The sequence below is a fragment of the Burkholderia sp. SRS-W-2-2016 genome (assembly GCF_001931485.1).
Lineage (GTDB): Bacteria > Pseudomonadota > Gammaproteobacteria > Burkholderiales > Burkholderiaceae > Paraburkholderia.
Genome location: NZ_MSDV01000019.1, coordinates 343,716 through 400,471, shown reverse-complemented (window position 1 = coordinate 400,471; position 56,756 = coordinate 343,716). Strand labels below are relative to the sequence as shown.

Below are 56,756 nucleotides of genomic sequence, written 5' to 3'. Positions count from 1 at the left end.
ATCGCACTTACTCCGGTCTCATGCAACGCTGTCCCATGCAAAACAACATGGTTCGCCGCAGCCGGTTCTCTGCCGGCCTTGCGGCTCATCGCGCGTCGCACGCACTACGAAACTGCCCGGCCGGAATCCGGCCAGCATTCTAGCCGTGCGCGCGCTTCAATTGTTCGAAGGTGGTGATTTTTCCGGCCAGCGCGCTCGCCGCGACCGTGAACGGACTCGCGAGCCACACGTCGCCCGGCCCCGAACGGCCCGGGAAATTGCGGTTGATCGCGCTGATCGTCACGTCGTTGTCGTTGGCCGACTGACCCGGTCCGCAGTTCGCGCACGAGCCGCAACCCGGCATCACGAGCGTCACACCCGCGCGTTCGAACACCGGCAGATAGCCCTGCTGCTCGCAGTACTCGCGCACCGCCATCGTGCCGAATTGCAGATACAGACGCGTACCGTCCGGCACCCGGATACCGCGCTCGACACCCCAGCGCAGCACCTCGTGATAGAAATCGAAGTCCTCGCGTTTGCCCGCGGTGCACGAGCCGCCGTACGCGATATCGATCGCGACGTCCTCGTCGAGCCGCGGCGCCGGCACGCCGTTGCCGGGGTCACCCGGACGCGCGAGCATCGGTTCGATCTGCGTCGCGTCGATGCGAATGGTGTCGCGATAGCTCGCGCCCGCATCGCTTTTCATCCAGCTTTCAAGCGCGAAATCGATGCCGCGCCGCTCCTTCAGGAACGCGACCGTGCGCTCGTCCGGCTCGACGATGCCGGTAAAGCCGCCCAGTTCGGCGACCATGTTGGTCAGCGTCGCGCGCTCGTCGATCGACATCGCGCGCACCGCCGCGCCGCCGTACTCGAACACCAGCCCGATCGCGCCGCCCGAGCGGATCGCATCCATTTGCAGCAGATGCAGCACCACGTCCTTCGCGGTGACGCCATCGCGCAGATGGCCGTCGATCTCGATGCGCAGCGTCTCCGGCACCTTGCAACGCACGTAGCCGGTGACCCAGCTATTGGCGATTTCGGTCGCGCCCGCGCCGAACGCGAGGCAGCCGAGCGCGCCCGAATGCGGCGTATGCGAATCGGTCCCACACGCGACCTGACCCGGCAGCGCGTACTGCTCGGCCATCAGCGCGTGACAGATACCCTCGGAACCGGGCAGGCCGTCGAGCGCGCCGTGCGAGCGCACCGGATAGTCGCGCGAGAACGACGTGTGCCCTTCCATCAGATTCGCGACACCCGGCAGCAGGCCGTCGCGCACGTGCGGAATACTTTGCGGCGCGAGCACCAGATGATCCTGGAACGCGATGATGTGATCCGGCGCATGCAACGGCGCGGGCTTGCCGAACGCGCGATGCATCAGATGCGCGCACATGCCGGTGAAATAGTCGTGGCTGAAGCGCCAGTCGGCGGCGATAAACACGCCGTCGCCGCGCTCGGCGCTCGCGATACCGGGATGCAGATGACGGTCGATGATCTTCTCGACCAGCGTCTTCGGCGCGGTATTCGCTCCGGAATCTGCATCGGCATTCGTGTGCGCGGCGCGCTGCGTGCCCGGCGCGGGCCAGTCCGCGAAACGGCTATATGCGAGCAGACCGCCGCTGCGGATGATCTGCTGGGTGAGCGCGTCGCGGCCTTTGAGGAATTCGTCGATCGGTACGTCTTCGCCGGCCAGAAGGCGATCGAGCACCGAGAAATCGGTCGTGGTCAGAATGCCGATGTTGTCGCAATTCTGCTGATAGATACGCTCGAAGCTCTCCGCGACGATCAGCCGGATGCCCGCCGACAGTTCCGCGAGCGGACTCGATTCGCGCGACGAGCCCTTGCCGTAACGCTTGCCCGCCACCGTCACGCGAAAACCGCCGTCCTTCACCGCGTTGCGGCCGATCGGCATGCGCTCGCCGGCCTTGAAGCCGACGTACGGATACTGGCCGAGGCGTTCGTCGTAGGTCAGCATCACGGTCACGGGCGTGATCTCGTCCGTCGACACGTTATCGCGCAACGGCCCCGCGCTCTCACGCGTGAAATTCTGGCCGGCCAGTTGCGCTTCGATCACCGCCGGGTCTTGTGAAAGGTACAGCACGCGGCCGTCCAAACGAATCGTATCGCTCATCGATGCATTCTCCTTGCGCTCACTATACGGCGCGCAAGGTCGATGCCGAAGTGCCGGTGCAGCAACGCTGCCGTCTCGTTTCGCGAGGCCTCGGCCCGCTCAGGACTGCTTGCCGGGCAGATTGCCGAGAAACGCGACCAGCGCGGCGGCGCTCGCGCTCAACTGCTCGCGCGCGTTGAAGATCATGATCAGATGCCGCTCGGCCCACGCATCGCTCAACGAAAGCAGCCGCACGTCGAGCGTATTCACATAGAGCAGTCCGATCTGCTCGGGCACGACCGCGATGCCGAGTCCCGCATGCACCATCCGGCACAGCGCGTCGAGACTGCTCACGCGAATACGCACGTCGAGTTGCCGCCCCGCTGCCGCCGCCTGCTGCGTGAGCAGGCGCGTCAGCGCGCTTTCGCTGCGCAGGCCGACGAAGCTGTCGTTGAGCAGTTCGTCGAAACCGGCGCGCGTCGCGCCCGCGAGCCGGTGAGCGCCCGGCACCAGCACCGCGAGCCGGTCCTGCCGATACGGAATCTGCTCGAATGCCTCGCTGCCCGCGACCGGATTGCAGATACCGAAGTCCGCGCCGTGTTCGGTAACGAGCCGCAGTACGTCCGAGCTGTTTTCTTCTTCGAGTTCGATCGATACATCCGGATACACGCGGCCGAATGCGGCCACGTCCTCCGGCAGAAACTGCACGATCGACGACAGATTCGCGACCACCCGAACGCGCCCTTTGACGCCCGACGAAAAGCGCGACAACTCCGCGCTCATCTGCTCGATGTTGCCGAGGATCGCGAGCGCGTAACGCAGCACGGTTTCGCCGACCGGCGTCACGGTGATGCCGCGCGATTGCCGCTGGATCACCGGCAGCCCGATCAGCGCCTCGATCTCCGCGATACGCCGGCTCACCGCCGACGACGCGATGAACTCGCGCTCCGCCGCCCGCGCGATATTGCGCTCCTGGCAAACGGCGACGAACAGACGTAGCGACGTGAGATCGAGTTTCTTGAGCAGGTTTTCCATCGGAGGGAGCGCGCGCGCGGCGGAAATCGCTGGAATGAAGGGCTTAATCGTCTCACGGCGCGCGGCGTTGCGCCATCGCCATTGGCGTCACTGCGCGTCGTGGAAGATGATGCCCACCGTGTGCCGGTGACCGGAACGCAAACGGCTCACCCCGTGGCGCAGATTCACCCGATACGGGCCGCGCGTGCCCTGCACCGGCCGGCTGTTGACGGTGAAAACCACCGCGTCGCCCTTCGCGAGCGGTACGACTTCGGCGCGCGACTGCATGCGCGGACGCTGCTCGGTCATCACGAACTCGCCGCCGGTGAAGTCGCGGCCCGGCTCCGACAGCAGGATCGCGATCTGCAGCGGAAACACGTGCTCGCCGTAGAGGTCCTGATGCAGGCAGTTATAGTCGCCCTCGCCGTATTGCAGGATCAGCGGAGTCGGCCGCAATTGGCCCGCATCGTGGCAGCGGCGGATGAAATCTTCGTGATCCGGCGGATATCGCACGTCGATCGCCATCGCGCGATTCCAGCGGTTCGCGACCGGCACGAGATGCGGATAAAACGCGCCGCGCAATGTGCCGATCAGCGACGGCAGCGGATACGCAAAGTACTTGTATTCGCCTTGCCCGAAGCCGTGGCGCGCCATCACGATGCGGCTGCGGTACAGGTCGTCGCGTGAATAGAGGGCGGTCAGTGCGTCGCATTCGCTCGACGTCAGCAATTGCGGCACGGCCGAGCAGCCATACTGGTCGAGGTCGTGCTCGATCTGCCGCCAGTCGAGTGCGTCGACACGTTGGTCGATGGGCTGTTCGGTGCGTTGGCCGGTCTCCGGTGCGGGGGCGAGCGCGGCGGTTGCGCGGTGGTGTGAGATCATCGTCGGTTCGACGGGCGGCCGGGAGCGTCGCCTGTGCTTTCCATGGGTAACGTGTAAACAGACTCCAGTGTACGAGCACGGCAGCGCGGAAACACTCCGGGTCTTGCGCTCCAATTCGCGCGCTCTGCACGGGGCCACGATTCACGCTACGCTACCGCTATTCGTCGCGCCCGGATCAGCCGGGCGCGACGCATTTCAATTTCGTCAGGGACCGCCATGAAACAGCAGCTCACCATCGATTTCGTCTCCGACATCGCGTGCCCGTGGTGCGCGATCGGCCTGTCCTCGCTACAGCTCGCGCTCGCGCGGCTGCAGGATAGCGTCGATGCGCAGATCGCCGTGCATCCGTTCGAACTGAATCCGGAGATGGGACCCGAGGGCGAGGACATCGTCGAATATCTGGGCAAGAAATACGGCCGCACGCCCGAGCAGATCGCCGAAACGCAGGCGATGATCCGCGAACGCGGCGCGAGCGTCGGCTTCGATTTCGGTCCGCGCACGCGCACTTACAACACCTTCGATGCGCACCGCCTGCTGCATTGGGCCGGCCTCAAGGGTCCGCAATTGCCGCTGAAACTCGCGCTGCTGCGCGCGTATCACTCGGACGGCAAGGACCCGAGCAGGCACGACGTGCTGGTCGAGGCGGCGCAGTCGGTCGGTCTCGACGGCAATGAAGCGCGCGAGGTACTGACGAGCGGCCTGTATGGCGACGAGGTTCGCGAAGCCGAAAAGAACAATCAGGAAATGGGTTTGCAGTCGGTGCCGTCGATCATTTTCAACCGGCGCTTTCTGGTAACGGGCGGGCAGCCGGTCGAGCAATTCGTGCAGGCGATCGAACAGATCGTGGCTGAAGGGGCTGAAGGGGCTGAATAGGCGGCGTTAGTTTTATCGCCGCTTGCCGCTTGCCGCGAATGATCGCGTTTTGGCTGGATCGTGCCATTTGCCCACGGAGCCCCCCTTGCCCGCGCTTTCCGTTTTGACGAAACGAAGCTGGTCCGACGTGCCACGCCCGGCGTTGATCATCGGCGGCGCGGCCGTGATGTTTTTCGGGCAAATCGTGCTGGTCCTCGCCGAATACGCGTTATTGGGCGCGCCGCCCGCACACGACAAACCGCTCGCGCATCAATCGCTTCAGGTGCGTGTGCTGGTTATCGTCGTGGTGATGCCGTTCGTCGAAACGCTGATCGGGCAATGGTTGCCGATCCGGCTGATCAACCGTGTTTGCAGGTTGTCCTGGCGCGTTGCCGGGTTTGGATCGATTGCGTTGTTCACGCTGTTGCACGGCTACACCGATCGCGCGGTCGCGCCGATTCTATTGGGCGCGGTGGTGCTGGCAACGGTGTTCATCGTCGAAGCGAAACGCAATGGGCGGCCGGTGGTGACGACCTGGCTCACGCATGCGCTCGCGAATGCGTGCGTGTTGTTGTTGCAAAGTCTGTGAGCGGCGGCGTCGGCCAACGAGCCTAACTGCCGGAACCCAGGGCCTTGCAGTTCGCCTCATTGGTGACTTGCCTCTGCACCGCAATTCCATACAAACACATTACTGCGCCACACAACAGAGTCGTCGCCGCGATCGTCAGTGATAAATGCATGCCACGCAAAAATGCGTCAGGGCGGCTATCGCGCACCAGATACCCGAACACGGCCACCCCTAGCAGTCCGCCGATCTGTCTTGCGGAATTAAGGATTCCCGCCGCGATCCCCGAACGGGAGCTGTCCACTGACGACAGCGTCACATTCGTCATGGTCGGTACTATCACGGCAATGCCGCTTGCGGCGATCAGCATCGGGACAACCAGCTTCCAGTAAGAACCGTTGACACTGACCGGCAATAACAGCAGATAACCCAACGCGGCGATCAACATGCCGGCGATCATGAGCCGCTTCGCGCCCAGTCGTCCGAGCAAGCGGCTCGCCACGATATTTACGCCCATCAAAACAACCGTCATCGGCAGAAATGCGAACCCGGTTTGCTGGGCGGACAACTGCTGCTCCTGCTGGAAGAAAAGACTAAAAACAAAGATCAAACCGTAATAGGCAAAGTTGACAATGACGCCGGCCACGGTCGCGGTCGAAAAGGTCGCCGTCCGGAATAGCTGCAACGGCAACATCGGATCGGCGCTATACGACTCCAGCCATAGGAACAGCATCGTGAAAGCCATTGAGAGAAGCAGCCCGCCATATACCAGTGGATGATGCCAGCCAAGCTGGGCCGCTTCGGTAAGAGCTACGGTCAGACCGATCAACGCGAAAACAGCCGTCAGTTGTCCCGGAAAATCAATACCCCGGCCGCGCGTCGAGACAGCCGCTGCCGCATAGCGGATAGCGAGAACCACGCCTGCAACGCCGATCGGAAGATTGATCAGAAAAATGCTCCGCCAGCCGACCTGCGTGACGAGCAAGCCGCCCAGCACTGGCCCCGCCGCAAGCGCAATTCCCCCTAATGCGCCCCACCAGCCCACGGCACGATTCCTCTGTTCCGTATCCGGAAACGCCTGGCGCAACATTGCCAGCGAGTTCGGCACCAGCAGTGCCGCGCCAATGCCCTGGATAACCCGTGCGGCCACCAGCCACGACAAGGTGTTGGCCAACCCGCACGCAATCGATGCCAGCGTGAAGACCACGAAGCCGATAGCGAAAATGCGCTTCGCTCCGAAGCGGTCGCCCAACGTCCCGGTCGTAAGCAGTAGCGATGCGAAGGCCAGCGTGTAGGCGTTGATCACCCATTGAAGGCCCGAGATATCCGTGGCGAAGCGGTATCGCAATGCGTCGAGCGCGACGTTGACCGCGCTGACATCAAGCAGAACGACAACGAATCCCAATCCTGCCGCAACCAGAGTGCCGCGTTGCTCGCGGCTCATGGAAGTACTCATCCGGAAACGCCCTCTCGATTGAAGTAGCCTCCGATATTAGGCGTAACATCTTTGTGCGAATATTCCGTATAACCGCAACCCCACCTTGAGAAAACGCACAGATGTTCGATTGGGAGAATGCCCGCCATTTTCTGGCTGTAGCCCGGATCGGCACGCTATCAGGCGCGGCGCGCAGCTTGAGCGTCGATCACGCGACGGTAAGCCGGCGGTTGAGCGCGTTCGAGGAGGAGATCGACGCCCGGCTGATCGAACGCCTTCCGCGAGCCTGCAAACTCACGCCCGTTGGCCAGCGCGTGTTCGAACTGGCCCAGGGAATGGAAGAAAATGCCTACGCGGTCGAACGGTTTCTGGATGCCAGCCGTTCCCCACTGAGCGGCAAGGTCGCGCTGAGTGCGCCGCCGGTGATGGTCGCCAATTTTCTGGGAAAGCATCTGGCCGAGTTCCGCCGCGCCCACCCCGGCATACAGTTGTCCGTTTCAGGAGAGGCACGTCAGGTGTCCCTCAGCCGGCGCGAGGCCGATATCGTGCTGAGGCTGGTTCGGCCCGAAGAAGCAACGAGCGTGGTGCGCAAACTCGGCCGCATGCCGTTCGACTTCTATGCGAGCCGCGATTATCCCCATCTGCACAATCCGTCCGCATGGGAATTCATCACCTACGACTACCGATTTGCGGAGATACCTCAGCAAAAGTGGTTGTTGAGCGCGGTAAAAGGAAGATCCATCGCTTGCGAAATTAACGATATCAACGGACATCTCGCGGCAGCCCTGGCAGGCGCCGGCGTGGCGGGTCTTCCCTGTTTTCTCGGCGATAGCGACGTAAAGCTACAGCGTGTCGCCTGCGACAGCGCGCCGTTTTCGCGAGATATCTGGATCGCGGTTCATCGTGACCTGCGCCGTTCGCCTCAGGTCAGAGCGGTGATGGATTTCCTGCTGACTATCGTTACGGAAAATCCGGCGTTTTCGAAAGACCGGTGAAGCCTGCAATAGCGAGGCAAATAGAATCGAAAGGCACGTGCCGGCGGCATCGACACCACCGCACGTGCTCTATTTCAGACGCTTACAGATAGCTGCAAACGTAGTCCAGCGTTTCGACCACTTCGATATCGAAGCGGCTCTTGCCCGGCACCGAGAACGACTCGCCCGCGCCGTAGGTTTTCCATTCGTCGCTGCCGTCGAGGCGGATGCGGCACTGGCCTGCCTGCACTTCCATCAGTTCCGGCGCGTCGGTGCCGAAGTTGAGCGTGGCCGGCAGGATCACGCCGAGCGTCTTGCGCGTGCCGTCGGCGAACAGCACGGTGTGCGACACGCACTTGCCGTCGAAGTACACATTGGCTCGTTTGACAACGGAAACCTGGTCGAATTGCGTTGCAGCCGTCATGGCGGTCTTCCTCTGGGTCATCGTGAATGGATCGTTGCGTCCGGGCGACGCGGCTTTGGCGCGGGGCCGGTCCGGATGCGAGCCCGCCATCATACAGGCTCTCAGGATGGCTATCGCGGGTTTGCCCGTGCTGGCCGGAATTCTTCCAGCGCAGCGACGACAGCTTCATGGGGTACAGTCTTCCCACCGTTCGCTCGCTCCGATTCACTCACCCCATGCGCTCCGCCCTCCCGCCTCCCGCCGCGGTATTCCTGCTAATCGACCTGCAACGCGCGATCGATCATCCGAGCACGCTCGCCAGCCCGCACCCGCACCGCCCTCGCTATCGAACCGCAGCGGCCCCATCAGTCAGCTTCAACCTGAACCCAAACACCGTCATCTCCTGCTGCAGAAAGTCCAGCTCCTCCGAGCGCACGAAACCCAGCCGTTCATACATCGCCCACGCCTCCGGCATCGCTTTGGTCGTATGCAAAATGACCTCCGCGTGCGCGCCTTGACGGGCCAGTTCGATGCAGGCGAGCGTCAGCGCCTTACCCACTCCTTTGCCCCGGCACTCGGGATCGACGCCGAGCAGGCGAATACCGGATGCATTCTTCAGCGTGGTCGCCGTCCCGCCCGAGCCGTAGTGCGCCATATCGGCAAAGTAGACGACACCGCCAACCACTTCACCTTCTCCCGAAAGCGCGACCAGCACCCGCGCCCCCGGCTTGTCGGCAAAGCGGGCGATATTAGCCAGCAGATCGTAATAGGCCGGCTGCTCCCCGGGTTTCGGAAACCCGGGCAACGCGGCGTACACCTTGACCAATAATTGACCGAGTCTGGCCAACTCGGCGGCATCGCCGTCGCGAATAGAGAGATTCGAATGCATGGAAGTCCTTCGGCGGTTAACCGCAATTACATCGGGGAGCTTGAGCCCTGGCTCGACGAAAAACGAAGAGAAGCGTCATCGTATCCGAATCGCAATAGACCAGAAGAATTCTTTTAAGCAACGACTAACATCTTTCCGCATGTTTTCGAATGCATGCGGCATTACTCTAAAAAAAGCCTTTTTAATGCCTGAATTCGTCAATTAACATTCGACCGGGCTGTATTACACTCGACAGTACTTTTTTCGCGAACCAGTTAGCGGCTACGATGCGGCACGACACGGCGTCCGAAGCGCCCCGGGGACGGGCTTTCGTCGCGCGCCTTACTGCCGAGCCGTCGCCGCGAGCCCGGACTTTCATTACAGTTCGGCGCGAGAAAAACAGCACGTGGTCAACCCCCACCCGCATAGGCCAATGCGGTATGCAGGACCGGATTTCCGATAAGCGTGGTTAGCAGCGGAAAGCCGTGCGGCTGAAAATAATCACTAAACAAGCGCTCAAAGCCATCGACTATGCAAAGTACCTATAACCTGTGGTTGGTCGCGGTCTCTCTGCTGATTGCGACTCTCGCCTCCTACACCGCACTCGATCTCGCCGACCGGATCTCCCTGCTCGCTTATGCGCGAACGCGCCAGCTCTGGCTTGCCGGCGGCGCATTGGCGATGGGCGTCGGCATCTGGTCGATGCACTTCATCGGCATGCTGTCGTTCTCGCTGAACATTCCCATCGGCTACGATCTGCGCATCACGCTCTACTCGCTGCTCATTGCAATATGGGTATCGTGGTTCGCGTTGCAGATCGTCACGCGCAAACGCCTCGGCGTCCTTCGGCTGTTCGCCGGCGGCGTGCTGATGGGTCTGGGCATCGCCAGCATGCATTACGTCGGCATGGCCGCGATGCTGATGACGCCCGCGATTCACTACGACCGGGCGCTGCTGGCCGCATCGATCGTGATCGCGATTGCCGCGTCGACCGCCGCGCTGTGGAGCGCCTACACGCTGCGCATGCGGACCGCGGAGCGCAAGTACGTGACGCCCAAACGCATCGCCACCGCGCTGATCATGGGCGTCGCGATCAGCGGCATGCACTACACTGGCATGGCTGCGGCGAATTTCCCGGCCGACTCGATCTGCGGCGCGGCCGGCGGCATCCGGCCCGAGTGGCTGGCGGCGGTGGTGATTCCGGCGGCGATCGTGATTCTGGTGGTAACCCTCGCGGTGTTCCATCTCGACGCGCGCGCCAAGTTTCTCGCCGATTCGGTCGCCCGGCTCGACGATCACGTCGAGCGCATGCGCGGCATGACGCGCTGACGTCGGCGTCCGCTCGCAGCGTCCAACAACCGCTACAGGAGGTCAGGTGAGAATACACGGCGCGAGAATCATCGCTGCGATTGCCGCAGCCGCCATCGCAATGGGCGCGGCAGGCTATGCGAATGCGCAACCCAGTGGCGGCCCGCCGCCCGATGCGAGCGCGGCGAATCCAGCGGTCGCGACATCTTCGTTTCGAAACCGCTCCGATGCCGAACTCGTGCGCGAAGTACGCCGCGCGCTCAACCGCACGCCGAATCTGCCGGCGAGCGGCATTCACGTACAGTCGCACCAGGCCACTGTGACCTTGACCGGCTGGGTACCGCATCGCTCGCAGGTACAACGCGCGACCAATGCCGCCCGTTCGGTGCGCGGCGTCAGACGCGTACACAACCGCTTGAACGTGCGCACGCGCGGCGGCAGTGGCCATTAAAAAAGCGCGCTAACGCGCCGCCATTCTTCTCAACCGGAAACGGTTCATGCAAAGTACTCAGCCCGGTGCAGTCGTACCGGGCTGAGTACTTTTATCGATCAATAAATCGGCGGGGCTTCATTACGGCGGCCGCTATTTAATGCGCGGCGACCGCCCGGCAGTTCAACGCCATACGCGATAACCGACGACCGGCGCCCGGTATGCATACATATGCGGCTGCGCCCAATAAACCGGCGGCCGGTAAACCTGATACGCGACCGGCGCCACCGGCTGCATCACCGTTTCGACCACCGGCATTTCATCGTATTGCGCCTGCGGCGGGTAAACCGGCACGTACTGCACCGGCGGCGGCGCATAGTCCTGGCGCACGTACATCGGCTGATTGTCCGCGTACATCGGCTGCATCTGCGGTTGCATTTGCGGCTGCATCTGCGCGTAAGCCGGCGCCTGCTGATATTGCATCGGCATGGCCGGCTGCGCGTATTGCGGCTGCTGGTAAGCCTGCTGATAGCGCTGTTGCGGCGGTTGCTGCACGGGCTGTTGCGGTACCTGGCGCTGCGCGTACTGGCGCGGCTGCGGCGGAATACTCGTGTATTTCGAGTTGTCGTCTTCCGGCACGCCGGCCGGCAGCGGCGGCACGTCCACCCGCGCGACGTCGGTTTTCGCGGGTTGCCGCTGACCGTGATTACGCGAGTCGATCATCGCCTGATAATCGGCCTGATCCTGTTTGCCGCGATTCAGATAACCATTGCGATACGCGCGCGCCACATCCGACATCTTCGCTTTCGGATCTTCCTTCATGCCGTCGGCGTTGACCTGGTATTCGTTTGCACCGAGCGAGCCGGCCGGCACCTCGTCTTCGGACGCATAAGCGGCTTCGGGTCCGTCGGCCCATGCCGGATACGCCTGGAGCGTCAGCGCCGAGGCGACTGTCGCCACCCCGATCCCCAAGAACGTTTTTGTTCTCATGATCCACCTCGCGGCCGAATTAAGAGTTGTGAAAGCCGAAAAATTTACTTGCCCCGTGCGGCTAATTCTCGTGCGCGTGCAATGGTTATTTCTAGCACATTCCTCAGACACCAGCATTATTTTTTCTTTTTAAAAGAGCGGTGTAGCGCACGGCTGACAGTGCCGTGCCGAACCCGCGCCCGGACAAACCCTGAGAGTCGAATTTGCCGGTCTCGCGCTTGCGGCCCGGCCGGTCCGAGGGCGGCTGAACGCGGATTCGTTTGGCGCCGGACGGCACGCTGCGCAAGCGGCCTTCGCGAGCGCCGGGTTTGCATCGCGCCGACCGGCAACTCGGGTTTCCCTATTGCGCAACCGCCCGTTCTCTGCTCATGCGAAAGCACGGCGACTCGCACGAATGGCGGTACCAACGCGAGGCCGTTAAGTTTCGAAAGTTTTATTTCAATTCGACGACATCCACTCCGCAGTGGAAAGCGCTTATTCAAACCGAATAGCGGAACGCCCCGATTCCGCTGGACGCGAGAGCGGCATCTCCCCGCACTCACAGCGCCCGCACAATCCCGCCGTCGACCCGAATGTTCTGCCCGGTGATATAGCCGGCCCCGTCCGACAACAGAAACGCGACCGTTCTGGCGATCTCCTGCGTCTTGCCGAAACGCCCGACCGGAATACGCGCGACGATCTCCGGCGTTTCCGGCCAGCTATCGATAAAGCCCGGCAGCACCGAATTGATCCGGATGTTGTCCTTCGCGTAGCGGTCCGCATACAGCCGCGTAAAAGAACTCAACGCGGCGCGCAGTGCCGACGACACCGGCATCGTCTGCTCCGGCGCATCGGCCGCGAAACTCGAAATGTTCACCACCGCGCCGCCGCCCTGTGCAAGAAACGCGGGCGTCACGCGACGCAACACGCGCGCGACGTTCAGCACGATCAGGTCGAGCCCGGCGTGCCACTGTTCGTCGTCGAGCGCGAGCAGATCGCCCTTCGGCGGATGGCCGGTGTTATTGACGACCGCGTCGATGCGGCCGAATTTGTGCAACGTATCCTGCACGAAGCGGTCGATATCGGCCGGCTCGGTCACCGAACCGGTGACGCCGAAACCGCCGAGTTCGGCGGCGAGTTGCGCGGCACTGCCGGACGGCGACATCAGCGCGAGCCGGTAGCCATTGGCCGCCAGTTCCCGCGCGATCGCCGCGCCCATGCCCTTGCCCGCGGCGGTGACGAGTGCGACTTTCTCTGCTGCCATGATGCGTTCTCCTGCGGTTGACCCGCCGCGCCGGGATGGCGCGTGGCCGGGGAATCACGTTGCAGACTGTATGGCGTTGCGCCGCGCTTGTCGAATCGACACTGCAATTGCCGCTGCAATTCCCTCTCAATTCCCGCTCAATTGCCGTTCTCCAGACGAAAAAAAGCCGGGCTAGCTCTAGCCCGGCTTTTGCCTGGTGTTGCGAAACAACTTGCGGAACGACGCTTGCCGGACCGACCGGCAGGCATCACCGCTTGCAATGCTTACACAGCGTCCGGCACCTTACGCGTCTTCAGAAACGCTTCGAGCGTTTCGCCGCGCATGCTCGCGTACACGCCGAGATTGGTGATCTTCACGACCCGCGCAAACTTCTCCAACACGAAGAAACACACGCCATAACGAATCATGCCGATCCAGTCGGTGTTATCGACCAGCGCGCGTTCCTCGGCCGTCAGGCCGGCCGCGTCATAAGCGGCGGTGCGGTTTTTGAGCCACAGCGCGCGTGCCGACGCTTCGCGCATCTGCCAGAAAAAGCGGTTCATACGCATCGCCTTCATGCTCTGGCGAATATCGAACGGATAAGTACCCGTCAGTTCTTCGATGCCAACCAGTTGCGGATTCATCAAGCGACCTCTTCTTCGTAAAGCGTCACGGCCATCGCGGTGCTGGTCGCGAGATAGTAATTGCGGTGCAGTTCGCGCACCTTGCCGCCGAGCGCGCCGCGCATCGCCAGCCACATGATCGTTTCGACGCTTTCCGCGCCGCCGAGACGCACGTAGTCGACGTGCTTCATCGCGGCCAGACGTTCAGGATCATTGACGATCAGGTCGAGGAACTCCATGTCCCAGTCGGTGTTATTGAAGCCGCTGCGCTCGCCGTGCACCTGGTGCGACAGCCCGCCCGTGCCGACCACCACGACCTTCAGGTCCTGCTCGAACGATTCGATCGCGCGACGCAGCGCCTGGCCGAGCCGGTAGCAGCGGTTCGCGGTAGGCAGCGGATATTGCAGCACGTTCACTTCGAGCGGCACCAGCGACATCGGCCAGCCGCCTTCATGCGGCAGCATCAGCGACAGCGGCGAATTACAGCCGTGATCGAGCGGTCGATCCTGGAACACGGTCAGGTCGAATTCGTCGGCGACCAGTTGCTCGACGATATGAATCGCCAGATCCGGATGGCCGGCGATATCCGGCAGCGGACGCTTGCCCGCGCCTTCGTCGGCGAATTCGTGATTGGCCGACACGCCGAGCGCGAAAGTCGGATAGCAGTCGAAGAAGAAGCTGTTCGCGTGGTCGTTGTAGAACATCACCATCACGTCGGGCTTGTGCTCGTCGAGCCACTTCGCGACCGGCTCATAGCCCTTGAACAGCGGCGCCCAAGCCGGCTCGTTCTGCTTGCCCTTGTCGTACGCCAACCCGATCGTGGGTACGTGGGAGGTGCCGATACCACCAATGATCCTTGCCATATTTCGCTCTCTTTCGTCACTTCGTGCTGCTTGCCAATCGGATAGGTCGGCGGCTTCGCGGCGCGAGCCGGCGCAACCGTGTTGGGATACAAAGATAGGAATTGTGCCTCGATACCGGTAGTCCGGGTAAACCTCAGCGAACGCCCGGTTAATCGGTGAAAACCCCGCAAACGGGCGCTTCACGACACCGGCGATGGCGCCGCGAGCCCCGCTCCGCATGGCCCGCTCGGTATCCCAAGCCCACCCGGCGGGCTTCTTGCGGGACCCGCCGGCGGCGCTCCTCGATAAATAAAATAGATGGCCCGGAAAACAACTCGCAACGCGGTTTTTTAGTCTTGGTGCAGCGTTGCGCACGTGGCTATACTTCGGTGCTTCCGAAGAGTGATACCACAATGAACGAGACGACCCAGCAGGCGATTGTCCAGTCCTTACGCGAAAGAATTCTTGCGGGCGAACTGTCGCCCGGTCAGCGGCTCGTCGAAGCGCAACTCGCGCAATGGCTCGGCGTGTCGCGCACGCCGCTGCGTTATGCGCTGAGCGTGCTGTCGTCGGAAGGACTGCTCGACCGCTCGGGCTCGCGCGGTTACGTGGTGCGCCGCTTCAGCGTGCGCGACGTGCTCAATGCAATCGACGTGCGCGGCGTACTCGAAGGACTGGCCGCCCGCTCGGTGGCCGAACGCGGCGTGAGCCCGGCGCTCGCGGCCGCGCTCGACGACTGTCTGCGCGAAGGCGACGAGATCTTCGCGCAAAAGCAGTTAAGCCCTGGCGACGACGTGCGCTACGCGCAGATGAACGGCCGCTTCCACGCGCTGATCGTCGACGCCGCGCAGAATGCGGCAGTGAGCGCCGCGCTCAGTCTGAACGACAAGGTGCCGTTCGTCTCGCCGTTCACGATCGCATTCGACGAAGCCGCGCGCGAGCGTCAATTCATGATGCTCGGTTACGCGCATCGCCAGCATCATGCGATCGTCGATGCGCTGAAAAAAGGCGAAGGCGCGCGCGTCGATGCATTGATGAAGGAACACACGCATATCTCGAAGGAAAGCCTGAATCTGTCGCTGCCGTCGTTGCATCTGATCGCGGACGCCGCATGACAGACGAGATCATTTCGACCGAAAGCGGTCAGCCGCCCGCCAAGGCGCCGCTGTCGATCACCAGCAAAGACCTGCTCAATCTCGCGCATCTGCGCGCGTTCCGGCTCGTCGCCGACATGGGCAGCGCGACGCGCGCGGCCGCCGCGCTGTTTCGCGCGCAATCGGCGGTCACGCGTTCGGTGCAGGAACTCGAACTCGCGCTCGGCGAGCCGCTGTTCGATCGCGGTCCATCGGGGATGCTGCCGACGCCGGTCGGCCGCGCGGTGCTGCATCGCTGCGAGCGCATCTTCGCGGAACTCGAAGAACTCGCGCAGTGGTGCGCGGCTCGGCAGACGCGGCGCCGTCCCGTTGCCGAAGGCACGCTGCCCGCCTATCTGCTGAACACGCGACGCCTGCAACTGTTCGCCGCGCTCGCGCGGCACCGGCATATGCCGAGCGCGGCGAAAACCTTCGGCATCAGCCAGCCGGCGGTCAGCACCGCGATTCGCGTGCTCGAAAGCGGCTCGGGTTTGAGCCTGTTTCATCGCAGCCCGCGCGGCATTCTGCTGACCGCCGAGGGCGAAACCTTTCTGCTGCACGTGCGCCGCGCGCTGAACGAACTGCGTCACGTGCCCGACGATATCGCCGCGCTGCACGGCAAGATTCAGGGCTCGGTGACGGTCGGCGCATTGCCGCTCGGCCGCACGCTGATCCTGCCGAAAGCGATTGCGCGGATGACCTCCGAGAACCCCGGCGTGCGCGTGGTCACCGACGAAAGCTCGTACGAAACGCTGGTCGCCGGTTTGCGCGCGGGCGACATCGACTTCATTCTCGGCGCGCTGCGCGACAACGATGCGACGAGCGGCCTGAAGAACGAGCGGCTGATGTCGGAAGACATGGTGGTGCTGGTGCGTCGCGATCATCCGCTCACGCAGATTGCCGATCTGACCGTCATGGGACTGCGCGACGCGCAATGGATTTTGCCGCGCAGTCATGCGCCGGCACGCGCGCTGTTCGAAGCGCAATTCAAGCGGCTGAAGGTCAAGCCGCCGCTGCCGACCGTCGAGACCGCCGACCTCGCGGTGATTCGCGGGCTGCTGCTCGGCACCGATATGGCCGCCGCGCTGTCCGCGCAGCAACTGCACCACGAAATCCGCTCCGGCCAACTGGTGGTGCTCAACGTGCCGCTGCACAACACCCGGCGCGATATCGGCCTGACGATGCGTGCGGCCGGCACACCGTCCCCGGCCGCGCGCGCGTTGATCGATGCGATCCGGTTGTCGGTCGTCGATGTGACGCGCACGGTCAGCATCGGTGCGGGCTAGCCGCTGATGTTAATCAGTTCGCTTAACTATTTCTGTTTGTCCGGTCGCGGCAGTGGTTACGGCTGCGGCTTCGGCAGGCTGTCGAAAAACGACTGCCAGTCGAACGGCGTGGCCAGCGTGCCGTAATCGATACCGCCCGCCTCCATCGCATCGACGACGCTGTCCTGCAAGCGCGCGCACGCGTCGCTCATGAACGGCGTGACGCCCGCTTCGCGCAGCGTCTGCGATACCTCGCGCATTTCCGCCGCGCGCCGGCGGCCATGCTCGGCGACGCGGCTGACCAGATAGCCGGGCACGCCCGCATCGCCGCGCATCTTGCCGAAGGTTTCCGCCAGCGATTCGAGCACGATCGATTCCGCATCGTAGTGCCGCGCGGCGCGCAGACATTCGACGGTCAATGCTTCGATGCCCTTGATCATCACGCTGCGGCACATCTTCGCCGCCGACGCGACGCCGATCTTTTCCGACACCGCGCGCGAGTTGAAGCCGAGCGCATTCAACCGCGGCGCGAGGTGCGCGGCACTCGCGCCGCCGAGCAGCATCGGCACCGCGAGACCGTATGGCGGCACCGGCGCCATCACCGCTGCTTCGACGTACTGAGCACCGGCCGCTTCGATGCATGCCTGCGCGTGCTGCTTGGTGGCAGGCGAAACCGAATTGATGTCGAGATAGATCTGCTGCGGCTGCAGGTGGCGCGCGGCGGCCTGCGCGACTTCGAAATCGGCATCGGCGGGCACCGCGGAGATCACGAGCTGTGCGTGCTCGAGCGCGCTTTGCAACGTGTCGGCGACCCGCACGCCTGCCGCGTTCGCCTTCTCGCGCAACACGTCGCGTCGCAGATCGAACATCGCGACCTGCACGCGCTGCGCGGCGAGTCCCGCGCCGAGGAGGCCGCCGGCTTCGCCGAAACCGATCAACGCAATCCGCGTGAGTTCGCTCATTGCTGTGCCTCGTGTGTCGATGAACCGGGGGTGGTCGTGTGTGGCATCGTGTTGTCTCCGGGTTGCACTGCGCTGCGTTGCTTTGTAAAGGCTCGCCGCGCTTATTGTAAAAGCGGAACTCGCGCACGCGGCAATGGAAAGGCTTTGTAAAGCTATCGGATCTGCTTATCGGTCGCGCGGCGTTTCTCTTGTCGTTGCCCGTTGCGCGATCTCTCGCTTCGTCATCAATCTGCGAAGATCCGCAAAAACATGCCAGCTTCAATCTGAATCGCATGCACGAACGCAATAGCGGATCGCAGTTAAATAATGCGTAGCGGTATCACGCGAAGCGGCAATTCTTCGACAATAAGAAGCGCGCGAGCGAGAGTTCCAGCCCGCGCCACCAACGACGCCACCGGGAGAAAAACACAATGAACAAACGCCAGTTCCTGACCCGCGCAGCGGCACTGGGCGCGGCGGCCTCGCCCGCCTTTGCCGCAAAGCGCGAACATGAGCACGCCACAACGTGCGCCCCTTCCCCAGTTATCCTCACTATCTCCGGCGCGATCGCGCGCAGCAATCGCGGCGCGCTCAATCCATCCTTCGACCAGTTGATGGCCAGGCACCAGATCAAATTCTCCGAAGCCTATGGAATCGATCTGCCGCTGCTCGCCGGCATGAAAACCGTCACGATCGAGCCGACGATCGAATACGATGCACATCCGCACAAATTCAGCGGTCCGCTGCTCACCGACGTGCTCGCACATGCCGGCGCCCCCACTGGCGACAGTACGCAGATCGTGATGCACGCGGTCGACGGCTACGCGGTAATGGCGACGCTCGACAAAATCCGCGGCTATCGCTTCATCGTCGCGACGCAGATGGACGGCAAGCCGCTGCCGCTCGGCGGCCTCGGACCGTTATGGGCGATCTTCGACGCGGACCGTATTCCGGAACTCGCGGCAAAGCCGCTGAAGGATCGCTTCGAACTGTCGCCGTGGGGGCTGTATCACATCCAGGTCATGCGGACGTAGTGCCGGCCACGCAGACGTCAGCGCGCGGCGATGCTAGAATCGCCCCCGTCTCTCTTTCGACCATCATGACTGCACGCTCCCGCAACCGCCTGACTGCCTGGCTTGGCCTCGTCGCCATGTGGCTGGTCGTGTGCGCGCCGCTCGTTAGTCAGTTGCTCGAAGCAAGTCGCGCACAGGCGTTGCTTGCGCCGCTCTGCTCGACGCATCATCCGGCCGGCGCGCTCGACGCAAACAGCGCGACCCTCGCCAGCGTCACTACCCCCACGAATCCCGCGCCCGTGCATCTGAGCCACGACGATGCATTCGGCGCTTGCGGCTACTGCAATCTGCTCCAGCATCACGTCGCCATGCCGACGTTCGCCGCCATCGCGCCGCCCGCCGCGCTGCCGCTGACCGGCACCGTGCCGCCCACGCTGTCCACCCGCTTCACGCCGCTCGGCGCGTTCCCGTCGGGACGCCCGCGCGCCCCGCCTGTCGTTTCCTGAGCTCTGCCAGTCCTGATCGCGTTTTCGTCGCTACCGTCGACGAAGCCTGCGATCGCCTGTTCAATGCATCAAGGAAACACCCATGTTCAACTTCGCTCCGCGAAGGCTGCCGCTGCACGTCCATCGCGACGCCGGCCGTTCCACTTGTTCCTCTTCTCACGCGCCGAAGCTACGGCGCCCATCGCGCTGGAGCGCGCCGGTGTCGGCGCTGCTGCCGGCCCTCGTGCCGATGCTCGCCGCCACTCACGCGCACGCCGACGACGCCCAAACCGACACCACGCTGCCGGCCGTCAGCGTCAACGCGAGCGCGTCCGCCACCGCCGCGCCGCGCACGCTCGATCCGAATCTGCCGGCCTCCGTCGAGACCGTCACGCGCGAACAGTTCTCGCGTTGGAACGTCGTCAATACCGAAGACGTGCTGAAGTACATGCCGAATCTCGCGGTACGCAAGCGTTTTATCGGCGATCTGAATTCGATCATCGCGGTGCGCGGCACCAGCAATACGCAAAGCGCGCGCGGCCTCGTGTATGCGGACGGCTTGCTGTTGAGCAATCTGCTCGGCAATAACTACGCGTTTCCGCCGCGCTGGTCGATGGTGTCGCCCGAGGAAATCCAGCAGGTCGACGTGATCTATGGGCCGTTTTCCGCGCTCTATCCCGGCAATTCGCTCGGCGCGACGGTGCTGATCAGCACGCGCATGCCGACGCAGTTCGAAGCGAATGCCGACGTCAAGGGCTTCACCCAGCACTTCAGCCTGTTCGGCGTGAACCGCAATTTCAACGGCGCCTCGGCGAGCGCGTCGATCGGCGACAAGATCGGCAAGTTCTCCTGGCGGCTCGGCGTCAATCATCTGGACACCACCAGTCAGCCGCTGCAATTCGCGACGCTGGCGAAATCGAATACGCCGGCGAAGGCCGGCGACACACCGGTCAGCGGCGCGTACTTCTACAACAACCAGACCAATACGCCGACCGCCGTGCTCGGCGTGAACGGAGAAGGCATCGAACATACGGTGCAGGACCAGCTCAAGCTGAAGATGCAGTACGACTTCACGCCGACGCTGCAAGGCGCGTTCACGCTCGGCTACTGGCATCAGACCTACAACAGCGCAACCTCGACGTTCCTGCGCGATGCCGACGGCAATCCGGTGTATAGCGGCAATGTATCGATCGACGGCTATCACTACACGATTCCGGCTGCCGCGATGGCGCCGAGCCGCGGCTACAGCGAGAACTGGCTGTACGGGCTGGCGCTGAAAACGCGCTACGCGACCGGCTGGAACGCCGAAGCGATCGCGTCGTATTACGACGTCAGCAACAGCGTCGCGCGCACCGCGAATGCGGGTGGCCCGGACAATGGTCCCGGCACCGCGCTGTTCGGCGACGGCACCGGCTGGAAAACACTCGATCTGCGCAGCACGTATACACCGGCGAACAACGAGGCCGGCCTCGCCAATCACGCGCTGAGCTTCGGCTATCACTACGACAACTATTTCGTCGACAACCGCAGCTACACCACGCTGAACTGGCGCGACGGCGCCGCCAACGCGTTTGCCAACGGCTTCGCCGGCAAGACCCAGACCCAGGCGCTCTACGCGCAGGACGCATGGCGCTTCCTGCCGCGCTGGAAACTGGTGTACGGCGTGCGCTATGAAGACTGGCAGGCGTACGACGGCGCGCAGTCGCTGCCCGGCACGACGCTGCCGTACAGCGACGTGAGCCAGCAGCACTTCTCGCCGAAAGCGTCGCTGTCGTTCGACGTCAGCGAGGATCTGACCTTGCGCGCATCGATTGGGCGTGCTTACCGTTTTCCGACGGTCGGCGAGCTGTTCCAGGGGCAAATCAACGGCTTCGCGATCGTCAACAACAATCCGAATCTGCAACCCGAAAACGCGCTGTCGAAAGAACTCACCGCCGAATGGGCGCACTGGAATGGGATATTCCGCTTCTCGCTGTTTCAGGACGACGTGAAGAACACGATCTTCAGTCAGACCGATACGACCGTAATTCCGAACGTGACGAACTTCCAGAACATCGGCAAGGTTCGCTCGCGCGGCGTCGAAACCAGTTATTCCGGCGAAGACGTGTTCGTGCGCGGTCTCGATCTGATCGCGAACGTCGCGTACACGCAGTCGAAGATTCTCGAGAATGCGCAGAACCCGGCCTCGGTCGGCAAGTACTTCTACCGGATTCCGCTGTGGCGCGTGAACGTCGCCGCGACCTATCACTTCGACGCACGCGCGGCGCTGACGCTCGCGGCGCGTTATTCGGGCCGCCAGTACAACACGCTCACCAATACCGACACCAATCCGAACGTATTCGGCGGCACCAGCAGCTATACCGTGGCCGATGCGAAGTTCACGTTCAAGCCGACCAGGCTCAGCGAGATCGGCGTCGGTGTCGACAACCTGTTCGATGCGCGTTACTTCGTTTATCACCCGTATCCGGGCCGCACGTTCTATCTGGAAGCGAAGCTGCGCATCTAGCCGCGCATCAAACCGCATAGCAGCCAGGCTGTAAATCGATTCGCGCGCATCGACCGATGCGCGCTTTTCTGTCCGACGAGAATCTCATGTCCACGACTCCGACCACCGAACGCTCGCGCGCCGACCACACGACGACAGCCCGCACCGCTACCAGCGCGGTCCATCCCGGCTATCGAACACTGTGGCGCTGGCACTTTTACGCGGGCCTGTTCGTGATGCCGTTTCTGCTAGTACTGGCGATCACCGGCACGCTGTACTGCTTCCAGCCGCAGCTCGAACCGCTGCTGTATCGCCAGAAGATGGTCGTCGCGCCGCAGGCGGTGCGCATGCTTCCGCACAACGCGCTGCTCGCGAAGGCGCGTTCGGCGATGCCGGCCGACGCGGCCGCGACCACCGCGGTGATCGGCAGCGATCCGCGCCGCAGCGCGGAATTCGTGTTTCGTCTCGCTGACGGCACGCGGCAAAGCGTTTATCTGAATCCGTATACCGGCGAGGTGCTGGGCACGCTGAGCGTCGAGCGTCGCTTCATGCAGGTGGTGCGGATGCTGCATCGCAAGCTGCTGCTCGGCAAACCCGGCGAATTGCTGATGGAACTGGCCGCCTGCTGGACCCTCGTGATGCTCGGCACCGGCATCGCGCTGTGGTGGCCGCGCGGCAAAGCCAGCGTGCGCGGCGCGCTGGTGCCGCGCTTCGCGTTGCAAGGACGGCCGCTGTGGAAAAGCGTGCATGCGGTGCTCGGCATCTGGCTCGCGCTCGGCGCGCTCGCGTTCGTGCTGAGCGGACTGCCGTGGACCGGATCGTGGGGCCAGCAGTTCAAGGCGTTCGCGACCGCGACGAAGCTCGGCGCGCCGGAGGGGGCGTGGGGCGGGTTGCCGTTGCGTTCGGTTTTGCCGGGCTCGGGCTCGGGTTCGGGCTCGGAGCACGCCGGTCACTCTGCGCCTACCGGCGCTGCGGAGCAGTCCGGTTCGGCGACCGCCGACGCCAGCCACGATGCGCATGCCGCTCATGCTGGTCACGCCGATATGGATTCGATGCCCGGCATGGTGATGGACGATCTGCCGTTGCCGCTCAAGCCGTGGGCCGCCAGCAATTCGCGCGTGCCCTCTTCCGACCTGCCGGCTACGACCGAAGCGGACGCACCCACGCCGTTATCGCTCGCGCAGATCGTCACGCTCGCCGCGTCGCTCGGCATCACCGACGGCTACAACATCGTGCTGCCGAACTCCAGCACCGGCGTCTATACGATTTCGTATTTCCCTGGTAATCCGAAGGATGAACGCACGCTCTACATCGATCAGTACAGCGGCGCGATTCTGAAGGACATCCGCTACGGCAACTATGGCGCGATCGCCAAGGCGGTGTCGTACGGCACGTCGTTGCATATGGGCCGCTATTTCGGCGTCGCGAACCAGCTGCTGTGCGCGCTGATTTCGCTCGGCCTCGCCGCGCTCGCGGTGACCGGCTTCGTGATGTGGTGGAAGCGCCGGCCGCAACGCGCGCTCGGCGCGCCGTCGCGCGAACGCGGCGCGCCGCCGATGCGCGGCTGGAAAGCCGGCCTCGTGCTGCTCGGTATCGTGTTTCCGCTGATGGGGGTGACGCTGGTGGTGGTTTGGCTGCTCGACTGGCTGGTTTTTGGGCGGGCGGCGCGACGCGCGGGAACGGGCGCCGGCTGATTTTGCGACGCCTTCCGCGCGCTGCCGGCCTCCAAGGGGCTTGGCGCACCGCCATCCGACATCGCTTGCCAGTTTTGATCGTTTACGATACTTTATGCTCGTTTATGATCGATTCATCCCCAGACAGCGAGGCACAGCGATGCAGCGAACTCTGCAGGAAGCGATAAACGGGCTGTTGCCCGAACAGCGCGAGGCGTTGATTCTGGAGCGGCTGCGCACGCACGGCCGGGTGCTGGCGGCCGAACTCGCCGCCGAACTGCAGACCTCGGAGCACACCGTGCGCCGCCACCTGCGCGAACTCGCCGACCAGGGGCTGTGCAAGCGTGTATATGGCGGCGCGCTGCTGCTGTCGCCGGCCGACAAACCGGCGGCGGTGCGCATGCACGAAGCGGTCGACCGCAAGGCACGGCTGGCCGCCACGGCGGTATCGATCGTGCGTCCGAAGCAGATCGTGCTGCTCGACGCCGGCTCGACCAACGTCGCGATCGCCGACGCACTGCCCGACGACGCGGAACTGACCGTCGTCACGAATTCGCCGGAAGCCGGCGCGCGTCTGCTGAACCGGCCCGGCTTCGAAGTGATCCTGATCGGCGGCCGCCTTGCGCGCGGCGCGGCCGGCTCGCTCGGCGCGACCGCGCTGCTGCAAATCCAGCAGATCCGCGCCGACCTGTGTTTTCTCGGCGCCTGCGCATTCGATCCCGCCGAAGGCGTCGCCGCATTCGACGCTGAGGACGCCGAACTGAAGCGTGCGATGGTCAAGGCAAGCGGCCAGCTCGCGATCGCTCTGACCTCGGAAAAACTGCTGACGGCCGCGCCGTTCACAGTGGCGGCGGCGAGCGTGGTCGACTATCTGTGTATCGAAGCCGACGTGCCGGCCGCGCGAATCGCGAGCCTGCAAAACGTCTGCGGCAACGTACTGGTGGCGGCCCAATGAACGCACTCGTCAAGGAGCGCATCGCGACGCTCGGCGTATTTCTCGCGAACGGTTTCGGCATCGGCGCGTGGGCGGTCGAAGTCCCGCGCATCAAGGAAAGCCTCGCGCTCAGCGACGCGTCGCTGGGTCTCGCGCTGTTCTGTTTCGCTCTCGGCGCGATCGTCGCGATGCCGCTCGCGGGACGACTCGCGCCGCGCTTCGGCAGCGGCCGCGCGACCGCGCTGCTCGGCGTGGCCTTTGCGATCGCGTTGCCGTTGCCCGCGCTCGCGCCCGGCATGGTCACGCTGTGCGGCGTGCTGTTCGTGCTCGGCGCGTCGAACGGCGCGCTCGATGTATCGATGAACGGCCATGCGAGCGCGCTCGAAGCGCGCTGGCACGCGCCGATCATGTCGTCGTTTCATGCGGCCTGGAGTGCCGGCGGCCTGCTCGGCGCGGCCACCGGCGCGCTGCTGCAGAAAAGCGGCGTGGGGGTCGTGGGCGGCCTGCTCGCGCCGGATATTTTCATCGCTGTCCTGATCATGGCGGCCGCCGTGCTGGCGCTGCGCGACATCGGTCCGCGCGCGGCGGCCGCGTCGAGCGGCTTCGCGTGGCCCGACAGCGGCGTGATGAAACTCGCGATGCTCGCGTTTCTCTGCATGCTGGTGGAAGGCGCGATCGCCGACTGGAGCGCGGTGTATCTGCGTTCCACCTTGAACCAGCAGGCCAGCGTCGCCGCGATCGGCTACTCGGCATTTGCGTTTTCGATGGCGGCCTGCCGCTTCGCTGGCGATGCATCCGTGCGGCGCTTCGGTTCGAGCCGGGTCGTCGCGCTCGGCGGCGTGCTCGCGCTGGCCGGACTCGCACTCGTGCTGAGTCTGCCGACGGTGCTGACCGCGTGCATCGGCTTCGCACTGGTCGGCCTGGGCCTCGCGAACATCGTGCCGGTGATTTTCAGCGCGGCGGGCCGCACCAGCGCGACGCCCGCGGTCGGGGTGTCGATGGCGGCGACGGCCGGTTATGCGGGTTTTCTGATTGGGCCGCCGCTGATCGGCTTCGGCGCCGGTCTGCTCGGCTTGCGCGTCGCGTTGTGCGTGCTCGTGATCGCGACACTGATCGTGTCGCTGCTGGGCGGCAACGCGGTACGCGGCACCCAGCCGGCGTAGCCCGCGCGTTACTTCTCTCCCTTCTCCAGTACAACTACCGGTTTTCGAGCCGGCATCGCAATCGATGCATGAGCCGGCGCCGCCACCGGTTCATGAGCGGCAACCGCGACCGGCTTATGAACGGGCGCCGCCGCGCTTACCGCGTGCTGTCCCAACGGCCAGCTGAACGCGCCGAGCAGCGAGCGCGGCTGCGTACCGTCGTCGAGACCGGTGGCGGGCCACTCGTGCTTCGCGGGCACCCAGCGCGTGCCGAACACGTGATCCCACAGCGGCAGCAACTGCGTGAAGTTGTGATTGAAATGCTCGGCGCGAATCGAGTGATGCAGACGGTGATACTGCGGATTGTTCACCCATGTGACGTAGCGGCCGAGGTCCACGCGCAGATTCAGGTGAGCGAAGTAATTGCCGAACATGAACACGAACGACGTTGCGCCGACGATCCACGGCTCGACCTTGAACAGCACACCGACGATCGGATAAAGCAGGCAGCCCTTGATCAGCACTTCGAGCCAGTGATGCCGCAACGTGATCGTCACGTTGAAATCCACCGCGCTATGGTGCAGCGAATGCAGCTTCCACAGCAGCGGCCAAGTGTGCTGCAAACGATGAAACGCGTATTCGAGGAAATCGATCGTCACCAGCACGATCACGAACGACGCGAGCGCGCCCCATCCGCGCGACACCAGCGGCACCATGCCGCCGCCGGACGCATTCACGATCGCGACGCTGGCCGCCGCGGTCAGCGGTTTGACCGCTTCGACGAGCGCGATATAGAAGCCCGCATACGCCATGTTCAGCCGCTGCCCCTTGCGCGATTGCAGCAAGGTGGCGGGCCAGCGACGTTCGAGCAACGCGCCGAGACCCATCATCACCAGCACGAGCGCATAGGCCTGTAGCCACAGGCTCGCGTGGTGCAGCAAGGCGGAAAACTGGCTCGACGCAAACATTGGAATTCCCCGGACGGCGCATGCATGCCGCGTAGTGCGCTCCTGCGCACGCATTCGCGGGCCGGCCCGCGCGACACGACGCGAACGCCCGCGAGTGGCGTCGAGCCGCATCGCTCGAAAGAGCATGCATGTCAGGAACAGCGGAGAGTCGGGAACGGCAGCAGCGTTAGCGTGATCTTCGCAGTCTGCCGGCCGCCGCGCAAGCAGCGGTTATGCGGGAGCGCGGCGCAGCGGACCCGCGGCAGCGGGTGCCGAATCGACCGCTCTCACTCGCCCTCGCTCGCCCTTGCCGGCGCTTCGCAACGCGAACGCACGACGAATTCAGCGTCGTCCGAAGGACGAAAAAAATCGGCGAGGTCATCGTTTTACGCCGTCGCGATCGCGAGTGGCCGATACCTGCTGCCGTATCGCCCGCTCGCGTCGCCGTTTTTATCGACAGCCGTTTTGTGTTGGCCCCGCCGCACCTCGTAACACGCGTTTCCTCCCCGAGCGCGAATCACGAAGACGCCTGCTGCTGTCGGCATTTATTCACTGCTTCTGTGTCCGGCCGCAAGCTGTAGTTCTTGTGAGCCCGTTATTGCAACGGCTATGCCATCACGGGTCAAAGCCTTGCCTGGCAAGGATCGATGTCGATGAACGAGGCGCTGCGTGGGCTCAAGCGCAGGCGATGCATCGGAATTGAGACGCCTCGCGACGCGGCAACACTCGCGCGCGGCGTCGCCAGCATCGTTTCGACGCGCGCGGGAAAACCCGAGCGTAGGCTGGCAGGCAAAGGTTTGCGAGTCGCACCGGTCAGAATTGCCGGTGCGTTATCGAAGCTGGCAGCACTTACCTTGGGCGGACCGGGATGTCGCAAGGCTGAGACGGCAAACGCTCACAGCAACGAGGTCAATTGCGCGACGCGCGCTTCGAAGTGCTTCAACTGATCGGCATTCAGCGTGGTTTTCTGCGGCAGATCGACCTTCAGCGGATCGCGCGGCACGTTGTTCACGTGAACCTCGTAATGCAGATGCGGGCCGGTTGCCCAGCCGGTCTCGCCGACATAGCCGATCACCTCGTTACGCTTCACGTGGCTGCCGTTGTGCAGACCTTTCGCGAAACGGGACAGGTGCGCGAACGTCGTTGAATACGGCGCGGGGTTCTGGATCTTCACCACGTTGCCGTAGCCGGTCTGATGGCCGAGAAAGCGGATCACGCCGCGCGCGGTCGCGCGTACCGGAGTGCCGGTGGGCGCGGCCAGATCGACGCCGTCATGACTCTGCCAGCGATACACGACCGGATCGAGGCGGCGCAACGAAAACTCCGACGAGACGCGGGTGAAGTTGAGCGGATAGCGTTCGAACACAGGACCGGCGCTCACGCCCTCTTTCGAGTAGTAAAACGGCTTGCCGCTCAGGTCCTTGTGGAGGAACACGTCATGGGTCTGCGCGCCGCGCACGATGCGTACCGCGAGCGGCTCACGGGCGGCCGCGTGGTCGTTACCCTTGCTGGTGGAATCGGCGGGATTAGCGGGACTAGCGGAATTGGCGGCGTTATCGAAAACCGCGCTGACGCGGTCGCCGGGTTTGAGGTCGCGCGACAGATCGAGTTCGTCGTGAAACGCGCGCGACAGAATCGCGGTCGTGCCCGCGTCGACGCCCATGCTCTTCGCGGCCGCCGCGAAGGTGCGCTCGATCGGCGCCGTCCTGACGGTGAATGGCGGCGGTTGCGGCGCGGCCGGTGCCGGCGCGGCAGGCGCGGTGGGTGTCGCGCCAGCGGGCGCCGCGGCCGGATTCGGCGCGCGCGCGCCGAACCGCGTCGAGTCCTTGCTGACCAGCGATACGTCGGGTTCTTCGTCGCGCCACGCGCGTTGATGAGAGACCAGATAAGCCGCGCACACCGAGCTCATTGCACACACAGCAATGACCTTGCTGGCACGCCCCGGCAGGAAGCGAGCTACAGATAGAGGCATTGATTAACGACAGCGTCGACCGCCGCATGCACGCAAGGCACGCACGACGAGGTGGTTTCGTTGAGTCAGCGTTTCCAGACAATGCATGAAACGCTGCATGAGGCTGGGGGAAGCCTAGGGGCGCTTTCTTAAGTCAGACTTAAGCTGCCCCTAATAAACGCGTTGGAGCGTGGGGCCGGTTGCCGCAGGGGCTCGGTGCAGTATCGCCCGCGCGGCACGCGTTTTAGTTAAGACAACGAAGCGAGCATGTTCGACAGACGCCGGACGTGGGTCTTGAACGCGTCGCTGGCTTCGCGGTCGGTGGTCGGGTCCAGATGCGAGGTTTCGGCGAGCAGCGCCTGCTCGTGGAAGTCGTTGGCGATGCTGCGTTTGAGGTCCGCCGGCAGCGACCGCACGATGGAAACCAGCAAAGCCTCTTCGGCATGGAGCATGCCGAGAATCGAATGTGTGTCCATACGAGAACCTCCGGTGGGAACATCGTCGGTGCCGCCGGCGAGCGCCGGCGAACCTCATGTTACCCCGCGGCTCCCGCGCCGTTACTCGGCGATCGAATAGCGCGACGGACGGGCTTTCGGCTGCGCAATCTCGCGCTCGACACGCGAACTGGCGCCGCGGATGAACAGGACCGCGCACAGCGCGAGCATCGCCCAGATGCAAAGAATGACCGTCAAGGTGCTCATGTCAGTTTCCGGAAACGTCGGGATACAGGTGAATGCGGGTGGTCGCCGCGTAGTGGGTCAATGCAGCGTGGAGCGCTCGGGTGCTCCGAACAGCAGCTGGTCGATCAGATTGGTGGTCAGCGACAACTGCTTTTCCAGTGCCTGGCGCGCGGCTTCCGCACCGGCCGCGTCGCTGCGCGCAACGGCCGCATGCGTGTCGGTTGCGAGGCGCAGGATCGCTTCCGAGCCGCATTGCAGCTCGCGCATCGCGTCGGCGCCCGGACCCGGCGACGACGGGCAATCCCAGTCCGCACCGGCGTGATCCGGCAGGTCGGCGTCGAAGGGGCGGGATTTGTCGTGGCGGGAAGACATCTGAAGCTCCTGGCGGAAAGGCGCGATGGCACGAAATCAGTGTGCGCCGGCCGCCGGCTTTTCAATTCGTCGAATAGAAGCCAAATCCGAAGCCAATCCGATGTCTTTGAAACAACAGGGATTTTTTACCGGAAACGGGTCAGCGAGGCCGCGACCCAGCCCGCTGGGCGTAGGCGGGGTCGCGGTGGCGGGAAAACGTCTAACCTGCCGACAGGAAAAGCGCTACGGCAGGCCTTAGACAGCCGGCACGACGTCGATGCGCAGCGGCGCGCCGCCCGCGGCGATCGCGAGCAGGATGTCGACGTTCGGGTGCGCGCCCGGGCGGGTGCGCGCGTCGGCCGTATGCTCGGCGAACAGCGCGAGGCCGTGTTCGGCGGCCTTCGCGTCCAGCGTGCCGAACGCGCCGTGCAGGTAGTTGTACACCGCGAGCGAGCCCTGCTTGCCCGGCTTGTTCTCGATGCCGGCGACCACGGCGCCCGCGCCGTCGACCAGATCGATGCGCGCGATGCCGTCGATCGCCGGCATCTGGGCGAGATTTTCCTTGAAAACGTTGCTCGGTTGGATCATTGAAACCACTCCTTCTGTTCTAAAAAATGCATGGCGGGCCGTATCTTAGCCGAACGGCGGCGGACCCGGGAGGCGGGCCGGCGCACGCTGCGCTCGACGGCCCCGATAAGGAGGAATCCTAGATAATTTTTCGCGGAGCTCGCACGTCCGCACGATCAAGGAAAACGTTTAACCTCCACCTTCCGCCGGCTGAAAAACGCCCACCGTGTAATCGATTTCGAATCCAGCCGCTATCAGGACGAAAGCAACGCCGCGCTCGGCACCGTCCTCAATGATTCGTCACCCTAACTAATTTTCAGCCAAAAATCGACTGGATATTTACGATCAGAACCGGTCCGAAAATCATTAACTCTGAAAGCGCTCAAGAACGTCTTTTGAAGCCTCGCCCTCGCCTATTAGCCGCCCACACCGTCGCCCCTGGCGTTTTTGACGCTGCTTGCAATTCCGTTTGAGATATGATCTCCTACGACTTACATAATCTTTTGCGAGGTGAAGTTCGCGTAATTGCGATGTTGCGTCGCAGCGACGCTTACTACCTGGAGAGGCCCAGGAATACTGGGTTTCATACCAGATTCGATAGATGCGGCGGGGTCGAACAGGCCCGCCGCAGCGGTATCGTTTTGCTTATTTTATTTTAAGTCATCAGATGACTGATGTTTTGAGAATAAACATTAACCAGAGCACCCCAGCAGCTAACGGAGATTATTAAAAAGGAGCCGAATAAAAATCGCCAAAAACCAGAAATTCAATCACCACGGCATTAATCAATAAATCTGGAGACAAAATGCTTTCACCGAAAAAAACTACGCTTGCATTTGCCCTTAGCGCGGCCACCGCGCTGCTGCTCAGCGGCTGCGGCGGCAGCACCCACGACGACGCTCCGTCCGCGACGACGAACCCGCCCTCGTCCAGCATGCCGCCTGCTGCGTCCGATCCGTCGAAAAACGGCGCCATTTCGCTGCACGGGGTCGTCTACGGCGCGGCCGACACCAGCGTGCCGGCAGAGGCCGGCATTCCGATCACGATGATGGGGCAAATGCGAGCGCTGTTCGACCTGATCCGCAAATCGCCGGATTTCACTCAGGTCGTGATGGATCTCGGCGACGGCAATCCGGTCCACGTGCTCGATACGAACACCGGCGACAAATTCCTGCCCGGCAAGCTCGCACTCGGTCTGTCGTGGATCCTGATCGATATGAAAACGAAAGGTGATCCGGCCTACGCGGATTATCTGGCCACCTATCAGAAGATCACGACCGCGATGATGCAGTCGAGCGGCGCCAACTACACGTACGCGAATACGTCCTGGGGCGAGTACTACTATCTGGTCGCGCTGAACAACTTCCAGGCGCACGGGATGCTGAACGAGGTGTTCAGCGACGCGATGCTGAGCACGCTGCAAACCCGCCTGACCTTCTGCGATATGTTCGGCGCCGACGCGAGCGGCAAAACCAACACCTGCCCGACCGCGGGCACGTCGATCGACGTCGCGTCGCTCAATACCGCGCAGAACTACTACGCGGTGTCGTACGGGATTGCCGGCCTGCGCCAGAAGCTCGGCTGGAGCAACCCGACGTTCTCGTCGACCGCCGACGCGAGCGTCGCGACGATGAACGCGCGCGACGCGCTGCTCTATACGCTCACCAAGCACATCCGCAACGATTCGACCGGCGGCTTCTCGGACGAAGCGTCGAACACGCACACGACCTATTACGATCAGGCGCGCTACGACCGCTACAGCACGCTGCTGATCGGCGAAGTGACCGAACGCACGCTGGAAATGGGCAATCAGGCGAACCTCACGCCGGAGCTCAAATCGTATCTGCGCAAATCGGTCGATCTGATTCTGCCGCAGCTGAACACCAACGGCCAAGGCTTCAACTACGGCCGCTCGATCGGCCCGTACGGCGACTCGGCCTTCATGGAAGTACTGACCGCGGCCGCCAATGCCGGCGTGCTGACCGATCAGGAAATGAAGGTTGCCTATACGTACATCTACAAATCGGCGCTGCGCTTCAGCAACTTCTGGTACGACCCGACGCTGCCGACGCCGTCGGTGAACATGTGGGTCAAGGGCCGCGGCACCGACACGTATCGCGGCAAACCGCGGGTGATGGGCGAGAACTTCAGCCTGCTGCACCAGTACATGTATGTGAACGCGTGGTGGGACAAGCTCGGTTTCAACGGCAAGGCGCCGCTGTCCGATGCCGAGATGCAGGCCTATCTCGACACCAAGCCGCATTACACGCTGACCTGGTACAACCAGCCGACCGACACCGCGCATCCGTATAGCGCGGCGCTGATCACGGTGCGCGACGGCCAGCGCGTGATCAACCTGAACCTGAGCCAGGCGCCCGACTACAACTCGTTCACGCCGTACTACCCGGCGCCGGCTTCGGACAATCTCGCCTATGGCACGACCGACCTCGCGTACGCGCTGCTGATTCCGCAGGTCACGTATAGCGGCAAGACCTATATTCCGGTCACGTATTACAAGAACCTGAACGTGCAGGAAAGCAATGGTCAGGTCGTCGTCACGTTCGACACCGCCAAGTTCCGTCAAGCGACGAAGAACGCCGCCTACACGACCGACCTCGATCTGCAGGTGCATACGGTGATGACGTTCAGCCACGGCACGATGACGCGCACCGATACGCTGAGCTCGGCCACGTTGACGGGCAATCTGGCGGTCGAAACGGACTACACGTCGTTCGCGGACTTCCAGAACAGCAAGGCCAATAGCGACGGCGTGTCGGTGAACTACACGAATAGTCCGGCGACCAGTTACGCGACGACCGGTTTCGACACTTGCGCGCTGTCGCAATTCGATACCGTGAACGGCGTCACGAACCCGCTGTCGACCACGCCGATCGGTCAGCTGCATGGCGATTTCGCGTGTACGACGAGTCCGTTCGCGCTGTCGGGCGGCGCGAACCGCACGTTCTCGTGGACGCTGAAGTACGCCGATCCGGCCTGACGACTGGCGTTGTCGCCCGGTAATTTGCCGGCCTTCCCTTTACCGGGAAGGCCGGTTTTTATTTGCGGGCCCAGGCGGGTAGCCGTGATACCGGTAGGAGAAGTTGCCTTGTTAAGGCGGAGCGAGATCGGAACAATGCCGGCTCGACGCAATGAATCGGACCACCAACCGACTCCTTCAACTTCACCGGAACTGACAGCCATGCGCATTGCCTTTCTGCACACGATCGACGGTAACAGGCAGGTATTCGAACACGCCGCGACCGAATTGGGCGTAGCGTCCGACGCGTTGCGGCATACGGTGCGGGTGGACTTGCGTGAAGCGGTCGATCGCGCGGGTACGTTCACGCCCGAACTCAAACAGCAAACGCGCGCCTGTCTGCTCGAACTCGCGGCCGACGCCGAAGCGGTCGTCGTCACTTGCGCGACTCTGGGGCCGGTGGTTGCGGAGATGACCGATTCGCCGGTGCCGGTGGTGAGAGCGGATGCCGCGTTGGCGGCGTCGGCGGCTGAATCCGCGAAGAACGGCGGAACGATCGCCGTGTTATGCGCGGCCGAAGCCGCGCTCGAATCGAACCGGAAACTGTTCGCCGGGCATGCAAGCGAAGCTCGCGCGTCGGTGGAAATCGTGCACGTGCCGCAAGTGTGGGCGACGTTCAGAAGCGGCGAGATGCAGGCGTGCTACCAGGCGATCGCCGCGGCCACGAGCGACGCTTATGCAAACGGTGCGACCGTCGTCGCGTTTGCCCATCCGTGGATGGCGCCGGCCGCCGCGCTCGCCAGCGCGGCAAGCGAAGGCAGGCAGCCGCTCGATAGTGCGCGCGCCGCGTTGCGTGTCGCGATGCAGCGGGTCAACCGTGAGTCGGCCGATATCCACTAATAGAAGCGGTAACGAAGAAGCGGCCACGACCGAGAGCAATTCGGTCCGGTCGAAAAAAAGCCCGCTTACGCGGGCAACCCTCTCTACATCGCATCATTACGCAACACCGCGCATTCGCGGCATCACCCCTTGGTCGCGCCAAACGTCAGCCCGGCGACGAAATGCTTCTGCATCGCGAAGAACATCGCGACAGACGGCAACGCGGCCAGAATCGACCCGGCGGAAACCAGATTCCACGCGGTGGTCCACTGCCCTTTCAACGCGGCAACGCCAACGGTAATCGGCGCGGCATCGTCGCCTTGCGTCAGACACAACGCCCAGAAATAGTCGTTCCACACGAACGTGAACACCAGAATCGTCAGCGCGGCGAGCGCGGGACGAATCAGCGGCAGCACGATCCTGAAGAACACGGTCCACTCGTTCGCGCCTTCGATGCGCGCCGCCTCGACCAGTTCGAACGGCAACTGCTTGATGAAGTTACGCAGGAACAACGCGCAAAAGCCGGTCTGAAACGACACATGAAACAGGATCAGCGCGCTCACCGTATTGAACAGGCCCAGTTGCAACGACAGATCGCGCACCGGAATCATCAGCACCTGGATCGGCACGAAATTACCGGCGACGAAGGTCGCGAACAACGTCGAGTTGCCGCGAAACTTGTAGATCGCCAATGCGAAGCCCGCCATCGCCGCGAGTGCGATCGAGCCCACCACCGCCGGCACCGTGATCAGCACGCTGTTCCAGAAGTAATGCAGCATCGGCGACGTGGTCAGCGCTTCGCGATAGTTGTCGAACATCGCGAAGTGCTTCGGCCAGCCCCAGTAATTGCCCTCGCTCAACTCTTCGGTCGAGCGTACCGACGTGACCAGTACCGCGATCATCGGCAGCAGCCAGATCAGCAGCGCGATCGGCAACGTCAGTTTGTACACGCGGCGCGTGGCCGGCTTCCATTTATCGATAGGAATCGGAAACATCAGCGGCTCCTTATTGCTCGGCCCGCAGCATCCGCCGCAGGTGATAGACGATGTACACCAGCATGATCGCGAACAGCACCACCGCAATCGCGGCCGAATAGCCGATCCGGTAGTACTTGATCGCCTGGTCGTACATGAAATAAGCCAGCACGGTCGAGCTTTCGAACGGGCCGCCGCCCGTCATCACCGAAATCAGGTCGAAGCTGCGCAACGCGCCGATGATCGTGACGACGATCGCCATGAACGTGGTGGGCCGCAGTTGCGGCAGGATCACGTGCCACAGCATCGACCAGCCGCGCGCGCCTTCCATCCGCGCCGCTTCGATCTGCTCCGCATTCAGCGCGGTCAGGCCGGTGAGATAAAGGATCATGCAGTACGCGGTTTGCGGCCACAGCGCCGCGAAGACGATGCCGAGCGTCGCGTAGCGCGGGTCGCCGAGCACCGGCACGCCGTGGCCGAGGATCATCGCGAGCAGGCCGAAAGTCGGGTCGTAGAACCACGAGAAGATCAGCCCGACCACCACACCCGACAACACGAACGGCGCGAAGAACAGCGACTTGACGATGCGAATGCCGGCCACCGCCTGGTTCAGATACAGCGCGACCGCGAGGCCCATCGGCGGCGCGAGCAGAAACAGCACCAGCCAGATCAGGTTGTTCCTGAGCGCTGTATAGAAGGTCGGCGTGTGGAACAGTTCCACGTAGTTGGCAAGACCGATAAAGCTCGGCTCGGTCATGCCGTCCCAGTTGAAAAAGCTCAGACGGATCGTCGAGAGGATCGGCCACACCACGTAGACGGCCACCATGAAGCAGGCCGGCGCGAGAAACAGGAACGCGGCGCGCCGCTGGCGCCGCGCGGTCGGCGTCGGACCGCGCCGGCGCGGCGCGCTCGACGAGCCGGGCAGCGCGCCGCCGGGCGCGGGCAGGCTCGGCCCGCCGGGTTCTACAGGACCGCCGACAGTTTGCCGGCTAACGGAATACGACACGATCAATCTCCCGATCCGATCAAGCCAATACACAATCAGTTTCAATGCGATCACCGCGACCGCGACGCACGACCCGTGGCAAGCGCCAGCGGCCGCGCGGCCGCGGCCGCCGCGCAGTACTACTTCTCGCAGTACTTACTTCTTGTAGATCCGCTGACGCGTCTGTTCGAGCTGCGCGAGGATGTCGTCGATCTTCGACGGGTCGGACATGAACTGCTGCATCCCCTTCATCCCTTCGTCGGCCATTTCCTTGGTCATGTCGCGATCGTAGAACTGCGCGATGCCGCCCTTCGTATTCGACAGGATCTGGAAACCGATCTTCGAAATCGGATCGTCGGGTTCCGGCGACTTGCTGTTCGCCGACAGCGAGCCGAGCCCCTTCGCCAGCTGCGCGCCGATCTCCGGCGTTTCGACGAACGCGAGGAAGGTATGCGCGTCGGCCTTGTTCTTCGCTTTCGACGGAATATGCAGCGATTCGACCGGACCGTCTTCGGCGGTCGGCACCTTCGGATCGATGATCGGGAACTGGAAGTAGCCCATCTGCGGCCGCACGTTCTCCGGGAAACCCGCCGTGATGAAGGTACCCATCAGCATCATCGCGGCCTTGCCCTGGAACAGGAACGGCTGTACCGCGTCGAGATCGTAGGACAGCGAATTGTTGATGAAATAGCCGTCGTCGATCAGCTGCTTCCACGTCGTGTAGACCTTCTTCACGCGCGGATCGGTGTACGGAATCTCACCGGCCATCAGCTTCTGATGGAACGCGTTGCCGTTCAGGCGCAGATTCAGATAGTCGAACCAGCCGGCCAGCGTCCACGCGTCGCGCCCCGCCACCGCGATCGGCGTAATGCCGGCGGCTTTCAGCTTCTTCGAGGCGTCGAGAAACTCATCCCAGGTTTTCGGTTCGCTCTTGATGCCGGCCTTCTCGAACAGATCCTTGCGATAGAACATCCCCCACGAGTAGTACACGGTCGGCGCCGCATACTGCTTGCCCTTATACGACGACGCTTCCTTGGTCGACGCATACATCTGGTTCCAGCCGTTCTTCTGCCAGTCGCCGCTCAGATCCTCGAACAGGCCGCGCTGCGCGTAATACGCCATCCGTTCGCCGTCGTGCCAGTTGACGACGTCGGGCGCGACCGTCGACAGCCAGCCCGGCAACTGCACCTTGTACGCTTCTTCGTCGATGAACGACACCTTCACGTCGATGCCGGGATGCGCCTTCTTGAACTCGTCGACCACCTGCTGCCAGACCGCGCGCTGGCTCGCGCCCTTGTACGCGATGTTCAGCGCGAGCGTGCCCGCCTGCGCGGTACTGACGACGGAACTCCCCACCGCCACCGCGGCCATCGCGAGCGCCAACAGAATCTTGCGTGGTTTCAGTTTCATTCTGACTGTCTCCTATATTTCCCGGTTATATACGTCGTTGTCGTTACTGCGTGGAAATTGCTGCGGCCGGACCTGCGTCACGAACGGTAGATCGAAACGCCTTGCGGCGCCACCTTGCGCGAACCGACCACGAACGCGTCGTCGGCCACGTTATCGAGCGTGTACGGATCGGCGCCGTAGTTGAACACATAAGTGAGCGCGCCGCGCCGGCTGATCCGCACGCTGTCGCCGAGCGCGCGGGTCGTGAGGCCCGCTTCCCGCGCGATCCGATCGAACAGCCGCACCGTCAATGCATCGTCGAACAGGCTGGCGAAATAGTGGAACGCGCCGCCGCGCACATACGCGGGATGACCGTCCGCGAAACGCGCGCGCACGTCGAGCGCGCCGGCCGAATCGCTGTCGATGAAATCGCGCCAGTGACGCGCAAGGCCGCCGGTGGAACCCGCTTCCGCGAGAGCGACCGCTTCGGTCACGTTCGGCCGCATCGATTCGACCCGCCACACGCGTGCCGGCAGCACCGAAGTCAACGCACCCGGCGGCAGGTTGGCCGGAATCTGCAGCTCGCGCGTCTTCGAACCGGTGCGCGGACCGAACACGACCTGCGCGCCCGACGCCGCGAGCCGCGCGCCGAAATCGTCCGGCACGACCGGCAGCGGCGGCACGACGATCAGGCTGTAGCCGTCGAACGATGCATCGGCCGGCACCACGTCGACGTCGAGGCCGAGCGCGCGCAACGCCGAGTAGTACTCGAACGCGAACCGCGGATAGTGAAAGTCCGCGCCCTGCGGATGAATCTCGAACAGCCACTTCGCTTCGTAGTCGTACACCAGCGCGACTTTCGAACGGATCGACGCGTTCGCATCGGCATTCGCGGCGAGCACCGTGCGAATTTCGTCGACCACTTGCGACGCTTCATTGCCGCCCACATCCAGACGGTTATCGGGCGTATTCAGCCCCGCGTGCATCTGCTCCTGCGCGAACGGCGCCTGGCGCCAGCGGAAATACGACACGCAGCCCGCGCCGTGCGCGAACGCTTCCCAGCTCCACAGCCGCACCATCCCCGGCAACGGCGCCGGATTCCACATTGCCCAGTTCACCGGGCCGGGCTGCTGCTCCATCACCCAGAACGGCAGCTTCGACATCCCGCGATACACGTCGTGATTGAACGACGCGAAATCCGGATGACCGCTGCGCAGCCAGCGCGCCTTGATCTCCGGCGCGAACCATTGCTCTTCGAGCGCGCCGAGCGGATAGCTGTCCCACGTCGCGATGTCGAGATCGGCCGCGACCTTGTAGTGATCGAACTCGGTAAAGAGCTGCATGAAGTTGTGCGCGACCGGCCGGCCCGGCGAATGCGCGCGAATGATCTCGACCTGCATGCGGTTGTAGCGCGCGACTTCGTCGGACGCGAAGCGGCGATAGTCGAGCCGGTGCGACGGATGCGCTTCGGTGACGGTCGCGACCGGCGCGTCGATCTCGTCGAAGCTGCGGTACTCCATGCTCCAGAACACCGTGCCCCACGCTTCGTTCAACGCCTGGATGGTTTGATAACGCGCCTTCAGCCACTCGCGAAAACGCGTGAGCGCAGCCTGCGAATAGCTGACCACCGTGTGATGACAGCCGAATTCGTTATCGGTCTGCCAGAACGCGACCGCCGGATGCTTGCCGTAGCGCTCGGCGACCGCGGTGCAGATGCGCTGCGACGCTTCGAAATACGCGGGCGACGAAAAATCGTAGTGACGCCGCGAGCCGAACGCGCGCGGCCGGCCATCGGCGCCGACCGGCAGGATCTCCGGATGACGATCGATCAGCCACTTCGGCGGCGTCGCGGTCGGCGTACACATGACCACTTTCAAACCGGCCGCGCCGAGCACGTCGACTGCGCGATCGAGCCATGCCCAGTCGTACTCGCCGGGCGTCGGCTCCATCCGGCTCCACGCAAATTCTGCAATCCGAACCTGTTCGATGCCGAGCGCCTTCATGCGGCGCGCGTCGTCTTCCCACATCGATTCCGGCCAGTGTTCCGGGTAATAACAGACTCCAACACGCATCCTATGTCCCCAAGGTTCTTCAAGCGTAGTGTTCGACCGTTTCGAGCGACGCCGCCGCGAAACCGTCTTCGGTAAACAGATGGCAGGCCGCGCCCGGCGCCCGCAGGCTCGCGCGCTCGCCCGGCGCGAGGCGCGTGACGCCCGGCGCCTTCGCGATCAGCGCGCCGCCGCCGGGCTGATCGAGGTGAACGTAGCTGTGTTCGCCGAGCTGTTCGACGAGCGACACCGTGCGCGTGAGCACGCCTTCGCGCGCAGCGCCGGCCTCTGCGGCGTTCGGCGTATCGACGAATTCCAGATGTTCGGGACGCACGCCGAGCGTGACCGGCTGCGCGCGTTGCAAACCCGCGCCGCTGACCGGCACGCGCACGGTTTCGGCGGTGTGATCGAGCAACACCAGCACGCCTTGCGCATCGATGTCGGCAATCTCGCCGGGCAGGAAGTTCATTCGCGGCGAGCCGATAAAGCCGGCCACGAAGCGGCTTTTCGGGCGGTGATACAACTCGAGCGGCGCGCCGATCTGCGCGATGCTGCCGTAGCGTTCGGTGTCCTTACCAGCGTGCAGCAGCACGATCTTGTCGGCGAGCGTCATCGCTTCGATCTGATCGTGCGTCACGTAGACCACGCTCGCCTTCGCGAACTGCTTATGCAGACGCGCGATCTCGACCCGCGTCTGGCCGCGCAGCGTCGCGTCGAGATTCGACAACGGTTCGTCGAACAGGAACACGCCGGGTTGACGCACGATCGCGCGGCCGATCGCGACGCGCTGGCGCTGGCCGCCCGACAACGCTTTCGGCCGGCGCTCCAGCAGCGCTTCGAGTTGCAGAATGCGCGCGGCTTCGCGCACCTTGCGGTCGATTTCGTCTTTCGGGGTTTTCGCGAGCTTCAGGCCGAACGCCATGTTCTCGAACACGGTCATGTGCGGAAACAGCGCGTAGCTCTGGAACACCATCGCGACGCCGCGTTGCGCGGCGGGCACGTCGTTGACGATCTGCCCGCCGATCGACAGGTCGCCGTCGGTCACGTCTTCGAGGCCGGCGATCATCCGCAGCAGCGTGGACTTGCCGCAACCCGACGGCCCCAGGAACACGCAGAACTCGTTCTCGCCGATGTCGAGATCGACGTTGCGGATCACCGCCGCGCCGTCGCCATACGCCTTCTGCACGCCTCGTAACGAAATGCTCGCCATTTGCATCGACTCCGTGATTTAATCGGCCCGAAGTCGGAGATTAAGCGCTTAATCAGCGAGACCGAAAAAATCGATCGCAAGCGATCGCTGGTCTGTCTCCGATATCGTTTGTATGTTTGTTGACGACAGATGTTGCCGCGCCTTGCGCCGCGATGCAAATGCCGGGCAACCATCCCAAATATTGATCATCATGCCCACACTCAACGAAGTCGCGCGTCATGCCGGCGTCACGCCGGCCACGGTTTCCAACGTGCTGCGCAACCGCGGCCGGGTCGGCGCGGCGACCCGCCAGCGGGTCCTCGATGCCGTCGAAGCACTCGGCTACCGGCCGCATCTGGCCGCCCGCGCGCTCGCCGAAGGCCGCGCGCCGACCCTCGCGTTGATGGTGTCGAGCATCGCCAACCCGTTCTATCCGGAGTTCGCGCTCGCGGTCGAACGGGCGGCGCGCAAGAGCGGCCACTTCGTGATCATCTGCAATACGAACGAAGATCCGACCACCGGCCGCGCGTATCTCGACCAGATCGCCGGCACGCTGTCCGAAGGCGTGCTCGTGACCAACGCGAACCTCGATCTGGTGGACCTGCACGCCACCGAAGCGCGCGGCACGCCGGTCGTGCTGTGTATGTGGGAGCGGCCGAACGAGCCGCCCGGTTTGCCGTGCGTCGCGGTCGATTTCCGGCTCGCCGGCGAGCTGGCCGGCAAGCATCTGCTCGAACTCGGGCATCGACGGATCGGCGCGGTCGTCGGCAGCAAGGCGTCGGGCATTCACGCGGCGCGCTACGAGGGTTTCGTCGATGCGCTGCGCGCGGCCGGCGTCACGAAGAACCGCGTGCGGCACGCAGTCGATACGATCCACGGCGGCTATGTCGCGGCGCGCGCGCTGCTCGAAGCCGACCCGCAACTGACCGCGATCTTCGCGACCAACGACCTGCCCGCGCTCGGCGCGATGCACGCGGCCGCGGACCTCGGTTTGCGCGTGCCCGACGATCTTTCGGTGGTTGGCGTGACCGACATCGAACTCGCGCGCGAGTCGCGTCCCGCGCTGACCACCGTCGCGGTGCCGACCGTCGAGGTCGCCGGTCTGGCGGTCGAGCTGTTGCGCGAGCTGATCGAGTCGTCGTATGGGCAGGCGGGACGCGGCACCGACAATGTGCCGATGCGGGTTTCGTCGGAGCCGACGCTGGTGGTGCGCGCGTCGACCGCGCCGCCGCGTTCGCGGTGACGTTCGCGGTGACGTTCGCGGTGACGTTCGCGGTGACGTTCGCGTTGTCGTTCGCGTTGTCGTTCGCGTTGTCGTTCGCGTTGTCGTTCGCGTTGTCGTTCGCGTTGTCGTTCGCGTTGTCGTTGTCGTTGTCGTTGACGTTGCGGATCGCACGCATGCGGCCATGCACGTGGCCGCGAATGTGGCCGTAACAGCGCCGCGCACGTTACGTAGCGAACGCGTCGCGCGGCCGCTTCAGCGCGCCCGCGTTTTCGCGCGGCCCCGCGCAAACGCCCGCCGTACGGCCTCGCGCGAAATGCGAACAAGTTTCCATGCAGTTGGCACGGTCCCTGCAAATAACCGGTGACAAAGCCGGGCGCCACGCATCCTCGCGATGCCGCCCCCGCCCCACACCGGCCAGGCCAGGGCCACCACACGCATGGATATTCGAATGATCGCCGCCCCGCTGCTCGACGCCGACGTCGTCCCGCCGACTCACGACAACCACAACGACATCGCCGATGAGTTCGTGCAACGCCACCCGCTGCAAATCGCGGTCTGCCTGCGCAATCTGATCGTCGGACAGGACTTCGTGACGGTCGAATTCGACGGCCGCCAGATCGTCACGCAGATACTCGAGGTCGATTCGCGCAACGCGCGCTTCGTGTTCGATATGGGCAGCGTCGCCGACGACAACCACGCGCTACCCGCCGCGCGGCAACTGACGTTCCGCAGCCTGCCCGAAGGTATCCGCACCGAATTCACCTGTACCGGCGCCGAACTGATCTCGTTCGACGGCCGGCCCGCGTTCGAGGCATCGTTCCCCGCGCTGCTCTACTACGTGCAACGCCGCGAGTTCTTCCGCGTGCAGACGCCGGTGCTCGATCCGTATCTGGCGAACGGCTGCTACGAGGACGGCGACACTTTCCGGCTCGCGTTGCAGGACGTATCGCTCGGCGGCGTCGCGCTGAAGAGCGCCGACGCGCGCTTCGGCACGCTCGCGCGCGGCACCGTGCTGAGCGGCGTGCAATTGCAACTGGGCATCTTCGGTAGCTTGCAGGTGGACCTGGAGATCGTCGCGCCGCGTCACACGACGACGGCGAAAGGCGAAGTGCGCTATGTGATCGGCTGCCGGTTTGCGAGTGCGTTGGGGCCGGCGGAACGCACGCTGCAACGCGCGATCACGCAACTGGAAACGAAACGGCAACGACTCGCGCCGCGCGCAACGAAGTGATCTGTGAAGTGACCTATAAAGCGAGCGGCGAATCTACGGAAAATCGCGGCTACGGAAAATCGTAGCCCGCACTACCGCTCGAACTCCGTGCCGCGCACCGCCTCGATCAGATAGTCGACGAACGACGCAATCCGCGCGGAAATCGCGGTGTTGCGGTAGTAGACCGCGTTGATCGGCTGCCGTGCGTCCTGGGTCTGACGCGGAAACAGCTGCACGAGCGTGCCGTCGTGGCGATCGCGCGCCGTCATGAAGTCGGACAGACAGACGATGCCCGCGCCCGCCAGCGCAAGCTGCCTGAGCGTCTCGCCGCTCGACGAGAAGATCGCCGGTGCAATCCGATACGGCTCCTTGTCGGGACCGGGAATCGGCCAGATGTTCAGCGCTTCGGGCTGATTGAAACCGAGCAGCGCATGCTTCGCGAGGTCTTCCACGCGCCGCGGATGCCCATGCGCTTCGAGATAGGCCGGGCTCGCCAGAATCCGCAAGCGGCTGCGCCCCACCGGCTTGCCGTGCAGCGTCGAATCCTTCAGCGCGCCGATCCGGAGCGCCACGTCGGTACGCCGCTCCAGCAGATCGATGATCCCTTCGTTGCTGTTCAGTTCCAGCTCCACCTGCGGGTAGCGCTCGCGATAACCCTGCACCAGCGGCACGATCACGTGCAGCATGAACGGCGTCGCCGCGTCCACGCGCAACCGTCCCGAAGGCCGTTCGCGCCGCGCGGCCATCTGTTCCTCCGCGCCCTCCACCGAAGCGATGATCGCGCGCGCATCCGCGAGGAACGCGCGGCCCTCCTCGGTCAATTCGAGGCGGCGCGTGGTACGGCGCAGCAGCGTGGTCTTCAGCTTCTGTTCCAGCCTTCCCAACGTGCGGCTCGTCGCCGAAATGGTCAGCCCGAGTTGCTCCGCCGCGGCCGTGATCGAGCCGGAGTCGACGACGCTGACGAAAGCCTGCAGTTCATCCAGAGTGATTTTCATTGTTGAATTGAAATCAAAACAGATTCGTTTATAGACGAGTTTTTCCGCAAAAGTAAACAGTCCACACTGGCGCCCATCTTCCACACAGCCAGTATCGGACACCATGCCACTCGCGTTACTCGCGCTCACCATCAGCGCTTTTGCCATCGGCACGACCGAATTCGTGATCGTCGGACTGATCCCGACGATCTCTTCCGACCTCGCGATCAGCCTGCCGTCCGCCGGCCTGCTCGTGAGCCTCTATGCGCTCAGCGTCGCGGTCGGCGCGCCGCTGCTCACCGCGCTGACCGGGCGCGTGCCGCGCAAACTGCTGCTCGCGGGGCTGATGGCGCTCTTCACGATCGGCAACCTCGTTGCCTGGCGTGCGCCCAGTTACGAAGCGCTGATCGTCGCGCGCGTGCTGACGGGGCTCGCTCACGGCGTGTTCTTCTCGGTCGGCTCGATCATCGCGACGACACTCGTACCGAAAGAAAAAGCGGCCAGCGCAATCGCGACGATGTTCAGCGGGATGACGGTGGCGTTCGTCGCGGGCATTCCGCTCGGCACCTTCATCGGTCAGCACTTCGGCTGGCGCGCGACGTTCCTGATCGTCGCCTTGTTCGGCCTGATCGCGTTTCTCGGCGCAGTGGCGTTCGTGCCGCGCAATCTCGCGCATACGCGTCCGGCCGGTTTGCTCAAACAGTTCGGCGTGCTCGCGCAGCCGCGTCTCGTGCTGGTCTATGCGATGACCGCGGTCGGTTACGGCGGCTCGCTGATCGCGTTCACGTTCATGGCGCCGCTGCTCGAACAGATCAGCGGCTTCACGCCCGCGCAGGTCAGCATCGTGCTGGTCGCCTATGGCGTGTCGGTCGCGGCCGGCAACATGTGGGGCGGCAAGCTCGCCGACCGCGTGGGTCCGGTGAAGGCGCTCAAGCGGATCTTCCTGCTGCTCGCCGCGGTGCTGCTCGCGCTCACGTTTACCGTGCACAACCGGTGGCTCGCAGTGCTGACGATGCTGGCGTGGGGCGCGGTCGCGTTCGGCAATGTGCCGGCTCTGCAGGTGTACGTAGTCCAGCAGGCACGCCGCTTCGCGCCGGAATCGGCCGACGTCGCCGCCGGCTTCAACATCGCCGCGTTCAATCTCGGCGTGGCGGGCGGCTCGTCGCTCGGCGGTCTGATCGTCGCGCACATCGGCCTCGGTCATACGCCGTGGATCGCGGCGGCGGTCACGCTCGGCGCGTTCGCGCTCACCGCGCTGAGCGGCCGGCTCGATAACCGCGAAGGTCAGCCGGAGCGCACGGCGGAGCCGATGGTGGTTAGCCACTGAGAGAGCTTGCCTGGCATTCCATAGCTTTCACGGCGGCACCGGCATGCACGCCGCTTACACGCGCGGTGTGTGCTGTGCGTGCGGGGTTTGCGCGGCAACAGCTGGAATCCAGCGCCTCGCCCGCGCCGCGCCGCGCCTCGCCTCGCCTCGCCTCGCCTCGCCTCGCCGCCGGCAAATATTTGATTTCAGTTCAAAACTGTTTCCCTTTTATCGCAGTTTTTCGCATAGATCGAAGCGAGCACAATGCGTGCATCGATCTGCAATCCTATTGTCCGGAGAACCTCATGAGCACCATTCCCGCATTCGGCCTCGGCACCTTCCGTCTGCAAGGCCAGGTCGTCATCGATTCGGTACGCACCGGTCTTGAACTCGGCTACCGCGCGATCGACACCGCGCAGATCTACGGCAACGAGGCCGAGGTCGGCGAAGCGATCGCCGCATCGGGCGTCGCACGCAAGGACCTGTTCGTCACCACCAAGATCTGGGTCGACAACTATTCGCGCGCCAAACTGATTCCGAGTCTCAAGGACAGCCTCACGAAGCTGCGCACCGACGCGGTCGACCTGACGCTGATCCACTGGCCCGCGCCCAACAACGGCGTCCCGCTCGAAGAGTTCATGAGCGCGCTCGCCGAAGCGAAGGCACAAGGGCTGACGAAGCAGATCGGCGTGTCGAACTTCAACATCGAACTGACGAAGCAGGCAATCGCGGTGGTCGGCAAGGAGAACATCGCGACCAACCAGATCGAGCTGAGCCCGTATCTGCAAAGCCGCAAACTGGTGGACTTCCTGCAACGCGAAGGCATTCACGTCACCTCGTACATGACGCTCGCTTACGGCAAGGTGCTCGGCGACCCGGTGATCCGCGCGATCGCCGAACGCCGCCACGCGACCCCGGCCCAGGTGGCGCTCGCGTGGGCGCTGCGACTCGGCTACTCGGTGATTCCTTCGTCGACCAAACGCGAGAACCTCGCGAGCAACCTGCTCGCCCAGACACTGGAACTGAGCGACGACGACATGGCGCAAATCGCGGCACTGGAACGCAACGGCCGCGAAGTGAGCCCGGAAGGTCTCGCCGCGCAGTGGGACTGACGCGACCGGAGCGCGATCGACGCGCAACGAAACGCAGCCCTTAGCCCATCTCCAACCTTCGCGGCGCAGCCGCCGCGAAGCTGAACAGGACACCCGCACCATGCAGCATGATCCGCTTTTCCAACCCTTCAAGCTCGGCACGCTGACGCTGCCGAACCGCATCGTAATGCCGCCGATGACGCGCTCGCGCGCGAGCCAACCCGGCGACGAAGCGAACGACCTGATGGCCGCGTACTACGCGCAGCGCGCCGACGCCGGACTCATTGTTAGCGAAGGCACCTACATTGCGCCGCTCGGCAAGGGCTACGCGTGGACGCCCGGCATCTGCACGGCGGCCCAGGTCGACGGATGGCGCAAGGTGACGAACGCGGTTCATGCGAAGGGCGGGCGCATCTTCGCGCAGCTCTGGCACGTTGGCCGCCTGAGCCATACGAGCCTGCTCGGCGGCGAGCAGCCGGTGTCGTCGTCGGCATTGCAGGCCCATGGCGTGAACGTGTTCATCGCCAGCGGCGAGGCCGGCGTGCCGGGCTTCGTTCAGGCCTCCGAGCCACGCGCGCTGAGCGTCGACGAGATTCGCGACATCGTCGCGCAATACCGCGCGGCGGCCCGCAATGCGATCGACGCCGGTTTCGACGGCGTCGAGCTGCACGCGGCGAACGGCTATCTGGTCAATCAGTTCATCGACTCCAACGCGAACAACCGCACCGACGAGTACGGCGGCTCGCTCGATAACCGCCTGCGCTTTCTCGACGAAGTGGCGCGCGCGCTGATCGAAGGCACCGGCGACGCGCAGCGCGTCGGCATTCGCCTGGCACCCCTGACGACCTTGAACGGCTGCGAAGACGCCGATCCGGAAACGACCTATCTCGCGGCGGCCCAACGGCTCGGCGAGATCGGCGTGGCGTACATCCATATCGCCGAAGCCGACTGGGACGACGCGCCTCACATGCCGCTCGAATTCAAGCGCAAGCTGCGCGGCGCGTATCCCGGCGCGCTGATCTATGCGGGCCGCTACACCGGCGAGCGGGCGCGCGACGCGATCGACGCGGGCTGGGCCGATCTGATCGCGTTCGGCCGGCCGTTCGTCGCGAACCCGGACCTCGTGCAGCGCCTGCGCAGCGCCGCGCCGCTCGCGGAACATCAACGCGAAACGCTGTTCGGCGGCGGCGCGCAAGGTCTGACCGACTACCCGTTGCTCGACGGCAGCGCGGCTGCCGCCTGAGCGGCGCGCAACCCTATTTCGAAGGAACACTCATGCGTATCACCATTCCGTCGCGGATCGGTTTCGGCACCGCACCGCTCGGCAACATGTACAGAAACATTCCCGAGGACGAGGCCATCGCCACGGTTCACGCCGCGTGGGATAGCGGGATTCGCTATTTCGACGGCGCGCCGCTGTACGGCGCGGGCCTTGCCGAACTCCGACTCGGCGAAGCGCTGGCCGGCCGTCCGCGCAGTGAATACGTGCTCGGCACCAAGGTAGGCCGCCTGATTCTCGACGAGGTCGAAGCCACCACCGCGCGCGATCTCGGCGAAAAAGGCGGGCTGTTCGAGCACGGTCTGCCGAACCGCATCGTCTACGACTACAGCGAAGACGGCACGCTGCGCTCGATCGACGACAGCCTCAAGCGTCTGCGCACCGACTATCTCGACTATGTGTGGATTCACGACCCGGCCGTCGATTTTCACGGCGACGCATGGCACGACGTGTTCGACACGGCGATGAACGGCGCGGCGCGCGCGCTCACGCGGCTGCGCGAAGAAGGCGTGATCAAGGGTTGGGGACTCGGCGTGAACCGCGTCGAGCCGTGCGAACTCGCGCTCGAACGGGCCGACCCGGACGGCTTTCTGCTCGCCGGCCGCTATACGCTGCTCGACCATGCCGCCGCGCTCGACAAACTGATGCCGGCCGCGCAGCAGCGCGGGCTCGGCATAATCGTTGGCGGTCCTTATAACTCCGGCGTGCTCGCCGGCGGTACGCACTACGAGTATCAGAGTGCGCCGCAAGCGATTCTCGATCGCGTGCAGCAGATCAACGCGATCTGCGCGCAGTTCGGCGTGGATATCCGCGCGGTCGCGCTGGCGTTTTCGCTCGCGCACCCGGCTGTGGCTGGGGTCATTCCCGGCGCGAGCCGGCCGGAGCGGATCGCGGAGAATCTGGCGTTGATGAACAGCGCGATTCCCGTCGAGTTGTGGGGCCAGTTGAAGGCCGCGGGTCTGATCAGTGCGGACGCGCCGACGCCGCAACGCTGATTGGCGGGCGCGGCCGGTACGAACCCGGCTGCGCCCAAACCCGCAATAAGCCCTTTAAATAAGCGCTAAACGCATATCTCCCGCGCGTCGATTCGGCACGCAAAACCCCTCCTTCAGACTTCAATCCGCTTTCAATCGAGCCAGGGCTTTCCCGAAGCCCTGCGCCGTCACCTTGCGCCGCACCACGCCGCGCGAGCCTTGTCGCGTCTGGCGCGCCGCCTCCCCCACGACTGTCTCGCCGCAATTCACGCTCAAATCTTCTGCCTTGACGATCGTTAATTCGCCTGCTGTACTAAATCAACCAAAGTGATTTAGGCAGTCGGAGCGCACCTCACGCGCACCGTCAGCCCCATCGTTTCCCGCTGTCAGCCCAGCTTCATTACCTAGCAGTCCAGAACGTCATTGCGATCATCGTCATCGGAGGAGCGTCCCATGAATCTGAATTTCCGCAGGCATCCTGTCGCCGGCAAAGTCGTGTCGGTGTGCATCGCGGCGTCCGCGCTATGGTGCGCGAGCGCGACCCAGGCGGCCGACCAGCCCGTGGTCGGCCTGATCACCAAGACCGACACCAACCCGTTCTTCGTGAAGATGCGCCAGGGCGCGGAAGCCGAGGCGTCGAAAGACGGCGCGAAACTGATGACGGCGGCCGGCAAATTCGACGGCGACAACGCGAGCCAGGTCACCGCGATCGAAAACATGATGACGGCCGGTGCGAAAGCGATCCTGATCACGCCGAGCGACACCAAGGCGATCGTGCCGAGCATCAGGAAGGCGCGCGCGGCCGGCGTGATGGTGGTCGCGCTCGACACGCCGACCGACCCGCAGGACGCAACCGACGCGCTGTTCGCGACCGACAACTTCAAGGCCGGCGTGCTGATCGGCAAATACGCGAAGGCCGCGCTGAACGGCAAGCCGGCGAAGATCGCGACGCTCGATCTCGCGCCCGGCGTGTCGGTCGGCGTGCTGCGCCATAACGGCTTTCTCGAAGGCTTCGGCGTGAAGGAAGGCGATGCGTCGATCGTCTGCAGCCAGGACACTCGTGGCGATCAGGCGAAGGGCCAGACGGCGATGGAAAACTGCCTGCAGAAAGCGCCCGATATCAACGTGGTCTACACGATCAACGAACCGGCGGCCGCCGGCGCGTATCGCGCGCTGAAGGCGGCCGGCAAGGACAAGAGTGTGATGATCGTATCGATCGACGGCGGCTGCGAAGGCGTGCGCAACGTGAAGGCCGGCGCGATCGCGGCGACCTCGCAGCAGTACCCGCTGAAGATGGCCGCGCTGGGCGTGAACGCCGGCGTCGACTACGCGAAGAACGGCAAGAAGGTCTCCGGCTACAAGGACACCGGCGTCACGCTGATCACGGATAAACCGATGTCCGGCAGCGACAGCAAGGATACGAAGTTCGGCCTCGACAACTGCTGGGGCAACAAGTAACGCGCATCGCACGGCGGCCCGCCGCAACGGGCCGCCATCGGATTTGCCGCGTGATCTCCACTTCACGGTCACGCTCATGTATTGAGGACTGCCATCATGTCGACTCCCTCCGCGCCCGCCGGTCGCCCGCGCCCCTCCTTCACCGAACACCTGCCGTCGCTGTCCGAAGCCGGACCGCTGATCGCGCTGGTCGCCGCCTGTGCGTTCTTTATCTCGCAGAGCGACCGCTTCCTGTCGTTCCAGAATCTGTCGCTGATCCTGCAACAGACGATGGTCGTCGCGGTCATCGCGATCGGCCAGACGCTGATCGTGCTGACCGGCGGCATCGACCTGTCGTGCGGGATGGTGATGGCGTTCGGCTCGATCATCATGACCAAGTTCGCGGTCGTGCTGGGCGTGCCGCCGGTTCTCGCGATTCTGTGCGGGATCGGCGCCAGCACGTTGTTCGGTCTGCTGAACGGTCTGCTGATCACACGGATCAAGCTGCCCGCCTTTATCGTCACGCTCGGCACGCTGAACATCGCGTTCGCGCTGACGCAGATCTACTCGAACGCGGAGAGCGTGTCGAACCTGCCGGACGCGATCATGTTTCTCGGCAACACGTTCCGGATCGGGCCCGCGGAAGTCACCTACGGCACGGTGCTGACGCTGCTGATGTATCTGGCCACGTGGTTCGTGCTGCGCGACACCGTGCCCGGCCGGCACCTGTATGCACTCGGCAACAACCCCGAAGCCGCGCGGCTGATGGGCCTTTCATCGACGAAAATCCTGCTGACCGTCTACACGCTGGCCGGCGCGATCTACGGGATCGCCGCGCTGCTGTCGGTGTCGCGCACCGGCGTCGGCGATCCGCAGGCGGGGCAAACCGAAAACCTCGACAGCATCACCGCGGTCGTGCTCGGCGGCACCAGTCTGTTCGGCGGGCGCGGCTCGATCGTCGGCACGCTGCTGGGCGCGCTGATCGTCGGCGTGTTCCGCAACGGCCTGACGCTGATCGGCGTTTCTTCGGTCTACCAGGTTTTGATCACCGGCATGCTCGTGATTCTCGCGGTCGCCGCCGACAAACTTTCGCACCGCGGCCGTTGAGCCTGGACAGGAGCCCTGTGATGTCGACTCTCACCTCAACCTCTTCCGCTGCGATGCCGGTGCTGCAGGCGCGCGGCCTCGTCAAACGCTACGGCAACGTGACCGCGCTCGACGGCTGCGACTTCGAAGTGCTGCCCGGCGAAATCCTCGCGGTAATCGGCGATAACGGCGCCGGCAAATCGTCGCTGATCAAGGCGCTGTCCGGCGCGACCGTGCCCGACGAGGGCGAGATTCTGCTCGACGGCAAACCGGTCAAATTCCGCAGCCCGCTCGACGCCCGCGCGCACGGGATCGAAACCGTCTATCAGGAACTCGCGGTCGCGCCGGCGATGAGCATCGCCGAAAACCTGTTCCTCGCCCGCGAATTGTTGAAACCCGGCTGGCGCGGTTCGCTGTTCAAGATGATCGACAAGCGCCGCATGCTCGAAGAGGCGACCTCGGCAATGAAGGATCTGCAGATCGGCATCCGCTCGATGCGCCAGGCGGTCGAGACGCTGTCCGGCGGTCAGCGCCAGGGCGTCGCGGTCGCGCGCAGCGCGGCATTCGCACGGCACGTGGTGATTCTCGACGAACCGACCGCCGCGCTCGGCGTGAAAGAAGGCAATATGGTGCTGGAGCTGATCCGGCGCGTGCGCGATCGCGGGCTGCCGGTGATCCTGATCAGCCACAACATGCCGCACGTGTTCGAGGTCGCGGACCGCATTCACATCCAGCGGCTCGGCCGGCGCGCGGCGCTCGTCAACGCGAAGGACGTGCATATGTCGGACGCGGTCGCGATCATGACCGGCGCGAAGGAAGCCGACGTGAAGGCGATCGCCTGAGCCGCCGCCGCCCGCGCACTGAATCGCCGAACGGACCTTACGACGATGGATACGACCAGCACCGGAAGCCGCAACCGCCGCCCCGTCAAACGCCCGGTCGGCTCGAATCAGGTCGGCATGCGCCAGTTCAACGAGCGCATCGTGCTGCAAACGATCCGCCTGCACGGACCGCTGCCGAAGGCCGACGTGAGCCGCCTCACGCGTCTGTCGATGCAGACGGTGTCGATGATCGTCGACCGTCTGATCGACGACGGCCTGCTCGAAAAGCAGGCCCGCGTGCGCGGCCGGATCGGTCAGCCGTCGGTGCCGATCGCGTTGCGCGGCGACGGCGCGTACACGATCGGCATCAAGGTCGGCCGGCGCAGTCTCGACGTGCTGGCGCTCGATTTCGCCGGCCGCGTGGTGTGCCGTGACGTATTCGAGTACGCGTATCCCGATCCGCGCGCGCTGTTCCCCGCGCTCGAAAGCCGGCTCGCGCGTGTGCATCAGACGCTCGGCGCGAAGTCCGGCAAGGTGGTCGGCGTCGGCGTCGCGGCGCCGCTGTGGCTCGGCGGCTGGCGCGATTTTCTCGGCGCGCCGCCCGATGCGCTCGACGCATGGCACGAGATCGATCTGCGCGCGCGCATCGCGACGATGACCGGTCTGCCGGTCGAATTCGCGAAGGACACCACCGCCGCGTGCGCGGCCGAACTCGTGATGGGCCAGGGCCGCGGGATCCACAACTTCCTGTATCTGTTCGTCGGCACGTTTATCGGCGGCGGGCTCGTGATCGACGGCCGTTTGCACAGCGGCCCGCACGACAACGCCGGCGCGGTCGGCTCGATTCCGCTGCGCGAGGGCGGCGCGCGCAAACCGGCGCGGCAACTGCTGCACGCGGCGTCGGGCTTCGTGCTCGAAAAGCTGTTCAGCGATGCCGGCGCGCCGCCCGCCGCCGCGCACGATCATCGCGCGCTATCGGCCGAGTTGTGGCGGCATACCGAACAGTGGCTCGACAGCGCGTGTCCGGCGATTGCGAGCGCGCTGACCAATGCGGCCGCGTTGCTCGATCTCGAAGCGGTCGTGATCGACGGCGAACTCGACCGGCAACTGCTGCGCGAAATCATTCGCCGTACTGAACGCGTGCTCGATCATTTCGAATGGGAAGGGATGGTGCGGCCGCAACTGCTCGAAGGCGCGATCGGTGCCGACGCGAGAGCGTTGGGCGGCGCGATCCTGCCGCTATACGCGCATTTCGCGCCGGTGCACGAGCTGTTTCTGAAGCCGGCGACGGACGCCGGTGTTGAGTAACGAAGTACCGGCCTTGACTACTGCCCCGCCACCTTAACGGCGGTCACAGCAGGTGCAGCCGACACCGCAGCCGGCGCCGGGGCCACCGCCACGGTCTTCGCCACCGGCTGATCGAGCAACGGCTGCAACGCCGGCGCCATCGACTTCAGCAACTGCACCGCCAGCGCGCTCGTGAATTCGTAATGCGACGCATACGGTTCGTGCACCCACGCGGTCAGCGTGCCGTAGAAACGATCGCCGAGCGCGAACACGAAGGTCGCGCTGCGATTGACCTTACGCGATTCGATCAGCCGCGCGCCCTTCGCATACACGTTCAGCCGCTGATCGCCGGTGCCGGTCTTGCCGTACACATCGAGCGTCTGGCCGTTCGGGAACGTGATGCCCTGCGCGAGGCGCCGCGCGGTGCCGCCCGTCACCACGTCACGCAACAGCATCCGCACCGTGCCGGCGATTTCCGGCGACAGCTGCTGTTGCGGCGCGACCGCCGCGCGCCGGAAATGCGTTTCGTACGGCGTGTCTTTCGCGAAGTCGATCTGCGTCAGCGTGTCGGTCGGCACCTTGTTGCCGTCGTTCGCGATCACGCCGATCAGTTGCGCGAGCGCCGCGGGCCGGTCGCCGGACGCGCCGATCGCCGCCGCATACGACGGCGTCAGATTCGCAAACGGATAGCCGAGCGCCTGCCACGATTTGCCGATCGCATCGTATGCGCGCAGTTCGACCATCCGCTTGATGCGACGATCCTGAGTCGCGTGATAGCGGGTCTTGAACAGCCACGAATACGTGGACAACCGCACCTCCTGGCTCGCGGTTTCGATCTGCGCGAGCGTCGCACCGGGATGCGAGCGCAGATAGTTGAGCGTCCACAGTTCGAGCGGATGCACGCTCGAGATATAGCCGCGATCGTTCAGATTGAAGCGGTCGATCCCGTACTTGTCGTACAGGTTCGCGAGATCTTCGTCGTCGAGCATCGCCGCGGCCGGCGTATTCTTCAGCGCCGCGCGCATCATTTTGTTGAACCAGGCATTCGATTCTTCCGGCGCGACGCTGCGCAGCACGGTCGCGACTTTCGGCGGCGACTTGCGCACGCCGAGCAGGAGCAGCGTGATCGCCTGGTCGGGCGTCTTGCCGTGGTACTTCGTGTAGAAGCGCTTCAGGTAGACGCGGCTTTCCTGATCGGCGAAACGCGTCAGATACATCTTGCGGGTCGCCGGGTCATTGAGCCATTGCGCGGACGGGCCGGTGGTCTGCACCATCTCGTAGTGAACGATATCGCGCATCAGCCGCACGAACACCAGGTTCACCGAATGCTGGAACGCGCGATGCACGGTCAGGATGCGGCTGTTGTCGTCGGATTCGAAGTTCGTGAAGGTCTGCGCGCCGCCGCCCGTATAGAAGGTTTCGCCGGGGCTCGCCGAGTATTTGCGCTCGACCGCCGCGTCGAGCATCGACTGCAACGAGCGGTCGCGCGTATGCAGCAGATAGGCGATCGCCCAACGCGTCAACTGATCGTTGAGGTCGGGCTTGAGCGCCTTCAACTCGGCATCGCTCATCGCGCCGTAGCGGGTATGCAAATCGGTGACGATCTGCAGATACGTGACCACGGTACGCAGTTTCGCGGTCGAACCGAGATTCAGACGCGCGCCCGAGTTGATATCGAACGGCTGGTTCACGCTGTCGGTCTGCACGCGCACGAGGTTCGCGTCGCCGTGCCGCTCGAACAGCGTGAAGCTGTACGCGATATGCGACGGATCGTCGGAACCGCGCAGCATCTCGAAGCCGACGAGGCCCGCCGCTTTTGCGCCGTCGCGCGTCGCGGCGGCGGCGAGCCGGTCGGATATCGCCTGTTGCACCGAGTTATTCAGCGTGCCTTGCGCCTCTACGTCGAGACGGTCGAGTTCGTAGAAACTGCGCACGCCGAGCGCAGTCATCAGATGCGAGCGTATCGACGTCACCGCCTTGCGCGACACGAATGATTCGGGGTCCTGCACACGCTTGCCCGCATGATGCAACTGGACTTGCGCGGCCAGCGCGGCGTCGCGCAACTGCGCGGAGATCACGCCGCCGCTCGCGAGCAGGCGCAGATAGCTGTCGGTAAGCCGCTCCAGTTCCGGATAGCCGCGCCGCAGGAAGAATGACGGCGCCCGCTGCGCGATCATCAGCGACAGCACCTCGCGAAACGCCTGCCCCTGCTCCGGCAGATTCGCGTCGGTCGGCTGCGCGTTCAGCAGCCGGTTGGTCTCGCGAAAGTCGCGCCCGTACCACGCGGACAGACCATCGCCAATCCCGCTGATTTCACCGATGCCCGGCTGCGCGGCGAGCGGCACCGAGTTCAGATAGCGCACGACGATCTGCTGGCGCGCGGGCAGCGTTTGCGCGCCATCCAGATACGCGCGCACCGACGCCGACGCGATCTGCCGCAACTTCTCCGGCGGTGTTGCGGTGCGGCCGCCCGCCGAGTGGCGAAATTTCTCGATCTGCGTGGCCAGCGTGCTGCCGCCGGGCGTCTGCTGATGATGGTTGAAGAAGCGCAAGCCCTGATCGGCGAGCGCGCGGCTGAAACGGCCCCAGTCGATCGCCGGATTGCGGTTCGGCTGGTTCGGATCGAGCAGATAGCGATCCTCAATAAATAGCAGCGAGTTCACGATCACCGGCGGAATCGCGTCGAAGCTCGCGTATGCGCGGCCCGGATACCGCGCGCTGAACAGCGGCGCGCCGGTGCCGTCGAACAGTTGCAGGCCCGCGGTGTCTTTTTCCTCGTACGGCAGAAACAGGCCGTTATCGGCCAGCGACAGCATCCGTTCGGAGTCGCGCGCCTGCGAGCTGACCTCGAAACCGCGCTGCAGCAAACGCTGCTGGAATTGCGGCAACAGCGCATAGCCGAGCCGCGTGTCGTACGGGCCTTTATCGGCGGGAGGGAAACGGATCGAAGGGCTGGGACCGTCGGCGACCGAGAACGCGACGTCGCGGGTCAGTTCGGAAAGGTAGCGGGCCTGTAGCCGCGAGGTGTCGATCTCGACCTGCACGAGGCGCGCAACGAGCGCGATGCCGACGAGCAAGAACGCGGCCAGCCCCCATTTGAGCCAACGCCAACTGCGCACAGGCACGGTGCCGGTTGCGCGAAGCGGAAACCGAAGCGGTGGCCGATTCATGGCTGCTCTCCCCGAGCTATCGCCAGGCTATCGACCCTGGCTCACTGCATTTGAAGCAGTGTAGCCCCGAAAGAGAGGCGCTCTTCGGTCCGGATCGACCCTACAGTGTCGCGGCTACAACACTCACCGAAGGCGGATGACAAACCGCGAACAGGCATGAGATATTGGACGTCTTTCGGGTTACGCAAAACCGCCGTCAACGGCGGTTTTTTCGTTTCCGGCGCCGGCGTTGCAGCCGTTGCGTAGCGATCCTTACGGTTTCGTCTGCTGATGCGCTTGCGCGCGCAACAGCGCGATAAACCGTTCGGCCGGCGGCGACAGTACCCCGCCCTTGCGTGTGACGACGCCGAACGTCTGCGACGGCGACTTCAGTTTGACCGGCACGACGCGCAGC

52 protein-coding genes (1 of these 52 only partly in view) are annotated in these 56,756 nt (G+C 64.1%); 26 read left to right on the top strand and 26 right to left on the bottom strand.

Going from position 1 to position 56,756, the window contains the following annotated elements; all coding sequences use genetic code 11:
* Positions 1-139: 139 nt before the first annotated feature.
* The 3 genes from BTH42_RS08195 to BTH42_RS08185 all read right to left on the bottom strand — a co-directional run bounded on the left by BTH42_RS08195 (position 140) and on the right by BTH42_RS08185 (position 3,982).
* A complete protein-coding gene (locus BTH42_RS08195) occupies positions 140-2,107 on the bottom strand; it encodes an aconitase family protein (RefSeq protein WP_075297701.1) in 1,968 nt (655 codons plus the stop codon).
* Between the two features lie 99 nt (positions 2,108-2,206).
* Positions 2,207-3,121 (bottom strand): LysR family transcriptional regulator, encoded by a 915-nt coding sequence (locus BTH42_RS08190; RefSeq protein WP_075297699.1) that lies wholly within the window; start codon positions 3,119-3,121, stop codon positions 2,207-2,209.
* An 87-nt stretch (positions 3,122-3,208) separates the two neighbouring features.
* The gene (locus BTH42_RS08185) at positions 3,209-3,982 is read right to left on the bottom strand and encodes a 2OG-Fe(II) oxygenase (protein WP_256701878.1); all 774 of its coding nucleotides are present in this window, start codon (positions 3,980-3,982) and stop codon (positions 3,209-3,211) included.
* Between the two features lie 216 nt (positions 3,983-4,198).
* Between BTH42_RS08185 and BTH42_RS08180 the strand changes: the two genes are divergently transcribed.
* Together BTH42_RS08180 and BTH42_RS08175 are read left to right on the top strand one after the other, a co-directional pair.
* Positions 4,199-4,855, top strand: coding sequence for a DsbA family oxidoreductase (locus BTH42_RS08180; RefSeq protein WP_075297697.1), 657 nt, complete (start codon positions 4,199-4,201; stop codon positions 4,853-4,855).
* An 85-nt stretch (positions 4,856-4,940) separates the two neighbouring features.
* A complete protein-coding gene (locus BTH42_RS08175; RefSeq protein WP_075297695.1) occupies positions 4,941-5,423 on the top strand; it encodes a type II CAAX prenyl endopeptidase Rce1 family protein in 483 nt (160 codons plus the stop codon).
* 22 nt (positions 5,424-5,445) lie between these two features.
* Here the strand turns inward: BTH42_RS08175 and BTH42_RS08170 are convergent, their stop codons facing one another.
* Complete coding sequence (locus BTH42_RS08170) at positions 5,446-6,843, bottom strand: MFS transporter (protein WP_256701877.1); 1,398 nt, start codon at positions 6,841-6,843, stop codon at positions 5,446-5,448.
* Positions 6,844-6,956: 113 nt separating this feature from the next.
* Here BTH42_RS08170 and BTH42_RS08165 point away from each other — a divergent pair, with 113 nt between their 5' ends.
* Complete coding sequence (locus tag BTH42_RS08165) at positions 6,957-7,829, top strand: LysR family transcriptional regulator (protein WP_075297691.1); 873 nt, start codon at positions 6,957-6,959, stop codon at positions 7,827-7,829.
* An 82-nt stretch (positions 7,830-7,911) separates the two neighbouring features.
* On the opposite strand, the gene BTH42_RS08160 is transcribed toward BTH42_RS08165, so the two are convergent.
* Positions 7,912-8,232 carry a pyrimidine/purine nucleoside phosphorylase gene (locus tag BTH42_RS08160; RefSeq protein WP_075297886.1) on the bottom strand — a complete coding sequence of 107 codons (321 nt, stop codon included), beginning with the start codon at positions 8,230-8,232 and terminating at the stop codon, positions 7,912-7,914.
* 322 nt (positions 8,233-8,554) lie between these two features.
* The gene (locus BTH42_RS08155; RefSeq protein ID WP_075297689.1) at positions 8,555-9,100 is read right to left on the bottom strand and encodes an N-acetyltransferase; all 546 of its coding nucleotides are present in this window, start codon (positions 9,098-9,100) and stop codon (positions 8,555-8,557) included.
* A gap of 510 nt (positions 9,101-9,610) precedes the next feature.
* Between BTH42_RS08155 and BTH42_RS08150 the strand changes: the two genes are divergently transcribed.
* Together BTH42_RS08150 and BTH42_RS08145 are read left to right on the top strand one after the other, a co-directional pair.
* A complete protein-coding gene (locus BTH42_RS08150; RefSeq protein ID WP_075297687.1) occupies positions 9,611-10,408 on the top strand; it encodes an MHYT domain-containing protein in 798 nt (265 codons plus the stop codon).
* A gap of 46 nt (positions 10,409-10,454) precedes the next feature.
* Positions 10,455-10,838, top strand: a complete 384-nt coding sequence (locus BTH42_RS08145; RefSeq protein ID WP_075297685.1) for a BON domain-containing protein — start codon at positions 10,455-10,457, stop codon at positions 10,836-10,838.
* A gap of 162 nt (positions 10,839-11,000) precedes the next feature.
* On the opposite strand, the gene BTH42_RS08140 is transcribed toward BTH42_RS08145, so the two are convergent.
* The 4 genes from BTH42_RS08140 to BTH42_RS08125 all read right to left on the bottom strand — a co-directional run bounded on the left by BTH42_RS08140 (position 11,001) and on the right by BTH42_RS08125 (position 14,515).
* Positions 11,001-11,807 carry a hypothetical protein gene (locus BTH42_RS08140; protein ID WP_075297683.1) on the bottom strand — a complete coding sequence of 269 codons (807 nt, stop codon included), beginning with the start codon at positions 11,805-11,807 and terminating at the stop codon, positions 11,001-11,003.
* Positions 11,808-12,345: 538 nt separating this feature from the next.
* Positions 12,346-13,050, bottom strand: a complete 705-nt coding sequence (locus BTH42_RS08135; RefSeq protein ID WP_075297681.1) for an SDR family oxidoreductase — start codon at positions 13,048-13,050, stop codon at positions 12,346-12,348.
* A gap of 263 nt (positions 13,051-13,313) precedes the next feature.
* Positions 13,314-13,673 carry a protocatechuate 3,4-dioxygenase gene (locus BTH42_RS08130; protein ID WP_075297679.1) on the bottom strand — a complete coding sequence of 120 codons (360 nt, stop codon included), beginning with the start codon at positions 13,671-13,673 and terminating at the stop codon, positions 13,314-13,316.
* Positions 13,673-14,515 carry a gallate dioxygenase gene (locus BTH42_RS08125; protein WP_075297677.1) on the bottom strand — a complete coding sequence of 281 codons (843 nt, stop codon included), beginning with the start codon at positions 14,513-14,515 and terminating at the stop codon, positions 13,673-13,675. Before BTH42_RS08125 ends, BTH42_RS08130 begins: the two co-directional genes overlap by 1 nt.
* 392 nt (positions 14,516-14,907) lie before the next feature.
* Between BTH42_RS08125 and BTH42_RS08120 the strand changes: the two genes are divergently transcribed.
* Positions 14,908-15,609 carry a GntR family transcriptional regulator gene (locus BTH42_RS08120; RefSeq protein WP_075297675.1) on the top strand — a complete coding sequence of 234 codons (702 nt, stop codon included), beginning with the start codon at positions 14,908-14,910 and terminating at the stop codon, positions 15,607-15,609.
* Complete coding sequence (locus BTH42_RS08115) at positions 15,606-16,913, top strand: LysR substrate-binding domain-containing protein (protein WP_178392134.1); 1,308 nt, start codon at positions 15,606-15,608, stop codon at positions 16,911-16,913. The genes BTH42_RS08120 and BTH42_RS08115 overlap by 4 nt, the downstream gene beginning before the upstream one ends.
* Positions 16,914-16,969: 56 nt before the next feature.
* Here BTH42_RS08115 and BTH42_RS08110 read toward each other — a convergent pair whose 3' ends face one another.
* Positions 16,970-17,854 (bottom strand): NAD(P)-dependent oxidoreductase, encoded by an 885-nt coding sequence (locus tag BTH42_RS08110; protein WP_075297673.1) that lies wholly within the window; start codon positions 17,852-17,854, stop codon positions 16,970-16,972.
* A gap of 410 nt (positions 17,855-18,264) precedes the next feature.
* Here BTH42_RS08110 and BTH42_RS08105 point away from each other — a divergent pair, with 410 nt between their 5' ends.
* From BTH42_RS08105 to BTH42_RS08080, 6 genes are all read left to right on the top strand, one after another.
* A complete protein-coding gene (locus BTH42_RS08105; protein WP_075297671.1) occupies positions 18,265-18,867 on the top strand; it encodes a molybdopterin-dependent oxidoreductase in 603 nt (200 codons plus the stop codon).
* A gap of 65 nt (positions 18,868-18,932) precedes the next feature.
* Positions 18,933-19,352 carry a DUF2946 domain-containing protein gene (locus BTH42_RS08100; RefSeq protein WP_075297669.1) on the top strand — a complete coding sequence of 140 codons (420 nt, stop codon included), beginning with the start codon at positions 18,933-18,935 and terminating at the stop codon, positions 19,350-19,352.
* 82 nt (positions 19,353-19,434) lie between these two features.
* On the top strand, positions 19,435-21,837 hold the full coding sequence (locus BTH42_RS08095; RefSeq protein ID WP_075297667.1) for a TonB-dependent receptor: 2,403 nt from the start codon (positions 19,435-19,437) through the stop codon (positions 21,835-21,837).
* Positions 21,838-21,923: 86 nt separating this feature from the next.
* Positions 21,924-23,510, top strand: a complete 1,587-nt coding sequence (locus BTH42_RS08090; protein ID WP_075297882.1) for a PepSY domain-containing protein — start codon at positions 21,924-21,926, stop codon at positions 23,508-23,510.
* Positions 23,511-23,649: 139 nt separating this feature from the next.
* A complete protein-coding gene (locus tag BTH42_RS08085) occupies positions 23,650-24,444 on the top strand; it encodes a DeoR/GlpR family DNA-binding transcription regulator (RefSeq protein ID WP_075297665.1) in 795 nt (264 codons plus the stop codon).
* Complete coding sequence (locus BTH42_RS08080; protein ID WP_075297663.1) at positions 24,441-25,586, top strand: MFS transporter; 1,146 nt, start codon at positions 24,441-24,443, stop codon at positions 25,584-25,586. Before BTH42_RS08085 ends, BTH42_RS08080 begins: the two co-directional genes overlap by 4 nt.
* An 8-nt stretch (positions 25,587-25,594) precedes the next feature.
* Here the strand turns inward: BTH42_RS08080 and BTH42_RS08075 are convergent, their stop codons facing one another.
* The 7 genes from BTH42_RS08075 to BTH42_RS35920 form a co-directional block, all read right to left on the bottom strand.
* Positions 25,595-26,533, bottom strand: a complete 939-nt coding sequence (locus BTH42_RS08075) for a sterol desaturase family protein (RefSeq protein ID WP_256701875.1) — start codon at positions 26,531-26,533, stop codon at positions 25,595-25,597.
* Positions 26,534-27,407: 874 nt separating this feature from the next.
* Positions 27,408-28,421 (bottom strand): M23 family metallopeptidase, encoded by a 1,014-nt coding sequence (locus tag BTH42_RS08070; RefSeq protein WP_075297661.1) that lies wholly within the window; start codon positions 28,419-28,421, stop codon positions 27,408-27,410.
* A gap of 290 nt (positions 28,422-28,711) precedes the next feature.
* On the bottom strand, positions 28,712-28,939 hold the full coding sequence (locus tag BTH42_RS08065; protein ID WP_075297659.1) for a hypothetical protein: 228 nt from the start codon (positions 28,937-28,939) through the stop codon (positions 28,712-28,714).
* A gap of 81 nt (positions 28,940-29,020) precedes the next feature.
* Complete coding sequence (locus BTH42_RS35365) at positions 29,021-29,164, bottom strand: hypothetical protein (protein WP_178392133.1); 144 nt, start codon at positions 29,162-29,164, stop codon at positions 29,021-29,023.
* Between the two features lie 57 nt (positions 29,165-29,221).
* On the bottom strand, positions 29,222-29,515 hold the full coding sequence (locus BTH42_RS08060) for a hypothetical protein (RefSeq protein WP_075297657.1): 294 nt from the start codon (positions 29,513-29,515) through the stop codon (positions 29,222-29,224).
* Between the two features lie 234 nt (positions 29,516-29,749).
* Positions 29,750-30,082, bottom strand: coding sequence for a DUF2322 family protein (locus BTH42_RS08055; RefSeq protein ID WP_075297655.1), 333 nt, complete (start codon positions 30,080-30,082; stop codon positions 29,750-29,752).
* Between the two features lie 705 nt (positions 30,083-30,787).
* A complete protein-coding gene (locus tag BTH42_RS35920; protein WP_256701874.1) occupies positions 30,788-30,997 on the bottom strand; it encodes a hypothetical protein in 210 nt (69 codons plus the stop codon).
* On the opposite strand from BTH42_RS35920, the gene BTH42_RS08050 reads away from it, so the two are divergent.
* Together BTH42_RS08050 and BTH42_RS08045 are read left to right on the top strand one after the other, a co-directional pair.
* Positions 30,996-33,059 carry a hypothetical protein gene (locus BTH42_RS08050; RefSeq protein ID WP_256701873.1) on the top strand — a complete coding sequence of 688 codons (2,064 nt, stop codon included), beginning with the start codon at positions 30,996-30,998 and terminating at the stop codon, positions 33,057-33,059. The two genes, BTH42_RS35920 and BTH42_RS08050, sit on opposite strands and share 2 nt — an antisense overlap.
* A 201-nt stretch (positions 33,060-33,260) precedes the next feature.
* Positions 33,261-33,938, top strand: a complete 678-nt coding sequence (locus BTH42_RS08045; RefSeq protein WP_075297651.1) for an arylsulfatase — start codon at positions 33,261-33,263, stop codon at positions 33,936-33,938.
* Positions 33,939-34,060: 122 nt separating this feature from the next.
* On the opposite strand, the gene BTH42_RS08040 is transcribed toward BTH42_RS08045, so the two are convergent.
* The 5 genes from BTH42_RS08040 to BTH42_RS08020 form a co-directional block, all read right to left on the bottom strand.
* Positions 34,061-34,912, bottom strand: a complete 852-nt coding sequence (locus tag BTH42_RS08040) for a carbohydrate ABC transporter permease (protein ID WP_075297649.1) — start codon at positions 34,910-34,912, stop codon at positions 34,061-34,063.
* A 10-nt stretch (positions 34,913-34,922) separates the two neighbouring features.
* Positions 34,923-35,897, bottom strand: a complete 975-nt coding sequence (locus tag BTH42_RS08035; protein WP_075297880.1) for a carbohydrate ABC transporter permease — start codon at positions 35,895-35,897, stop codon at positions 34,923-34,925.
* Positions 35,898-36,032: 135 nt separating this feature from the next.
* Entirely contained in the window at positions 36,033-37,286 is a 1,254-nt protein-coding gene (locus BTH42_RS08030; RefSeq protein WP_075297647.1) for an ABC transporter substrate-binding protein, read from the bottom strand.
* A 77-nt stretch (positions 37,287-37,363) separates the two neighbouring features.
* On the bottom strand, positions 37,364-39,337 hold the full coding sequence (locus BTH42_RS08025) for a beta-galactosidase (RefSeq protein ID WP_075297645.1): 1,974 nt from the start codon (positions 39,335-39,337) through the stop codon (positions 37,364-37,366).
* A gap of 19 nt (positions 39,338-39,356) precedes the next feature.
* Positions 39,357-40,523 carry an ABC transporter ATP-binding protein gene (locus BTH42_RS08020; RefSeq protein WP_075297643.1) on the bottom strand — a complete coding sequence of 389 codons (1,167 nt, stop codon included), beginning with the start codon at positions 40,521-40,523 and terminating at the stop codon, positions 39,357-39,359.
* Positions 40,524-40,713: 190 nt separating this feature from the next.
* On the opposite strand from BTH42_RS08020, the gene BTH42_RS08015 reads away from it, so the two are divergent.
* The 3 genes from BTH42_RS08015 to BTH42_RS08005 all read left to right on the top strand — a co-directional run bounded on the left by BTH42_RS08015 (position 40,714) and on the right by BTH42_RS08005 (position 42,958).
* Positions 40,714-41,745, top strand: a complete 1,032-nt coding sequence (locus BTH42_RS08015) for a LacI family DNA-binding transcriptional regulator (protein ID WP_075297641.1) — start codon at positions 40,714-40,716, stop codon at positions 41,743-41,745.
* Positions 41,742-41,936: a hypothetical protein gene (locus BTH42_RS08010; RefSeq protein ID WP_075297639.1), complete on the top strand. Its 195-nt coding sequence runs from the start codon at positions 41,742-41,744 to the stop codon at positions 41,934-41,936. The genes BTH42_RS08015 and BTH42_RS08010 overlap by 4 nt, the downstream gene beginning before the upstream one ends.
* Before the next feature lie 239 nt (positions 41,937-42,175).
* On the top strand, positions 42,176-42,958 hold the full coding sequence (locus tag BTH42_RS08005) for a flagellar brake protein (RefSeq protein WP_075297637.1): 783 nt from the start codon (positions 42,176-42,178) through the stop codon (positions 42,956-42,958).
* Between the two features lie 71 nt (positions 42,959-43,029).
* On the opposite strand, the gene BTH42_RS08000 is transcribed toward BTH42_RS08005, so the two are convergent.
* Positions 43,030-43,932, bottom strand: coding sequence for a LysR family transcriptional regulator (locus BTH42_RS08000; protein WP_075297635.1), 903 nt, complete (start codon positions 43,930-43,932; stop codon positions 43,030-43,032).
* A gap of 103 nt (positions 43,933-44,035) precedes the next feature.
* On the opposite strand from BTH42_RS08000, the gene BTH42_RS07995 reads away from it, so the two are divergent.
* From BTH42_RS07995 to BTH42_RS07960, 8 genes are all read left to right on the top strand, one after another.
* Positions 44,036-45,238, top strand: a complete 1,203-nt coding sequence (locus BTH42_RS07995; RefSeq protein ID WP_075297633.1) for an MFS transporter — start codon at positions 44,036-44,038, stop codon at positions 45,236-45,238.
* Positions 45,239-45,522: 284 nt separating this feature from the next.
* On the top strand, positions 45,523-46,329 hold the full coding sequence (gene dkgB / locus BTH42_RS07990; RefSeq protein WP_075297631.1) for a 2,5-didehydrogluconate reductase DkgB: 807 nt from the start codon (positions 45,523-45,525) through the stop codon (positions 46,327-46,329).
* Positions 46,330-46,429: 100 nt separating this feature from the next.
* Positions 46,430-47,551 (top strand): alkene reductase, encoded by a 1,122-nt coding sequence (locus BTH42_RS07985; RefSeq protein WP_075297629.1) that lies wholly within the window; start codon positions 46,430-46,432, stop codon positions 47,549-47,551.
* Positions 47,552-47,583: 32 nt separating this feature from the next.
* The gene (locus BTH42_RS07980) at positions 47,584-48,582 is read left to right on the top strand and encodes an aldo/keto reductase (RefSeq protein ID WP_075297627.1); all 999 of its coding nucleotides are present in this window, start codon (positions 47,584-47,586) and stop codon (positions 48,580-48,582) included.
* A gap of 432 nt (positions 48,583-49,014) precedes the next feature.
* Complete coding sequence (locus BTH42_RS07975; RefSeq protein WP_075297625.1) at positions 49,015-50,019, top strand: sugar ABC transporter substrate-binding protein; 1,005 nt, start codon at positions 49,015-49,017, stop codon at positions 50,017-50,019.
* 96 nt (positions 50,020-50,115) lie between these two features.
* Entirely contained in the window at positions 50,116-51,105 is a 990-nt protein-coding gene (locus tag BTH42_RS07970; protein ID WP_075297623.1) for an ABC transporter permease, read from the top strand.
* 20 nt (positions 51,106-51,125) lie between these two features.
* Positions 51,126-51,926: an ATP-binding cassette domain-containing protein gene (locus BTH42_RS07965; protein WP_075297621.1), complete on the top strand. Its 801-nt coding sequence runs from the start codon at positions 51,126-51,128 to the stop codon at positions 51,924-51,926.
* Positions 51,927-51,971: 45 nt separating this feature from the next.
* Positions 51,972-53,213 carry an ROK family transcriptional regulator gene (locus tag BTH42_RS07960; RefSeq protein WP_075297619.1) on the top strand — a complete coding sequence of 414 codons (1,242 nt, stop codon included), beginning with the start codon at positions 51,972-51,974 and terminating at the stop codon, positions 53,211-53,213.
* Positions 53,214-53,230: 17 nt separating this feature from the next.
* Here the strand turns inward: BTH42_RS07960 and BTH42_RS07955 are convergent, their stop codons facing one another.
* Positions 53,231-56,362, bottom strand: a complete 3,132-nt coding sequence (locus tag BTH42_RS07955; protein ID WP_075297617.1) for a transglycosylase domain-containing protein — start codon at positions 56,360-56,362, stop codon at positions 53,231-53,233.
* Between the two features lie 252 nt (positions 56,363-56,614).
* Positions 56,615-56,756: the 3' end of a LysR family transcriptional regulator gene (locus BTH42_RS07950; RefSeq protein WP_075297615.1), read on the bottom strand. The gene runs 803 nt beyond the window's last position; only the last 142 of its 945 coding nucleotides appear in the window; its start codon lies off the right edge, out of view; its stop codon occupies positions 56,615-56,617.

Excerpts from the sequence above, each read along its gene's own strand:
- BTH42_RS08195 (WP_075297701.1), bottom strand. The coding sequence starts at position 2,107 with ATGAGCGATACGATTCGTTTGGACGGCCGCGTGCTGTACCTTTCACAA.
- BTH42_RS08190 (WP_075297699.1), bottom strand. The coding sequence starts at position 3,121 with ATGGAAAACCTGCTCAAGAAACTCGATCTCACGTCGCTACGTCTGTTC.
- BTH42_RS08185 (WP_256701878.1), bottom strand. The coding sequence starts at position 3,982 with ATGATCTCACACCACCGCGCAACCGCCGCGCTCGCCCCCGCACCGGAG.
- BTH42_RS08180 (WP_075297697.1), top strand. The coding sequence starts at position 4,199 with ATGAAACAGCAGCTCACCATCGATTTCGTCTCCGACATCGCGTGCCCG.
- BTH42_RS08170 (WP_256701877.1), bottom strand. The coding sequence starts at position 6,843 with ATGAGCCGCGAGCAACGCGGCACTCTGGTTGCGGCAGGATTGGGATTC.
- BTH42_RS08165 (WP_075297691.1), top strand. The coding sequence starts at position 6,957 with ATGTTCGATTGGGAGAATGCCCGCCATTTTCTGGCTGTAGCCCGGATC.
- BTH42_RS08160 (WP_075297886.1), bottom strand. The coding sequence starts at position 8,232 with ATGACGGCTGCAACGCAATTCGACCAGGTTTCCGTTGTCAAACGAGCC.
- BTH42_RS08155 (WP_075297689.1), bottom strand. The coding sequence starts at position 9,100 with ATGCATTCGAATCTCTCTATTCGCGACGGCGATGCCGCCGAGTTGGCC.
- BTH42_RS08150 (WP_075297687.1), top strand. The coding sequence starts at position 9,611 with ATGCAAAGTACCTATAACCTGTGGTTGGTCGCGGTCTCTCTGCTGATT.
- BTH42_RS08140 (WP_075297683.1), bottom strand. The coding sequence starts at position 11,807 with ATGAGAACAAAAACGTTCTTGGGGATCGGGGTGGCGACAGTCGCCTCG.
- BTH42_RS08135 (WP_075297681.1), bottom strand. The coding sequence starts at position 13,050 with ATGGCAGCAGAGAAAGTCGCACTCGTCACCGCCGCGGGCAAGGGCATG.
- BTH42_RS08130 (WP_075297679.1), bottom strand. The coding sequence starts at position 13,673 with ATGAATCCGCAACTGGTTGGCATCGAAGAACTGACGGGTACTTATCCG.
- BTH42_RS08125 (WP_075297677.1), bottom strand. The coding sequence starts at position 14,515 with ATGGCAAGGATCATTGGTGGTATCGGCACCTCCCACGTACCCACGATC.
- BTH42_RS08120 (WP_075297675.1), top strand. The coding sequence starts at position 14,908 with ATGAACGAGACGACCCAGCAGGCGATTGTCCAGTCCTTACGCGAAAGA.
- BTH42_RS08115 (WP_178392134.1), top strand. The coding sequence starts at position 15,606 with ATGACAGACGAGATCATTTCGACCGAAAGCGGTCAGCCGCCCGCCAAG.
- BTH42_RS08110 (WP_075297673.1), bottom strand. The coding sequence starts at position 17,854 with ATGAGCGAACTCACGCGGATTGCGTTGATCGGTTTCGGCGAAGCCGGC.
- BTH42_RS08105 (WP_075297671.1), top strand. The coding sequence starts at position 18,265 with ATGAACAAACGCCAGTTCCTGACCCGCGCAGCGGCACTGGGCGCGGCG.
- BTH42_RS08100 (WP_075297669.1), top strand. The coding sequence starts at position 18,933 with ATGACTGCACGCTCCCGCAACCGCCTGACTGCCTGGCTTGGCCTCGTC.
- BTH42_RS08095 (WP_075297667.1), top strand. The coding sequence starts at position 19,435 with ATGTTCAACTTCGCTCCGCGAAGGCTGCCGCTGCACGTCCATCGCGAC.
- BTH42_RS08090 (WP_075297882.1), top strand. The coding sequence starts at position 21,924 with ATGTCCACGACTCCGACCACCGAACGCTCGCGCGCCGACCACACGACG.
- BTH42_RS08085 (WP_075297665.1), top strand. The coding sequence starts at position 23,650 with ATGCAGCGAACTCTGCAGGAAGCGATAAACGGGCTGTTGCCCGAACAG.
- BTH42_RS08080 (WP_075297663.1), top strand. The coding sequence starts at position 24,441 with ATGAACGCACTCGTCAAGGAGCGCATCGCGACGCTCGGCGTATTTCTC.
- BTH42_RS08075 (WP_256701875.1), bottom strand. The coding sequence starts at position 26,533 with ATGTTTGCGTCGAGCCAGTTTTCCGCCTTGCTGCACCACGCGAGCCTG.
- BTH42_RS08070 (WP_075297661.1), bottom strand. The coding sequence starts at position 28,421 with ATGAGCTCGGTGTGCGCGGCTTATCTGGTCTCTCATCAACGCGCGTGG.
- BTH42_RS08065 (WP_075297659.1), bottom strand. The coding sequence starts at position 28,939 with ATGGACACACATTCGATTCTCGGCATGCTCCATGCCGAAGAGGCTTTG.
- BTH42_RS35365 (WP_178392133.1), bottom strand. The coding sequence starts at position 29,164 with ATGAGCACCTTGACGGTCATTCTTTGCATCTGGGCGATGCTCGCGCTG.
- BTH42_RS08060 (WP_075297657.1), bottom strand. The coding sequence starts at position 29,515 with ATGTCTTCCCGCCACGACAAATCCCGCCCCTTCGACGCCGACCTGCCG.
- BTH42_RS08055 (WP_075297655.1), bottom strand. The coding sequence starts at position 30,082 with ATGATCCAACCGAGCAACGTTTTCAAGGAAAATCTCGCCCAGATGCCG.
- BTH42_RS08050 (WP_256701873.1), top strand. The coding sequence starts at position 30,996 with ATGCCGCCTGCTGCGTCCGATCCGTCGAAAAACGGCGCCATTTCGCTG.
- BTH42_RS35920 (WP_256701874.1), bottom strand. The coding sequence starts at position 30,997 with ATGCTGGACGAGGGCGGGTTCGTCGTCGCGGACGGAGCGTCGTCGTGG.
- BTH42_RS08045 (WP_075297651.1), top strand. The coding sequence starts at position 33,261 with ATGCGCATTGCCTTTCTGCACACGATCGACGGTAACAGGCAGGTATTC.
- BTH42_RS08040 (WP_075297649.1), bottom strand. The coding sequence starts at position 34,912 with ATGTTTCCGATTCCTATCGATAAATGGAAGCCGGCCACGCGCCGCGTG.
- BTH42_RS08030 (WP_075297647.1), bottom strand. The coding sequence starts at position 37,286 with ATGAAACTGAAACCACGCAAGATTCTGTTGGCGCTCGCGATGGCCGCG.
- BTH42_RS08025 (WP_075297645.1), bottom strand. The coding sequence starts at position 39,337 with ATGCGTGTTGGAGTCTGTTATTACCCGGAACACTGGCCGGAATCGATG.
- BTH42_RS08020 (WP_075297643.1), bottom strand. The coding sequence starts at position 40,523 with ATGGCGAGCATTTCGTTACGAGGCGTGCAGAAGGCGTATGGCGACGGC.
- BTH42_RS08015 (WP_075297641.1), top strand. The coding sequence starts at position 40,714 with ATGCCCACACTCAACGAAGTCGCGCGTCATGCCGGCGTCACGCCGGCC.
- BTH42_RS08005 (WP_075297637.1), top strand. The coding sequence starts at position 42,176 with ATGATCGCCGCCCCGCTGCTCGACGCCGACGTCGTCCCGCCGACTCAC.
- BTH42_RS08000 (WP_075297635.1), bottom strand. The coding sequence starts at position 43,932 with ATGAAAATCACTCTGGATGAACTGCAGGCTTTCGTCAGCGTCGTCGAC.
- BTH42_RS07995 (WP_075297633.1), top strand. The coding sequence starts at position 44,036 with ATGCCACTCGCGTTACTCGCGCTCACCATCAGCGCTTTTGCCATCGGC.
- dkgB (WP_075297631.1), top strand. The coding sequence starts at position 45,523 with ATGAGCACCATTCCCGCATTCGGCCTCGGCACCTTCCGTCTGCAAGGC.
- BTH42_RS07985 (WP_075297629.1), top strand. The coding sequence starts at position 46,430 with ATGCAGCATGATCCGCTTTTCCAACCCTTCAAGCTCGGCACGCTGACG.
- BTH42_RS07980 (WP_075297627.1), top strand. The coding sequence starts at position 47,584 with ATGCGTATCACCATTCCGTCGCGGATCGGTTTCGGCACCGCACCGCTC.
- BTH42_RS07975 (WP_075297625.1), top strand. The coding sequence starts at position 49,015 with ATGAATCTGAATTTCCGCAGGCATCCTGTCGCCGGCAAAGTCGTGTCG.
- BTH42_RS07970 (WP_075297623.1), top strand. The coding sequence starts at position 50,116 with ATGTCGACTCCCTCCGCGCCCGCCGGTCGCCCGCGCCCCTCCTTCACC.
- BTH42_RS07965 (WP_075297621.1), top strand. The coding sequence starts at position 51,126 with ATGTCGACTCTCACCTCAACCTCTTCCGCTGCGATGCCGGTGCTGCAG.
- BTH42_RS07960 (WP_075297619.1), top strand. The coding sequence starts at position 51,972 with ATGGATACGACCAGCACCGGAAGCCGCAACCGCCGCCCCGTCAAACGC.
- BTH42_RS07955 (WP_075297617.1), bottom strand. The coding sequence starts at position 56,362 with ATGAATCGGCCACCGCTTCGGTTTCCGCTTCGCGCAACCGGCACCGTG.